A 54,622-nucleotide genomic window follows, 5' to 3' on the forward strand; every position below is an offset into this window, starting at 1 on the left:
GTCATGGTGTGGTCGGCAGGATCGCCGCGCCCCTCAGCGCGGAATTCTGTCATCGCGACCAGGAACGAGGGATGCACACGTTCAACGGGAAGACTCAGCTGTGGCACGGGACCTGGATATCTGATGCGGCCATGCCCGCGCATCCGCATTTCGGCAGTTCGGGGCCGCTACTGCCACCACACCTCGAATCCGCCGATCTTCCCAAGGTCTACAGTTTGGCCCTCGGCGTGCAGAAGCGCGAAGAGCCGGTGGCCGCGCATCAGGTGCTCACGTGAAACCTGTGCGATCACGTCGATCGCACCGGCCGCCCAACGAGCGTCGGCTTCGAACAACCGGTCGAAGTCCCGCAGGACGAGGACCCACCCGGTCACCCCGGAAAAGTCGATGTAGCGGAGCGTGTCGCAGAGCGCATCGAGGTTCTTGGCCGACCATCCGCAGTACCGCATCGAGACCTGGATGAGCAGGTCCGTCAGCAACGCGGCCGGCTGATGGAGCGTATCGGCCGGTGCCGGGTGCGATTCGGCGCCGACGGGTCGGGCTGATGATGCCAGGCCTGACACCTCCGCGACACCATAGCCGCGTTCACGCAAACTACGGATCGCGCCGTCGAGGGCTTTCGCCGCCTGGAACGCGCCGATGCCGCCGTCATGGAGCACGTCCCAATCGATGCGCCCTTGCTCCTCTTCCTCCTCCGTGAAGACCGCCATGTCCGTACCACCCCTCATCACTTGGCCTTGATCATCATGATCCGCAATCTCCCACAGACATCGCGAAAGGCATGGACGGCGCCCTGAGGGGTAGGCAAGCAGAGCGGACCACACAGCGGCGAATTCCGCGCAGGCCGACAAGCGCATGCCATCTCGTGCCGGGCAGCGACCGAATCGCGGCAGGTCAGGGCGTTGTCCGGTGGCTTCTTTCATGGTCCACTGGCTGTATGAGGCGGCGAACTTTTGCTTCTCTGGGCGCGACGTCGTTGGCGGCGGCACTCGTCGGCTGCGCACAGCCGGCTCACCCCGGAGATCCGGCGCCGTCCGGGCCGCTAGAGACACCACTGTCAGGCTTAACCGCGTCGCAGCCGACTGGCCAGGCCACCGACGGTGATTACGGCTGGTTCGAGACCAACGGCGAACTCACCGAAGGCTTCTGCTTCACCTGGATCGCTGGCCTTGCTCCGGGTCAGGTGGTCCAGAAGCTTGGTGGCCGTCGGCTGGGCACAACAGGCTGGCGGTCTGATTGGGCGTCCTTCTCCGGTCGGCGTCGTGGGGAGGCGGTGATGGTCGTGGCTGCGATGCCAGGATGGTCACTGGTTGTCGAGGACAACGGGATACTCGCACTCAGGGACGACCTTCTCAAACGACTCTCGACCCGGACGACCGTGGTGACGCACTACCGCAACGTCGAACACGACTCCCGGTTCGTACTGGTCAAGAACGGCGATATCCAGGTCGCCTTCGATCCCTACAACCCCGGCGACAGGACCGGCAGCCACCCGGACATCCTCCTCGCCGCAATGCGAGCCGCCGGCTTCGCCACGGACGGTCAGGACAGCGACGATGCCGACGCGACCGAGCGCGCGTTCGCGTTGACCGAACTCCTCACCGGAGTGCCGATGACGACCGAGTTGCTGCATTCGGCAACATACGTCGTCACGGCCGTATACGACGCTGACACTGCCGCGTTTGAGCAAGAGAACCCAAACCCGGGGCTGCAACCAGCAGGGTGATCTGACTGATTCTGGGCGGTTACCAACGGGCCGAGCCGTGCCGACACGAATGACCGCCGGACTCGCCTGTTCGAGTGCGCTCTTCTCGGCAGAGGTACCGCCCCTGGCCTTGGGTGCTATGTCCCTTTGATGACTGAGCGTCCCTAAGCATCGGTTGACCGTCGAGCACAGCGAGGCCTCATGGTCGCGGTGCCAACCTGACTGTCCGGGTGGCGACTATCGCCGTCCGTCCCAGGGCTCTGCAAGCTGCTCAAAGCCCACATTCACCTGAGTAGGTCGAGGGTGATTCCGCCCCGGCAGAGGTAGATGGCTGCGGTGAGGGCGTCGAGGTTGCGGTAGCCGTAGCCGCGTACCAGGCCGCAGTCGCCTCCTGCGGCGTCATTGCGGCCGCACAGGCCGCGACGCGGTTGGTCCAGTCGCGTATGACGTCGCGGAGCTGAGCAGGCTCGTGCACAAGGAAAGGCAGTCCGAGCTCGGCCAGGACGCCGGGAAGCCAGTCAAGCCGCTGCGCCCGTAGCCGTACCAGAACCCAGTCCGTCCCATGTCGGGTGTCCGGCTCGATGATGGCGATGCCTCGCGGCAGCCGCGCGTGCACCTCGTCGGCCGTGCCCTGCACCGCTATGGCGACCTCGTGGCGCCAGGGAGTGCTGGCCAGACTCGTGCGGACCAGGTCGGCGGGCCGGAAGCCGTCGGGGACCGTGAACGTGCCCTGCGCCAAGCGCACCTGGGTGATCCGGTCGAGTCGGAAGGTGCGCAGTTCTCCTGAGGCTGAGTCGGGGCCGGTGACGTACCAACGCCCGGAGTGCGCGACGATTCCGTAGGGATGCACGGTTCGCTCGCTGCGCCGGCCGCCGCGGTCGGTGTAGGCGATCACCGCGGGTCGGTGCTGCCGGGCCGACTCCGCCAGCCGCAGCATGACGGCCGCCTCCGGTGTGGTTGTCTCGCGGTCAGGTTCGGTGAAGTCGGTGGTCGCGAACAGCGCGTCCAGCCGCGCGGCGAGCGTCTTGGGCAGCACCCTGCGTACCTTGGCCGCTGCGGCTTCGGCGGCTTCCCTCGACATGGTCGCCAGGCCGGCTCGATGGCCCGCCACCAGGCCGAGAAGAACGGCAAGCGCTTCCTCGTCGGTCAGCATGAGCGGGGGCATCCGGAATCCGGGTGCCAGCCGGTAGCCACCGTGGCGTCCGCGTACCGATTCGACCGGCACCTCGAGATCGAGCAGATGCTCGACGTAGCGGCGCACGGTGCGCTCGTCGACGTCGAGGCGCGCGGCCAGCTCAACAGCGGTGTGGGTGCCGCCGCCCTGAAGGATCTCCAGGAGGGCGAGCACCCGCGCGGTCGGCCTTGGCATGGATCAAGATTCTCCCATAAACCGGACGGAATGTGCCCGGTATCGCTTCTAGTCTGTGCTCCAAGCCCGAGTGCAATAGGGAGAGAACGTCATGATTTTTGCGTCAGTCCGGATCATCACCATCCAGGTCGGCCGTCTCGCCGATTTTTACGAGCAGGTCACCGGGCAGACCGCCCGCCGATACACACCCGACTTCGCTGAGATCGTCTTGCCGGGAGCGACCCTTGCGATCGGCAGCGCCGCCACGGTCAAGCTCTTCGGCGAAGGCTCGGCCGAACCGGCCGCCAACCGCACGGCGATCGTCGAGTTTCGGGTGGACGATGTGGACGCCGAGTTCGCCCGACTGCAGGACATGATCGGTGAGTTCGTTCAAGAGCCCACCACGATGCCGTGGGGCAACCGATCGCTGCTGTTCCGCGACCCCGACGGCACGCTGGTCAATCTGTTCACGCCGATCAGCGCCGAGGCGACCGCCCGGCAGCAGCGCTGATCGCCGCTTTCGGGTTTGCCACTGGGCCGCGGCGGAACCGGCACCGCCCGGTCCGGCCGTGGCGGAAACCCCACCGCGTCCGCTCATCGTGCCGCAAGCGAGCGCCCGGCTTCGATCAGGCCGGCGGAAGTCGCACGGCGTGACGCTCCCTGCCGCACTCGCAGCGCGGCAGAGCCGGACAGCTACTGCGTGTCCTGGCACGATGTAACGCATGGGGCGTCAGCGCCGGGAACATGGTCCGTCGTTCGACGATTCCGTCCGCGATGCGAGCTCCGCTGACGGACAGGAGACCGTCATACAGCCCTGGCCGCAGCCGATCCGCGACGGCCGATGGATCGACGGCGAAGGCATCCACTGGCACACCCGCGGAAAGCGAGGAGCCCAGCTTTCACGTTCAGCGTTGCGGAGGCTGCTCAAGCTCCCTGCGCTGCAGGTCTTGCACGTCTACGGTCCCAATCCGGCTGAGGTCCGCGGACCGGAGTGCAAAGCTCTGCTGGAACGAGTCGAGACCTACCTCGCCGGTCAAGCGCCCCCACACAATGCGTTTCGGTTGGCGGAGTTCCGTACCAGTGATCACCGGGCCATGCTGGTCATCGAGGAAGCATGCTGAAGGCGGGCTCACATTCCGCCGAAGGCGCTGACCGCGGCAAAGGGGACGTCGGGTTGCTGTCGACAGCGCGCATACGGTCATTTCCCAAGTTCCGTGGCGCTGAGATCCTGCCGCAGCGGTCGGTCAGCCTCCCGACGACGAAGTGCCGCTGGCCGTGGAACCGCTGCTCCCGCGGCCCACGACGTTGGTCTTCACGGTGCCGTTGGAGACACGCCCGGTGGTCGGCAGCTTGAACGCGCGCCGACTCTCGGTATCACCGGATGAGAAAGAGTCACCGCCATCCAGGTAAGCACCCGGCCCAAGGCCGCGGGAGTAGGACGCGGAGTGCCAGATGAAATACGGGCCGGTGTCGTCGTCGCAGTATTCCTCGTCGACGATCTCACCCTCCTCGTCCGCGCAGTAGAACACCTCCTCGGTGGGCTCCTCGTCGAGGGGCCCTTCCTCGATGACCGGCTCCTCGACGACCGTGCCGCCGCTGTTGCCGGAGTCGTAGGTGTAGGCCGGCTCCTCGGCGTACTCCCACTCCTCGCCGGAGCTGTTGTCGCAGGCCGCGGCGCCGCCGGCCGCCAGGGCGAGGAACGTGGCCGTCAGGACGACCTTGCGCGAACTGATCCGTCGGGTGCTCAACTCGACGTGGCGAACAGGCTGGCCGCCAACGACATCGTGGTCAGCAGAAGGACAGACCGAGACAGACGCAACATGAACCATCCTCGTGCGGGAATGAGGATTAGCAAGGTATCTGCTCTCAGCAAGCGTCGGATCGGCTCTGCGGCCGGAGGTATGCAACCGGCACCGCCGCCCACGAATCGGTTGGGTCTCGTCGAGCTTCCGAACGGTTGAAGGGATGCTGTTCACGCGGGTTGCGCCGTCGGCTCGCCGGTGAGGTAGCGGTGCAGTGAGGTCTTCGGGATGCCGGTCTTGGTCGCGAGAGTAGCGAGGCTGTCGCCCTGGGCCTTGAGCAGCCGGGCGTGCTCGACCTTCTCCGCAGGCTGCTGCGCTGGCCGGCTGGCTGTGCCGTAGCCGCGCACGGACGGCGGCAGAAGGGGATGCCACCAGAACCGCGACCTGGGCAACTCACCGGCGGACAACGGATAGATTCTGTGGTCATGGGGGGTGTGGACGTTTTCTGGCGGCGGGTCAGTGGGGAAGGTTTCGTGACGCCCGGCTCGATGGCGGAAGTCCGGGCGCTTGCGCCGCACTTTGCCGAAGACGGCTACCAGGAAGCGGTCGAGGCCGGGCTGCTCGCCGGGGCGGAAGCCTTCGGCGAAATGGTCCCGGCGCTGGTGAAGCTCGCGGCACCCGACCACCCGGCATCGAGGCTCCTATGGCCGTCCAGGTGGAACGACGACCTCATGACGTCAATGGTCGAGGCTGACGACGTACGGGAAATATCGGATCTTCTGGCTAACTCTCCGCTCGAGGAGTGGGCTGAACGTTGTCGGGTCGCGCTCGCGGCAGAGTTCTATCTGCCGGAACTATCCGACGAGATCGTGGAGATCGTCGCGCGGGACGCACGTGAGGTCGCGGACCTCTTCGCCGCCGCGGCGGCCGCCGGCGACGCAATTTTCGTGCGGGTAGTCGCCTAACTGATCGGCGCGTCTCGCGTTGTGGATGCTCTGGGATGGGGTACCGCGATCGGGACTTGTCAAGGCGGCCGAGAATTCCTGCACGGGAGATCCGTGACTACCTACTTGCCTGACAGCGGCAGATCAATGCGCTGGACCTGGACCCGCGGCGCGGCCCTCATGCGTGGATCAGTCGCGATCCCAGCGGTACCGCCCCGCCCAGAACAGCGCGAAAATCGGTAGGAAGGCGAACACCGCCAGCCAGAGGACGACCGGATGTATCACGCCGGTGAAGGCGACGAGCAGGTACAGGGCGATGGGCCCCACCCCGATCACCACCAGGACGGCGAGGTGGGCGAGGTTCACGGCGAGCTGCCGCCCCAGCGAGGAGTCTGGGCCCGCGCCCCAACCGTGGTAGCCGCCGGACACCTCGTTACTGAACGGGTCGGCCCACTGGGCATGGTGTCGCCAGCCCACCCGCGTGCCGAGCCGACGCCCAAGCGCGGCGCGGATGGGCGAATCCCACCGGCGGTGGTAGACGATCGAAAGGATGAGGTAGACGGCGAGGTAGGCCACGGTCACAACCGCCGAGGCGACAAGAGGCAGGCGCACGATCGACAGCGTATCGACAGGCGAAAACTCACCCGGGCGACGCTCGCCGATGACGATGCCGTCCTGGAGGTTGGGGTCGCAATGCGGGCGTTTGGTCCTGGCTCGTGTGGTGGTCGTCGTGACCACGCCGCCGCACGCGACGGCCAGGTCGGACACGATCTTCTTTCTTGCTCCTTGGTGGGCGATCCATGAAGCCTTCGCGTCCCCGCCATTGTTGACGTCGCGTCGCACGGCGGGCCGCAGCTGGGCGCTATCCGCGGCAGATCAGGGCGTTCGGTCCGCCGTGCCGAAATCAATACCAGAGCTGGATACGGACAACGGACGGCATCAGCTTGTGGTCGCCGGTTACGCGGAGCCGGGCGGTCCCTGCCTCATCAGTAATAACACGCATCGAGATCCAGTCATTCGGGTCGTGCAGGACGAACTCGCCGTGTCGCGACGTGATTGAGCCATCGTAGAGAACGATGCCTTCATATGTTGGCTCGTCGGAACCGAACACCTCCACCGAGACTGGCCCGTCCACTGAGGGCTGGACACGCAGGTAGAGGGAGTCAGCCACCGCATGCACGGCATCACCATCCCAACCTTCGTGGGTGTCCACGGAGTTGATGTCCCGAAAGATCAGTAGCCCGTGCTGCATGTCCACGCAAAAAGAACCGAGGAAGTCGTCGGTCGTCACCTGAACCTGCTCTCGATCGAGGTATTTGCCGCGAAAGGGTATGACAGCCGGGGCACTTACGCTCGCTCATCGGCACGGTCGATCGCCCGTACTACCGCCGGTGGCGGCGGCACCAGTACGACCTTGCCGCCTTTGCCGCAGACCTTGAGGACGCGGTGGCCGTGTTCTTCGCCGAGGTCGGCGATGTTGGCGAGGATCCGGTGCGGCCAGCAGCTGCGCGTCGACATGGATACGGATCGGCTGGAGCGCTGTTGAGATCGTCAGATCCGACGGGTCGTCCAGCCGCCGCCGGCCCTGATCATCTGCGGCCTCGCCCGAGTTCGGTCAATGAGCGAGCGTTCCCGCCGCCGCTGACCGTTGGCCGTATCGGACCGCCAGGTTGAGGAACTGCGCGAACAGCTGTTCGGGTCTGCCGGAGGTGCGGCTGGGCCTGGTCCCGGTCGGCCCCCAGGCCGGGTGGCAGGCGTCGCCGATCCGGTCGGTGCGGATACCGCGTGATCGATGCTCATGCATTCGTGCCACAGCTCTCCGTGTCGAATCCGCACGCCGTGACCGAACCCTAGGGTCGCCCCCAGTGAATGGATTTCACATGGGATACGGGGGAAAAGCCATGAACACGAAACTGCGCCGGGGCATCCTGGCCGCGGTGATCACGCTCGGGGCCACGCTCGCCACCGCCACCGCGGCCGCCGGGATGAGCGGATCGGGCACCACGGCCGCGCCCGATCCGGCGCCCGCCGAGCGGATCACCGTCGCCGAGCCGGTCGCGCTGGACGCGCCCGCAGAGGCCGAACCGGTGGTCGCGGAGGCCACCGCCGAGGCACCGGTGCCAGCCAGGACCGAGGCGGCAACCGAGACCGAGGCGCGGTCCAAGAAGGCCGCCGTTCTCACCGCCACCGCGACCGACCTGGTCTACGGACAGCCGGGCCTCACCGGCCTGCGCAAGGGCAGCAACGTCATCACGATCACCAACCACGGAACCGAGCGGGTCGAGTTCCCACTGCTGACCTTCCAGGTGAACGAGCGAGACGTCCTTACCCAGGACGTGGACTGCACCTTCATGGCCATGCGGGCGACCTACTTCACCTGCGTCATCGACCCGCTGGCCGCCGGTGAGTCCCGGGAACTGCTCCTCCCGTGGCAGACCGTGCAGCCATCCGGCCCGGTCGCCAAGGTCCGGGCCCGGCTGGAGCAGGCTTCGGACCGCGAGGCACGCCGATCGCCGGCACCGCGAGCCGGGTGAGCTGGAAGGTCTCGTTCGCGCGACTGACCGGCGTCTTCACGATCAAGGCGACGCCGCTCGTCTACAGCGCCCCGGACCAGGTCGGCATCCGCCACGGCTCGACGCGCGTCACGATCAAAAACCTGAGCGCGGAGGCTGTGCGGTACCCGACGGTCACCTTCCAGTCGAACGGCGCCGCGGCTGTCTTCGCTGACTGGAGCGGTTGCGTCCAGACGTTCAACGTGAGCTGGGACGCCGCCTGCGTCGAGGCGCCGCTCGCCCCGGGCGAGGAGCGCACCCTGGAGTTCCCGTTCCAGACCGACGGGCCGATGACCGAGAACGACGCCGCGGTGCGGGTCGAGGCGGCCACGGATGCGCACGGCGCGGTGATCCCGGGCACCGCGGTCGGCACCACCTACCTGGTCACCTCGCCCAGCGACAACTGATTCACGATCAATAACGGCCACCTTCGTGAGGTCGTCACCACCGAAGGCCTTGCCGCCCGCCCGAGAGCGCGAGCCGCAAGGCCTTCAGCCCTGTCCAGGCCAGGTTCTGTCGCTCCGTTGGCGAGCGCCGAGCCCCACGACGCGTCTAGGTACACCCATTCATCGGTCGCTGTGCAGCTCGGTCGCGCAGTAGTCACACGGATCGAGTTGCGAGTCTTCGTCGGGTTCAACCGATTTTTCTGACGCCATGGCCGTCAGTATCGGTGACAGGCTCTCGTGTGCAGACACCTACACGCTCGGCCCGCAACAGCCACACCGTCGCGCTCACTTCGATACGTGCGTGTGTCAACGGCGGGCATCACCAATCGTGGTCGGTGACCGCTGGTTGATGGCGGCACCCTGCAAGCGGCTGGATGAGGACGGCACGGAGGCATGAGCGAGGTAGGGGAACGACTCAGGCCCATACCCGCCGCTCCGTAAGCCCGAAGACCAAGGCGTCTTCGAGATCGTGACCCCAATGGCGATCGCACGCTGGACGGTACGACCGCAGCCGTGTCGTCAGGCTTGACTACTCTGCGGCCATGGCTTTGACTCCGGACGAGTTCTACCGGCACGCACTCGCTGCCACCGACGGCGAGCACCGTCTTCCTCTGTCTCGTATGACCGGTTGGGAGATCAGCCCGTTCGAGCAGGACGGCCTGCGTGTCTCCCCGCTCCGGGCACCGGTGCTGCCCGAGGCGCCGCGGCATGGCGAGGATCCGGCGGAGTGCAGCATCTGCGGTGAGCGGGACAAGGGCATCTGGTTCAACGAGCGCTGGCGGCTGGACCGGATCTCCGGCGTCGGGGTGCCGCTGATCCTGATGCTCTACCCCCGCGATCATTACGACCTGGCTGATCTTCCCGATGAGATGGCCGCGGAGCTCGGCCTGTTGGGTACCCGCATCGTGCGGCACATGCAGGCGGTGCCGCATGTATCGCGCGCTCATATGTATCGCATCGGCGACGGTGCCGCCCACCTGCACCTGTGGTTTTTCGCTCGGCCCGAAGGGCAGTCCCAACTGTACGGATCATGGCTGCCGGTCTGGGACGACCTACTGCCGGCGTATCCGGCTGACGTGGCCGACGCGGATGCGGGCCTCGTCGCGGATGCGCTGCTTGCCTCCTCCGGCGGCTCCCGTACGCCCACCGTCTGATCGCGGCTACCTCGGCGATGCCATCGCGTGCGGTACGCGCAGGCCCGGAGACGTGCCCGTACGCGAATAGTTCTCGTTCTTGCGGAAGTGATGGCCGCCGGCGGGCCCGGCGGCCATCACGGGGGGCCTCAGCCGAGGCGGATCTCGCCCTGGTTGAGGACGCGGGGCAGGAAGTATGCCGTCTGGATCTCGGCGTTGGTGTTGTTGCCGCGCAGCTGTTCGGACCAGATCATGAACCAGGTCCACTTCGGCTGGCTGTTGAGCAGCGCCGCGGTCGGCACCTTGCCCATCTCGGCGATCGCGATCGGCTTACCCGCCGCGATCGCCTGGAGCTGCGAGTAGTCCGACGACGAGGGGTAGCTCTTGTACCAGGCGTCGAGCGAGACGACGTCGACGTAGTTGCCGCCCGGGTAGTAGTTCGCCCAGCCGCCGGCCGGGTTGTCCTGCACGTTCCACACCCAGATCAGGTTGTCCAGGCCCTGGCTGTCGAAGTAGTCACGCATCTGCTGGTAGATCTTGGCGCCGCCGTTCGCCCCGGGCCGGGCGCCCCACCAGTTCCAGCTCTCGTTCATCTCGTGGAACGGCCGCCACAGCACCGGGATGCCGGCGTCCTTGAGCTGCTTGAGGTACGGCACGACCGCCGCCATCCGGCTGCGCCACACGTTGTTCAGGTTCGTGCCGCCGGTGACGATCTCCTGGAACTGCGCGTTCGTGATGCCGGTCTTCACGCCGCCGTCGAAGTTGCAGGTGGCGCCGACGGTGGGGGAGCAGGCGTGCCAGGTCAGCGCGACCAGCGAGCCGTTGGCCCACTCGGTCTTCGCCTGGTTGATCACGGACTGCCGGTTGGCGACGTCGGCGGAGGTGAACATCATGTCGCCGCCCCACAGCCCCGGATACTGGCCGGTGATGGCCTTGACCTGGGCGGTGTACTGGCCGGGATTGCTTGCCGGCTCCTTGTTGTGCTGGCCGGAGACGATCGACGTGCCGGTGATCGACCTCAGGTAGTTGATCACGGTGGACTTCGGCGTCGCGGCGAACGCCGACGCCTCCGTCGCGGTGTAGACGATGCCCGAGCCGAGCAGCGCGAGAGCGGCGCCGGCGGCCCAGGCGGGACGGGGGATTCTCATCAACGGACCTCCGTGGGGACGGACTTCCTCATCCGGGCTATCCGGATCGCGGGACGAACTCCCGGGACGGGTTGCGGAGCGGCCCCGGGATGCGAATTCGTCCGTTTGCGGGGCCCAGCATGCGACTGCGGTCATCGATGTGTCAAGATTAGATTATTAATTTAAGCATTACTTGGGCGTACGGGGGGATAGCGACCGCGCAGGCAGAGGTCGGGAGCGGTTCAGTTGGTGCTGTCGCGTACCACGATGTGGGCCGGCGGCGCCTGATAGACCGCCGCCGGGCGCCCGGCCAGCGCGTCGAGCATCGCGTTCGCGGCCAGTTCGCCGATCCGGACCACGTCGTGGCTCATCGCCGACAGGGGCGGGACGGCCAGCTGGCACAGGGCCGAGTCGTCCCAGGCGACCACCGATATGTTGGCCGGCACCGCGAGGTCCCGCTCCCGCAGTGTGTCCAGCGCGGCCAGCGCCATCAGGTCGTTGTCGCAGACGATCGCGGTCGGCTCGTGGGTGAGCAGATCCGCGACGGCGGCCCGGCCGGACTCGTACGAATAATCGCCCTCGACCTGCACCAGCGCGACGCCCAGCGCCCGGGCCTCGGTCTGCGCACCCGTTCGCCGCAGCTGGGTGTGCACGAAGGACGGCGGGCCGGTGACGTGCCCGATCACCCGGTGCCCGCCCTCGGCCAGGAACTGGATCGCCTCCCGGGCGTATCCGGCGTCGTCGGTCCACACGGTCGGCAGGCCGGACGCCGTCGAGGGGTCGCCGAGCACCACCGCCGGTAGCCCGAGACGGCCCACCAGGGAAACCCGGTCGTCGTCGGGCCCGAGGTCGACGAGGATGACGCCGCTGACCCGGTCCTGCTCGGCCCACCGCTCGTACGTCTGGCTCTCCGCCTCCCGATCCGTCACCACCTTGACGAGCACCGAGACACCGGCCGGGGTCAGCACACGCTCGAGTCCCTCGATGAACTCGTGGTAGTACGGCTCCTCACCGAGAACCCGCGAAGCCCGCGCGAGAACCAGGCCGACCCGCCGCTGCGCCTGTGCCACAGATTCCTCCGTACTCGTTTCGCCGACAGGTACGGTATCGCCTGAGAGCAGCGGGCAGGCGAAATGGGGACGGTACGTAATGGCACGTCGGGAAACGCCCGCGGCGGGGCCGGGCAGTCGTGCCCTGGTCGTGGACGTCATCCGCTCGGCGGTCTCGATCAGCCGGGTGGAGCTCGCCGAGCGCACCAACCTCACTCAGCCGTCGATCTCCAACATCGTCCGTGACCTGATCGCCGACGGGATCGTCCACGAGACCGGCTCGACCGGCTCGGTGCGCGGCAAGCCACGTCAACTGCTCGCCATCACCCCCGCCACCCGCTTCGGCGTCGGCTTCCAGCTCGGCCCGGAGACGGTGACCTGTGTGGCCATCGATCTGACCGGTGGGGTGGTTGGCCGCGAGGTCGTCCCGCTCGACGACACGGACCTGAGCGATCAGCTGGCCGAGCGCTTCGACGATTTCCTGCTCGGCCTGGACCTGCCCCGGGACCGGATCGAGGGCCTGGCGGTCGTGGCACCGGCCGCCCCGCCCAGCGACCGCACGGGCCCTCCGGAGTGGGCCGCGGTCCGGGGGAGGCTCGCCGAACGGCTGGGCATCCCGGTCCTGGTCGAGAACGACGCGGCCGCCGCGGCACTCGGCGAGTTCTGGACCCGGCGGGTCTCCCGCGAGCAGGCGTTCGGCAGCGTGTACCTGTCCGCCGGGGTCGGCGCCGGACTGGTCTTCGGTGGTGCGTTGTTCCGGGGTGCGAGCTTCGACGCCGGGGAGCTCGGCCACATGTCGATCATGTACGACGGACGACCGTGCCCGTGCGGCAACCGCGGCTGCGTCGAGCGGTACGCCTCGATGACCGCCACCGTCGACGCGGCCCGCGCCGCTGGACTGGCTATCGAGCAGAAGACGGTCTTCAGCGCGTACGACGCGATCGCGCACGCCGCGGTCAGCGGCGACCCGGACGCCTTCGCCGTGGTCGACCAGGCCGCCGGCTACCTGAGCGTGGCCGTCACCTCCATGGTGAACCTGCTCGACCTGGGCCGGGTGGTGCTGACCGGGCCGGGCATGGCCATCGCCGGCTCGATCTACGCCCGCAGGCTGCGCGCCCATCTGGCCGCCACCGCCCACGCCCGGCACCGCCACGAGATCGTCGTCGAGTTGTCCGCCCAGCCCCGTGACGCGGCCGGCATCGGCGCGGCGGCCCTGGTCGTGCAGGCGTCGATCGCGCCCGGCCACACCACCGGCATGCCCGGGGCCGACCGGGCCTGAGCACCGGCGTTCCGATGGTGGACGTCAGCCGCCGGCCGGGAACGCCTGACCGGTTGCCGTTCCACTGCTTGTGCGGCCGAAAGCTACCGGGCTAGCCTATTTTCCACGAAGTATTAGATACTCGGTGGAAGGCATTGTTTCATGGTCATTATGACGACCCTGCTAATAGGACACCACTGGCGGTTTCAAATATGAACACGCCCGGCGAACATCAGGAACTACCCGTCGGCGAGGCGAGATTATCGGAGGCGTCCACGCCGGTCACCGGGGAGGATGCCCGACTCGCGAATATTGTACGTTGGTCGCACGACGCGATTGTCAGCGAGACGCTCGACGGCGTGGTGACGACGTGGAATCACGCGGCCGAACAGCTCTACGGATATCACGCCGAGGAGATCATCGGGAAGCGCGCCCAGCAACTCTATCCACACTGGTGCCAGGCCCGCGAGGCGGTCGTCCTGCGTCAGCTCGCCGCCGGCGAACGACTCGACCAGTACGTGACCGAGCGGATCCGCCGCGACGGGAGCACGATCACGGTCCGGTTGAGCGTCTCTCCCATCCCCGACGACACCGGCAAGATCGTCGGTGTCTCCGCCATCGCCCGTGGTGTCCCCGCCGGAGTCCCCGCGGCGCGCCAGGTTCCGAAACCGGCCCCGGAGTCGGTGGAGGCGAACCCCGCGCAGCGCGTTTTGTCCCCCCGCGCGAGCCACGAACTGCGGACCCCGCTGCAGGCCGTCATCGGATTCACCGGCACCCTGCTGCTCCGGCTTCCCGGCCCGCTCAATGACGAACAGGTCCGTCAACTCGAGCTCGTGCAGGAGAGCGCCCGACAGTTGTTGACGCTGATCAATGACATGTCGCGCCCCGCCGAGAGTTGATCAACGAATCACCTGGAAAGAGATGTACCCCGATCGGGCGATAGCTGATGCGTCTCGCCCGTGGATAGGGTGTCGGTCTGTCGACGTGGTCGGGTGGTGTACAAACCATGGCGCCTTGGCAACTCGCCGCATTGGCCAACGCGATTATCCTCGCGGCATATCTGGCGATCTCATTCGCGATCGGACGAGGACTCTGGCGAACCCGGCAATGGCGCAATAATCCACTCGGCCTGGCGACCGCCGCGATCTTCTTCAGCTGCGCGGTGCACCACGGCTCGCATACCGTACATCTGCTGCTTCCCTACCTGGGCTGGGGAACGCATTCGGGGATGGCCATGCGGCATGCGTTCGGATCGAGCTTCACCGTCGGCTGGGACCTGGTGACCGCCGTGGTCGCGGTCTGGTACTGGACGTTGCGCGGCCGCTTCCCGGCGCTGGTGCGCGGTGCGGCGGTCTTCGAGGATCTCCGGCTGCGACAGGCGGCGGAGGCGACGCTGCGTGCCAGCGAGGAGCGTTACCGCGGAATCGTGGAGACGACCAGCGAGGGCGTGGTCCTCCTCGACGGCGACGGGAGGATCAGCTACGCCAACAGCCGATTCGCCGCCATGCTGGAACTTCCGGTCGATGAACTGCCGGGCACGGCCGCGGTGGACCTGGTGGTCGAGGCCGACCGGCCCACCGCCGAGCGGGCGCTGACCGGGCTCTCGGCGGGCGCGACCCACCGGCTCGAACTGAGGCTGCAACGCTACGGCGGCCAGGTCCTGTGCGCCCAGATCGCCCTGACGGCGCGCGCCGACGGCGACGACGGCGTCCTCGCGATGGTCGCCGACGTGACCGAACAGAAGAACGTCGAGGCGCAGCTTCGCCAGGCGCAGAAGCTCGACGCGGTGGGCCAGCTCGCCGGCGGGGTGGCCCACGACTTCAACAACCTGCTGACCGTCATCGACGGGTACGCGGCTCTGCTGATGGCCCGGGCCGACGAGGCGTCTGCCCGGGATCTCGCCATGATCCGGGAAGCGGCGACGCGGGCCGGCGCCCTGACCCGGCAGTTGCTGGCCTTCTCCCGGACCCAGAGCGCCAAGGAACGGGTGGTCGACATCGTGGGTCTCGTCGCGGGACTCGAGGAGATGCTGCACCGGCTCATCCGCGAGGACATCGAGCTGGTGGTGACGACCACGACGGCGCCGTTGCCGGTACGGGCCGATCCGGTCCAGCTGGAACAGGTGATCGTCAACCTGGCCGTCAACGCCCGCGACGCGATGCCCGACGGTGGCACGCTGACCATCACCACCGACCGCGTCGACGTCGACGACGAGCGCGCCGCTCAGCTCGGCGGCCGGCCCGGGGAGTACGTCCTGGTCACCGTCACCGACGACGGTTGCGGCATGTCGGCGGAGGTGGCCGCCCACATCTTCGAACCGTTCTTCACCACGAAGGAGCTGGGCAAGGGTACGGGCCTGGGGATGTCCACGGTGTACGGAATAGTGACCCAGTCGGGCGGTCACATCCAGGTGCACTCGAAGCCGGCCGAGGGCACCGTGGTCGAGGTGCACCTGCCGATGACGAGCGCGTCGCCCGCCGGCCTCCCGGTCGCGCCCGCACCGCAGCGGCTGGCCACGGGGAGCGAGACGGTCCTGTTCATCGAGGACGACCCGGCCGTACGCGCGCTCACCGAACGGGTCCTGCGAACCGCCGGATACCGCGTCCTGACCGGTGCCAACGGCCGCCAGGCGCTGGCGATCGTGCAGGAGAACCCCGGCATCGACCTGCTGGTCACCGACGTCATCATGCCGGGCATGAACGGCGGGCAACTGGCCAAACGGATCACCGCCCAGCTCCCGGGCCTGCCCGTGATCTTCACTTCCGCGCACACCCGCGGCGTGCTCACGCTCACGCGAGACGATCCGACGGTCGCGTTCCTGGAAAAGCCGTACACGGCCACCGGCATCACGCAGAAGGTCCGCGCCGTTCTGGACGCCCGCGCCAATGTGGCGGCAACGAGTTGAGGGGAAGCCCCGTGCCATTCGACCAGCCCTGGGACGCCGGCAGCACCGCAATCGCCGGGACCGTGCTCTACATCGATGACAGTGCCATCAACACCCTGCTCGTCGAACGGATCCTCAGCAGTCGCCCGGCGGTGGTGTTCGACTCCGCGCCGGACGGCCGTTCCGGCCTGGATCGGGCCACACGGCTGAACCCGGATCTGGTGCTGCTCGACCTCACCCTGCCCGACATCAGCGGTGAGCAGGTACTCACCCGGCTGCGCGCCGACCCGGCCACGCGCGCCATCCCGGTCATCGTGGTCAGCGGCGAAACCGATCCCTCGGTCCATCAACGGCTGCGGGACCAGGGCGTAGAACATCACCTGACCAAGCCGTACGAGATCAATGATCTGCTCCGGCTCGTGGACGCCTCTCTGGAGGCGGGCCGGCAACCTTGACCCGGGTGTCGCCCTACGTGGACGTCCAGAGGACGGCGACGCAGACGTCGTCGTCGGGGGAGTTGCCTCCGAGCATCTCCACGACGATCCGTTCCGCCAGGTCCTGGGCGTCCGGCGGCTGATCCACCTGGTCGGCCGCGACTTCGTTGAACACCTTCGTGACCGCGTACGGCAGGCGTCGCGCGCCGGCCGCCATCGGCCCGTCGTGGCAGTCGATCACGCCGTCGGTGTAGGCGCACAGCACCGAGCCCGGGGGCATGGTCAGGTGTTGCCGGGCGAACTCCGCGTCCGCGAAGATCCCCAGCGCCGGTCCCCGTCTCTGCAGCGGCACTGCCTTCGGGTCGCCGTCACTGCCGGGGACGACCACCAGGGGCAGGGGGTGACCGGCGTTCGCGACGCACAGGCATTCGGTGTCCGGATCGTAGACCGCGACGACGGCGGTGACGAACATGTCGCCCTCGAAAGTGCCGGTCAGCAGCCGGTTGAGCCGGGTCAGCAGGCGTGCCGGGTCGGGATCCTCGAAAGCGTACGCACGCAGCGCCGCGAGGACCGAGGAGGTGACGGCGACCGCCGGCTGATCATGACCGGCCACCTCACCCACCGACAGCAGGACCCGACCTCCGGCGATCTGCTGTACGTCGCACCAGCCGTTGCCGATGTCCAGCCGTTCCGGGGCGGCCAGGTAGATCGCACCGAGTCCGACGCCGGCGACCGTCGGCAGCTTCCTGGGCAACACGGCCTGGTGGAACGAGTCGACAGCGCGGCGCTCGGCGAGCCATCGCCCCTGCACGTTCAGGTTGTTGCGCTGGGCGCGGCGGATCTCGGTCACGTCCTGGGCGACGCCCCACACGATCGGGGCCGACTCGCCGGGCTGCCGCGCCTGGGTGTCCGTTCTGCAGGAGACGATCAACTCGTGGACCACGCCGTCCAGGTCCGCGATGCGTACCTCGGTGATTCTGGGTTCGCCGGCCCGGCGGGTGTCTTCGGAGAGGGCCACCAGCTTGGCGAGATCCTCGGGGTGCACGTGCTGCCGCAACTGCTCGAGGCGCACGCTGGTGGAGGGCAGCCGGAGCAGATCGGACAGGCCGGTCGACAGCACGATCATGCCGGCGTCCGGGTCGAGGTCCCACGTGCCGGACCGGGTGAGCCGGTGCGTCTCGGCCAGCCGCTCGGCGAGGCCCTCGGCGAATCGGTGCCACCGCGCCGGCAGATCATCCACCGGCGGCTCCGGCTGCGGGCCGAACCCGGCCTCACTGATCGCGTCGCCGGCCCCGGCGGCCGAACCGAGCAGGGCGTCGATGGTCGCCAGCACCATGCCGGGCTGCGCCGGCTTGAAGATCACATCTCGGACCCCGCAGGCACGGGCCATCGGCTCGATCTCGTCCTGGCCGTAGTGCGCGGTGCTGAACGCTATCGGAATGTGGCTGGTCGCCGGCTGGCTGCGCAGCATCCGGGCCAGTTCGTAGCCGTCCAGATTGGGCATCATGACATCGGTGATCACCGCATCCGGCAGGCGCCGGCGAGCGAGCGCCAGCGCGGTGTCGCCATCCGCGGCCTCGTAGGCCTGGTGCCCCCGGTACCCCAGCAACGTACGCATGAAGTCCCGGCTGATCGGATCGTCATCGACAACCAGCACAGTCGACATCGGTCTCCAATCACGGTGTCAAGCACAGCGTGGGAAGTTTCAATGAACACCGTCAGGATGAGCTATCCCGCCCCCGGAAATCGGACTCACTGTCCGTTCCGCCGACACGAACCGGCGATCATCGATCGGCTTCGCCCCGGCCGCGAGTCGGACTCATCGCTGGCCGTGCTCATCGCTGGCCGCTGGTGGTCTCCGTGACGCCGCCGAGGCCCGCTTCCCGGGCGCGGACGATCGCTTCGGCGCGGTCCGCGACGTGCAGCTTGGCGAAGACGTTGGAGATGTGATTGCGTACCGTCTTAGGGCTCAAGCGCAGGTGGCGGGCCAGATAGGCGTTGTTGCGGCCCTGCGCGACCAACTCCAGGATCTCGCGTTCGCGGGCGGTGAGGACCGGGAACGCCCCCGGCGCGCGGTCGGATCGATCGGCGGCGAAGAAGGCGAAGATCCGCGCCGCGATGGCCGGACTGGTGATGAACTCGCCCTGGGCCACCGCCTGCACGGCGCGGACGAGTTCGGCGGCCCCGGACTCTTTGAGCAGGTAGCCCCGGGCGCCGGCGCGGATGGCGGCCCAGACCGTGTCACCGTCGGCGACCATGGTGAACACCAGCACCGTGACGTTCGGGTGCTCGCGGGTGATCCGCCGGGTGGCCTCGATGCCGCCGACACCCGGCATCCGTAGATCCATTATCACGACGTCCGGCTGCTCCCGCGCCGCGACGCAGATCGCGTCGTCGCTGTCGCCGACCTCGCCGATCACCTCGATGCCGTCCACCGTCTCGAGCAGCGCTCGTACGCCGGCTCGGACGGTGGGGTGGTCGTCTGCGACCAGTACGCGGATAGGTTCAGTCGCCATCGCGGTACGTCCCTTCGCGGATCGGCAGTCGCGTGTGTACCGCGGATGCCGCGGGCAGGACGGCCGGACGGTGGGCCATGGGTGTCTCGCTCGAGTCCGTACGGGCGATTTCCCGATGATCCCAGGCTGCCCCCGCCGCCCGGCCATGTCACGCCCCGCCGCCCAGCTCAGGCTTGGACCGGGCGGTTTGATCACTCGTGCGAGGGAGCGGGGAGCCCGGTCGGCAGGGACTCGTCGGTGACGGTGATGCCGGGTGCGGCGACGACGGCGAAGTAGACGGTCTGTCCGGTGACGATCTCCAGTTCTTCCGGCTCGACCCGGTCTCCCTCGATGGTGACCACGTGGCCCCGGCTCAGCTGGGCGAGCCAGCGTTCCCGGCCCCGTGGCCTGCTGACGTCCGGGTCGCGGACCACGATCCGGCCGCGCAGCCCGCTGCCGTTGGCGTCGATCCAGGTGTAGTGACCGGGGTTGCCGAAGACGTGGGTGTACCCGGACTGCTCGCGCAGCGACCCGGAGTCGATGGGGCCGTCGCCGTGGATCTCGAAGGGGACTCCGGCGTGGTGGTCGTGCCAGAGAACCACGTCGCCGGCCGTGACGGTGAGCTCTGCCGGGTTGGCGGTGAATCCGTCGGTGCTCCAGCGGACGGCGACATTGTGCTGGGTGATCTCGTCCGAGCGGAGGGGCTGGTCGCCGGTGACGGTGACGCGGAACGGCCGGTCGGTGCCGAGGCCGCGCGGGCCGGCCCGGGTGATGGCGTACCGGTGCTCGCCCGGCTGCGCGAACCGCAGGCTGTAGCAGTCGAACGGGCCGAGGGACCGGCTGTCCAGTTCGTACACGGTGAAGCCCTCCTAGAGCGGGGAGAAGCCGATGGCGAGCACCAGCGCGCTGTTGTCGTCGACACGGGCGGTGACCTGGTCGAGCCGGATGGCGAGGGCCGGCACGATCTCCAGCCGCTGCGGCTGCCGGTAGATCGGGAAGGCGCGGCCCGCCACGAGCGGCTGCAGAAGGCGGCCGAGCAGGCCGGTCGCGGCGGCCACGCTGATCGTCGCGGTGATCGCGGCGACCACGACGGCCAGGAACGGGCCGATGCCCGGCACCAGTGCGACGGCGGCCGTCGCGGCCGTGCCGATCGCGGCGAACAGGGCGTTCGCGGCCGGGCCGAGCTGCAGTACGGGTACCCCCTGGACCACGACCGCGACGTTCCACACCTCGGCATCGAGGGTGACGGCCGGGGACAGCTCGGCGGTGCCGCGGACGAAATCGGTCACCGACACCGGGATCCGGATGGTGGGCCAGTCGATGTCGATCGCCGGCGTACAGATGCGGCCGATGACCGGCACGTCGAAACAGACCCGCGGGATGTGCTCCTCGGGCAGCACCGAGCCGATGTCGAACTCGAACGACAGGGACAGCGCGTAGTCGACGCGCAGGTCGGTGATCCGTACCGTGGCCGGCGGGTTCAGGTCCAGGCCGCCGCCGGTGAGCGTGGCGTCCAGCCGGTACGTGACGTCCAGCGGCCCCAGCTTCGCGGTGCCGTCGACCGTCTGGTGCCCGGTTCCGGCGAGCACGGTACCGAGCAGACTGCCCGCATCGGTCTCGCCGACGGTCACGACGATCTCGGACATGATTCGGACCTCCCATCGTCCGACCGGGTCGGGACAGGCTCATGGTCGGCCGCCGCGCGTCCCGATCGGCAGGGTGCACGGTCCCGGCCACCTCCGGGATGGCGGCGCGCTGAAACACGGGCTGCGGCTGTCCCGGCCACGACCGGGGCGCTGGTCCCTGCCGGTCGGGCCGCCGGGCGGGCGACGCTGCCGGAATCCGAGAGGAGCGCACCCATGGCACTGGCCACCAACGCGACCCTGATCCGCGCGATAGGCAGGCCGTTGCGCCGTTTCGCACCCATTCTCTCGGTCGCCGGGATCGTGGTGGTCACCAGGTACGACGACGTCCGAGAGGTGCTGGAACGCGACGAGGACTTCACCATCGCCGAGATCAACAGTGCCCCGATGGACCGGATCAACGGCCCGTTCATCCTCAGCATGGACCGCTCCACGCACTATTCGCGGGAGCGGTCGATCCTGCAGAGCTGCGTACAGCCGCAGGATCCGGCCCGGATCCGCTCGACCGTCCGGGCCGTCACGGCGGAACTGCTCGCGAGGCGGCCCCGCGGCCGGCTCGACGTGGTGCAGGATCTCGCCCGCCCCGCGGCGCTGCGGCTGGCCGGTGACTACTTCGGCCTTCCGGGGCCGGACCCGGTGACGATGATGCGCTGGACGCGGGCGCTGTTCCGCGAGGCGTTCCTGAACTCGGGCGGCGACCGCGACGCCCGCCGTGCCGCCCTGCACGCCGCCGCCGAGTTCCACGCGTACGCCGACGAACTGATCGCCAGGCGCCTGGCGATGCTGTCCACCGGGACCCCGGCACCGGACGACTTCCTCACCCGGCTGATCCGGCTGCGCGACGACCCGCGCACGCGGCTGAGCCCCGAGGGCATCCGGCGTACCCTCGGCGGGGTCGTGGTCGGAGCGATCGAGCCGACCTCGAAGGTCACCGCGCAGGCCGTCGAGCGGCTCCTGCGGCACGGTTGCGCGCTACGCCGGGCCAGGGACGCGGCGCTCGACGGCGACACGGATCTCGTCCGCCGGTATGCCCTCGAGGCGCAGCGCTTCAACCCGCTCACGGCCGCGGTGGTCCGGCACACGGCCCGCGACACCGTACTGGCCGCCGGCACGCCCCGTCAGCGCCGGATCCCGGCCGGCCGCAAGGTGTACGCCGCCCTGCTGCCGGCGATGTTCGACCCGGCCGCCTTCCCCGACCCGGGCAGCCTGCGCGGTGACCGCCCGGCCTCCCGGTACCTGTCCGACGGGCACGGGCTGCACCGCTGCTTCGGCCGGTACGTCAACGACGTCCAGGTGACCGAGCTGATCGCGGCCCTGCTGCGCCTGGACGGCCTGCGCCCGGCACCCGGACGGCCGGGCCGCATCCGCTACGACGGCCCGTTCCCGGACCGTCTGCTCGTCGAGTTCGGACAGGGGAGGGCGGCATGAGACAGTCCGCTTTCACGATTCTCACCGACATCAAGCCGGGCCACGTCGACGCCGTCACCCGCCTGCTCGACCGGATCGACGCGGACCGCGGCCGGGACCCGCTCGGCTTCGACCGGCTCGGCACGGTCCACTTCGCGAGCCTGAGCATCCTGCCCGGTAGCGCGGGCCCGGACGACGATCGGGCCTCGCTGGTGTTCGAGGGCAACATCGACGGTCCGACGGCCCGGTTCCTGCGACAGCTGCGGGACCTCGCCGACGGCACGGTCGACGAGATCTACCGGCACTGTGCGGGGCATCCCGGCGAGAGCGGCTTCGACCTGGTGCGGTACCTCACGGCGCACGACATCGGCACGAACGTGTTCTACGTCGCCCGGCCCGGCCGCTCGGTCGGCGAGGTCCGGCGCGAGGACCGCCTGCGTACCCGGATCCGGGAATTTCTCGACGGCCCGGAGGGTGCGGCCCTGCGCGGGCAGTCGCCCGGACTGGTCCACGCGGCGATCGTCGCGTACGTCCGCGGCCGTCGCGACCTGGCCTGGGCGCTCGACCCCGCACCGGTGCCCTTCCTGGTCAGAAACGGACGCTGGATCGCCGGACTGGCCGTGGCCCCGGCGGCGCTGGGCCTGCTCCTGCTGATCGGCAGGGCCCCCCACCAGCACGGTGCCCGGCTCGCCCTGCTGGCGGTCGCCGCCGGTGCGGCGGCCGTGGCCGGCCGGCTGCGGTCCGCCGAGAAACGCGACGACGAGCACGACCGGAAGCGTTCGCCGACCTGGCAGGCGGCCTTCGCCGCGGTCAGCGGGCGGATCTCCGAGGTCCGCGAGTTCGAGGACCGGGGCGACCAGAACCATCTGGCCAGCGTCGCGGAGATCAAGCCGGGCCGGTTCCGGCGCATCACGCTGCGCGCGGTGCTCGCCGCCGTCCAGGCCCGGGCCCGGCTCGTGGACAACCGCGGCAGCCTCGGCGGCATCTCCTCGATCCACTTCGCCCGGTGGACCATGACTCCGGACGGCCGCCGGTTGATCTTCCTGAGCAACTACGACGGCAGCTGGGAGAGCTACCTCAACGAGTTCATCGACCTGGCCTCCGGTGGCCTTACCGCCGTGTGGACCAACACCGACAACGCCGTCGGTTTCCCCGCCACCCGCTGGCTGACCAGCGACGGCGCCCGCGATGAAGCCCGCTTCAAAGCCTTCGCACGGTACGGGATGGTGCGCACCCGGGTCTGGTACAGCGCCTACCCCCACCTGTCCGTGCCGAACATCGCCAACAACATGGCCATCCGGCGCGACCTCGGATTTCTCCTCGGACCCGACGAGACCCGGACCTGGCTGCGGCGGCTCTAGACGGAAGGGCAGGCGATATGACGCCACTGGAGAAGGCCGACGTGCAGGGACTGGTGGTCAGCGGATACGCCCGGATGCATCACGCCCGCTACGTGATGCTCCGGGTGAACACCCCGACCGCCGCCCGGCGACGGCTGGTCGACCTGGCCGAACGACTGACGACCGCCGAGCGGGCGGAGTGGTCCGGCTGCGTGAACGTCGCGTTCACCGGCACCGGCCTCGCGGCTCTCGGACTACGCGCGGACGAACTGGACACGTTCGCCGCGCCGTTCCGCGAGGGCATGGTGCTGCCGCACCGGCAGCGTCTGCTCGGCGACACCGGCTCCAGCGCGCCGTCACGCTGGCAGTGGGGCCATCCGGGCAGGACCGGCGCGAGCGCCGGCCGGCTGCACGTGCTGCTGTTGCTGTTCGCCGCGGACCAGCCGGACCTGCAGGCGCTCGACGAGGACGTCGTCGGCCGCCTGACCGTGGGCGGGGCCTTCGAGGTCGTCCACACGCTGAACCCCGAACCGCTGCCCGGCACCCAGTCGCTCGGCGGGAAGTTCGGGGTCGAGCACTTCGGCTTCGCCGACGGGATGTCCCAGCCGGTGATCGCCGGAACCGGCCAGGAGACCGGGCTGGGCGGCGACGAGGCGCGCCGCCAGGTCGTCGCGACCGGTGAGTTCGTCCTCGGGTACGCCAACGGGTACGGCAGGGTGACACCGTCGCCGACGGTCGCCGGCGCCGACTTCGGGCGCAACGGCACGTACCTCGTCGTCCGGCAGCTCGCCCAGGACGTGGCCGGCTTCAACCGCTACCTGGCCGAGGCGACCGGCGACGACACCGGCGTCCGCCGGGACGAGGCCATCGAGCGGCTCGCCGCCAAGCTGGTCGGCCGCTGGCGCAGCGGCACGTCCCTGGTCCGCTCACCACACCGCGACGACGTGGACCTGGCCGAGGACAACGGTTTCGGGTTCGCCGAGGTCGACCCGGACGGCGAGCGCTGCCCGATCGGCGCGCACACCCGCCGGGCCAACCCCCGCGACGGCCAGGGCGACGACGCCCACCGGTCGATCGAACTCGCCAACCTGCACCGCATCGTCCGGCGCGGGCGGGTGTACGGCCCCGCCCCGCGGGACCCGTTCACCGACGACGGCCGCGACCGCGGGCTGATCTTCATCTGCGTCAACGCGAACATCGACCGCCAATTCGAGTTCATCCAGCACACCTGGCTGAACAACCGGCACTTCGGCGGCCTCTACGACGAGCAGGACCCGCTGCTGGGCGCGGGCGGCACCTTCACCGTCCCGCAGGAACCGTTCGCCGGCCGGATCCACGGCATCCCGAACTTCGTCACCACCCGGGGCGGCGCCTACTTCTTCCTGCCCGGCGTGGCCGCGCTGCGCTGTCTCGGCCTACTGAGCCGATGACCGACCCGATCGGAGAACACGCCCGTGCCCGACCTGCGACTGATCACCTTCCCGCCCAGCCTGGACTGTGAGTTCAGCCGGTTCCTGCTCACCCACTACGGCATCGCGTACGAGGAGCGCCGGCACGCCTTCGGGTACACGACCCTGACCACCCTGCGGCACGGCTGCACGCTGCGCTTCCCGCTGCTGTACGACGGGACGCTGCGGCTGGACCGGGTGCAGCGGATCGTCGAGCACTTCGACGCACGCTGCCCACCCGAGCGCCGGCTGCTCGACGGCGACGGCTTCGGTGCCGACTGGAGACTGTTCAACAGCACGCTCGGCGGCGCCACCACCGTCCTCGCCTACTACCACCTGCTGCCCGAACGCAGCGTGATGGTCGGGCCGCTCAGCTCGGGCACCCCGGCCCGCGAGGCCGCCGCGGTCCGGCGCGCGTATCCGGCGTTCGCGACCGTGTTGCGGATCCTGCTCCGGCTGACCGACGCGCGGGAACAGGCCGCGCGACGCACCATCCGTTCCGTTCTGGACGACGTGGACCGGCGCCTCGCCGACGGCCGCCGCTACCTGACCGGAGACCGCTTCACCCTGGCCGACATGGCGTTCGCGGTCGCCGCCGCACCGGTCGTCTGGCCCGACGAGTACGGCGGCGCCGTGCCCGACCTGGCCGACACCCCGCCCCCGCTGCGCGCGATGATCGACGAGTCCCGCCGGCGCCCCTCGGGCCGCCACGCCCTCCGCGTGTTCCGTGAGCGACGCCCGGCCCCGCCGACTTCCTGACCCGCGTTCGAAGATCGAGAAAGGGGCGATCCCACCGGGTGCGCCGGCGATCCTGCTTCCTTCGCGTCAGGCGGGCCCGGCAACCGCGGTCACGGAAGAGGGACTCTCGGTCGGGTAGAGCGCCCACCGCCGTGCGTTGCGAGCCCGGGCGAGGAACACCGGGACCCCGGTGGGCCTGACGGTCTGGTACGAGAACGCGCCGGTCACGTCGTCCTCGAGGAAGCCGTGGTAGTAGTCGGCGGGCACCGGAATGAACGCCGTCGTGTCGGCGGCGCTCGGCGGCTCGGCGAAGACGGTGACGATCGCGCCGTCGGGCACCGCGGCGCGGACCGCGGCCAGGTCCCCGGCCGGCGGCACCAGCGCCCACCGTCGTGTGGCCTTGCCGGTGATCTCCAACAGCGCCAGGTCAGCACCGGCCGCGCCGGCAAGCCGGCCGACCCGCTGCCAGAACCCGTCGTCGGCCGGTTCGAGGTCGGCCGCCGCCGGAAGGGCCGGCATGCCCAACGGGGCAACCAGCGGAACCCGACCGGACCCAGTGTTCCTGATCCGCAGGTCGACGCCGATCTCGGCCACCCGCCGGCGGACCTGCTCACGGATCTGCCAGACGCCGACCAGCAGGAGCGCGAGCCCGGCCAGCCGCACGCCGGCCTGGATCGCGTCCCAGACCAGCCGGGTCGCGATCCCGTCCCGGGTGCTGTCCGAGGAGGTATTTCCGAACCGGACCACGAACGAGGTGACGATGGCCAGTTGCCACGCCTGGACCGCCCAGTGCACCGTCGGGTCCCCGGCCCCGCCGCTGATCGGGGCCAGCATGTCGCGGGTGCGCCTGCGCCACCAGAAGTAGCCACCGATGTAGGCCAGAGTCAGCACCTCGTTCACATGATCAAGACTGCGCAACCTACGGACAGGACCACGCCCGCGTCAATTCCTCTGCCACCGAGCTTGATATCGGACTAATTGCGGTGCCCGCCGGCTCTGGTGCCGACGGGCATCCCGACAGTGGGGAGATCAGTATTCGTAGTGTCCGTTCGGCTCACGGACCCCCTGCTCGTACCCGTAGACGTCGTTGCTGACCTGGCCGGAGTAGTTCATTCCGTTGAGGAGACCGTCCATGCCTGACCCGCCGCCCGGGGTCGGCGACGAGACGCCGGACCGTCCTGAGGAGTTGCGCAGGATATCGCTGACGTCACCCAGTTCGTGGGCGGTGGCCATTTGCGCGTTGAGCTGCTGCATCCACGCCGGCTGGTTGCCGTATCCGGGCTGGTACGGGTCGCTGCCGAGGGCGGTCGCGGCCTGCGCGCCGGCCGCCGGGAAGCCCAGCAGGAAAGCGGCGGCCAGTACGCAAGCGCCGGCTGCAATACGGAACTTCATCGCGTTCTCCTCAGTTCTCGGGCTATCGCCTCAGATACCCGGTTCGAGAGCGCGAACGTCCGGATAGTTCCAAAGCTCCCTCTTGAGGGTGAGGTCACGCCTCCTCGGCGTCCCTGACGCGTCAGCCGCCGCGGTCCGGCTCCACCTCAGCTCAAATCGCCGGAGGGCCGCGCCAGCCCGAGGTTCTCGCGCAGTGTCGGGCCCCGGTAGTCCTCCTTGACGATGCCTCGCCGTCGCAGCTCGTGCAGCAGCCCGTTGACCACGAAGTCATGCTGCACGTCGTCGGCCAGCCCGCCGAGCGACAGCACGTCCAGCACCCCGGCCTCGAACCGCTCCTGCACCGCGTCCGCGAGTTGCTCCGGGGTGCCGGCCGCGGACCAGTGCCCGGTGTCCTGCGCCGCTTGGATCAGCTCGCGCAACGTCCGCCGCTCGCGGATCAGCCGGCTGAAGATCTCCGCCCGCCCCCGCCGGCGGTTGATCGCGGAGATGTCCGGCAGCAGGCTCTCCGGCAGCGGCTCGTCCAGCTTCGCCTCGGACAGGTCCAGGCCACCGCCGAGCATGTCGGCGACCAGGCCCCGCCCCTTCTCGTAGTCGATCGCCTCCAGCCGCTCCCGCACCAGCCGCTGGGCTTCCGCCTCGGTGGCGCCGAAGGTCGCATGGAAAGAGCTGAAGATCAACGGCAGATCGGGGGTACGCCCATGAGCCGCGGCCTGTCCACGAATCCGGTCGGTGAATTCGTGGGCGTCGGCGAGCGTTGGCAACGCCGTGAAGACGACCTCGGCGTAGCGGGCGCCGAGCGCGATGCCCGCCGTGGATTGGCCGGCTTGGATCAGCACGGGCCGCCCCTGTGGCAGGGGCGGGATGTTGATCGGGCCCTCGACGGAGAAGTACTCCCCGTGGTGCCGGATCGGCTCGACGAGCTCGGGGTCCAGCACCGCCTGGCCGTCCGGCCCGGCCCGCAGCGCGCCCGGCCGCCAACTGTCCCACAGCTTGTGCACGACCTCGAGCGTCTCGGCGGCGCGGGCGTATCGCTGCTCGGGCGACGGCAGCTCACCCGGCCCGAAGTTCTGCTCGCCGATCGACGAGGTGACCAGGTTCCAGGCGGCCCGTCCGTTGCTGACGTGATCCAGGGTCCCGAAGAGCCGGGCCAGGTTGAACGGGTGGTGGAACGTCGTGGAGACGGTCGCGATCAGTCCCGCCTTCGAGGTGACCTGGCTGAGCGCGGCCACGAAGATCAGCGGCTCCTGTGCGCCGATCGTGCCCTGTGCGCCGAAGACCAGCAGGTCCGGCACGAACAGCGCGTCGATCCGGGCCGCCTCGGCACGTTCGGCGACGATCTTCGCGGTGGCGAGGGTGGACTGTCGTGGGTCCAGGGCCAGCTCGTACGGGCCGGGGTGGCCGCCGGCGCCGGCGATGGTGGCAAGGGTGCGCTTCATCGAACCTCCAGGACGGGCCCATTCCGTACCGTGCCGAAGCCGATCGGCGTCCGGACTATAACCCTTATTTCCCATGTGTATAATAGGTTATTGGCGTGAGTGTGCTCGATGTCATCGGCAACACACTTCGACGACGGCTGGCTGCGCCGGGCCGGCTTCCCCGCCCGCCGGCCCCGGGAGACATCCTCGGCGCGGTGCCGACCGCCGGGATCACCGGCGCGGCGCCCGGCGCACCGCTGCGGGACTTCGTCCAGCGCTGCCGACGGTCGGCACCGGCGAGCCGGCCTCGGAAGCCCTCCTGCGTACGCCCATCGCCGCCACCGGCTCGCCGTCCCGACCGACGGCCGCATCACCGGCCTGATCACCCGCACCGCCCTGGAAACGGCCGGCGGCGAAGCGGCGGGCGGAGAACCCGCACCCGCGGTGTTCAGGCCAGGCGGAGTTCGCCGTGGGCGGTGATCACACCGGAGCCGGAGATCCGCACCCGGTCGCCGGTCACGTCGATCCGGATCCGGCTGGGGTGGCCGAGCCGGTGGCCCTGCTCGATCAGGACGGGAGCATCGGCCGGTACTCGGCCCGACCGGACGAGGGCCACGGCGAGCGGGCCCGCCGCGGTGCCGGTCGCCGGATCCTCCGCGATGCCCACGGTGGGATTGAAGAACCGGGTGTACGCGGCCGCCCCGTCGCCGCCCGCGGTGGTGTAGAGATAGCAGCCCTCGCCGCCGGCCTCGGCCAGCAGCGCGGCGAGGGCGCGGCTGTCCGCTTCCGCCGCGTCGACCGCCTCGCGCGTGGCGAACGGGACGAGCAGGTGGGCGGCGCCGGTGGACACCACCTGGGCGGTGGCCTCCCGGGACAGGTGACTCGGTTCGAGTCCGAGCGCGGCGGCCAGCCGCTCGTCGTCGGTGAATTTCTCGCCGAAGTGGGGGACGCCCTGATCCATGATGATGCGGGCCGGCTCGCCCGGCGTCTGCCGGACCTCGACGGCGAGGACCTCGGATCCGATCCGCTGGTGCATCGTGACGACCGGTTGATCGCCGGTCAGGCCCTGGTCGGCGAGCCAGAGCCAGGCGCCCAGGGCGTTGTGCCCGGCACCGTCCACCTCGACTCCGGCCGGGGTGAACGAGCGCAGCCACCGGTCGACGCCTGCTTCGCCGGGCCGCAGCAGGAAGGTGGTCTCGGACTGGTTGAACTCACGGGCGATCGCCCGCATCTGCGGCACGGTCAGGTCGTCGGCGTCCGGAACGACCGCGAGAGGGTTGCCGGTCAGCGGGCGCTCAGCGAACACATCCACAAGGGAGAAGCGGGTCATGGCCTCCAGTCTTGACCGCGACTCATCGGGACGGCAGAACGCTTTTGCGGAAGTCGTCGCCGCAGGCCGCTGAATCTGCGGCAATATGGCCGGATGACGAACGACAGGTCCCTCCGGGAGCTGGATACAGTGGATCACGCATTGCTGGCGGCGGTGCAGCGGGACGGCCGCGCGACTCTCGCGGAGCTGGCCGACGCCATCCAGCTGAGCGTGTCGGCAACCCGCGCGCGGCTGCGGGCGCTGGAGCAGAACCGTGTCATCACCTCGTACGCCGCCCGCGTCGACGCCGAGGCGCTCGGTTACGCGTTGCGGGCGGTGGTCCGGATGAAGGTGCACGGCTCGCTCTACGACAAGGTCGCGTCCGTACTGGAAAGACGCCCCCAGATCGTGCGGTGCCTGCGGGTCACCGGCGAGTCCTGCTATCTCATGGAGATCGTCGCCACCGGCATGAAGGATCTCGAAGCGATCACCTCGGACCTGGCCCGGATCGGTTCGATCACCACCGACCTGGTGTACGAGATCGTGGCGGACAAGCCGACACCCCCGCTGCCCGGCGAACAGGCCGCGGTTCCGCGCTGACCGGTCTTCGTCTCGTGAGTCCGCGTTATTCGGTTGGGCCGGAACCGAGCGCGGGCTAATCTGGCCCCGTCTCTGGCCCGACGTCCGAAGTGGGTGCATTTGATGCCGCGGTTGAGCGTGCTGATCCGAGCCGACCAGCTAAAGCATCGACACCCTCGAACTTCGTACGTCAGGAGCCTTGGAAGTGGATCTTCCGCGTCATCACACCATTCGCGACGGCGATCAGCGGATCGTCAACCCGTTCACGGCTGAGAAGCTCGCCGTTCTCGGTCGCGCCATCCGGCTGCGGCCCGGGGGCACCCTGCTCGACCTGGCCTCGGGCCGCGGCGAACTGCTCTGCACCTGGGCCCGGGACCACCACATCTCGGGTACGGGCGTGGACCTCAGCACCGTCGCCGTCGAGATGTCCCGGCGGCGGGCCGACGAGCTCGGCGTCAGCGACCGGGTCACGTTCGTGCACGGCGACGCCGGCGGCTACGTCGCCGACCGGCCCGTCGATGTCGCCGCCTGCATCGGCGCCACCTGGATCGGTGACGGCGTCAACGGCACCATCGAGTTGCTCGAACGCAGCCTGCGCCCGGGCGGCATGCTGCTCATCGGCGAGCCGTACTGGCGGCTGGACCCGCCCGATCAGGAGACCGTCGAAGCGTGCCACGCCCAGCACAGGGACGATTTCGACGACCTGGCCGGGCTGGTCCGACGCTTCCAGCGCCAGGGCTGGGACGTGGTCGAGTGGGTGCTCGCCGACCCGGACAGCTGGGATCGGTACAGCGCACCGCACTGGCTCACCATCCGGCGCTGGCTCGACGAGAACCCCGACGACGAACTGGCCGGAGCCTTCCGCGATGAGCTGACCGGGGACCCGCTACGCCACGTACTCCGGCGGGAATTTCTGGGTTGGGGGGTTTTCGCCCTCCTGAAGCGCTGATCGGACCGGGCGGCAAGCCGAGACCTACGGGCGGGAGCCCCGGCCAGCATCGTGACCGGGGCTCCTGAGCCGCGATTGCCGGTTGATCTCGCGAACCGCGGCGAGGATCCGGTGCGGCTCGGTGCGGGTCGACCAGTCGGCGTGCACCTCGGCGAACCGGACGATCCCACCACGGTCGGCGACGACGACGGCGGCGAACGGCAGCACCGAACGTCCCGTGCCGAGAACCGAGCCGGCGCCGGGGCTGTTGAAGCCGATGTTGAACGCGTCGATCAGGGTGTGCCGGGCGTCCGAGGCGACGAAGAAGTCGAGATCCTGGCGCCGTTTGACGGCCTCCAGACGGGCCGGCACCTGCGGGCTGACGGCCACCAGGTGGGCGTCGAGTTCGGTCAGTGCCGGCGCGAGGCAGTCCCGGTAGTCGCGCAGAGCGGCATCGCACGGGGCCGAGGTTGCATGCCGGAAGAAGGCGAGCACGACGGGCCCGGTGTCGCGTAGCCGGTTCAGGTGGATCGGGCCGAGATCGACCTCGACCAGCGGGAGGTCCGGCAGCCGGTCGCCGGCCGCGACCATCCGGTTCCAGATCGCGTTGCTTTCGAACTGAAGCCGGAACGCTTGGTCGTCGAGCCTGTGCTGGACCAGCCGGCCGGCGTCGCGGAGGTTGGTCGTCATCGTGCGCTCCACTTCGTCAAGGTGCATCGATGACCAGAATACATATATAACCCGTAGGATTAATAGACTGCCCGAGCTGCTGTTACCTATCGTGCCGACGTCAGCGGGCCAGTTCGGCCAGCTGGGTGCGCCGTACGTCGGGGCTCTGCCCCTGGACCAGCACGAACAGTGCGGACCGGGCATGCAGTTGGGCCGTGTCGTCGCCGGCCAGACCGCGCCCGGCCCGCGCGACCACCAGGGCCCGGGTCAGCGTCGCCAGGGCCTCGCCGCTGGCGGTCTTGGCGGCCAGGCGCTCCTCGAGGCGGTGGCGGCCACCGCCGGCGGCGGCCGCCTCGTCGGCGAGCGCGTACGCGGTCTCCCGGAGCCGCGCCACCCGCGGCTCCCAGGTAGTGGCGACCGCCTGGACCAGCGGATCCGGGGTCTCCGCCAGCTCGCGCAGCACGGTGGCGGCCAGCCCGAAGTGGTGGGCGCGCGCGTCACTGGCGGTGGCCAGGTCGTCGAAGCGGGTCTGCTCCAGCGACTGTCGCGAGATCACGTGCCGGTCCGGGATCGGGATCCGGTCGAGGATCACCCGCTCGGTCCGGCTGCCGGTGACGGCGGCCAGGTCGAGCGGGGCGCCCACCCGGAGCCCCGCGCCGGGCTCCACCAGGGCGGTCACCACCGTCTCGGTGTCCTTCTCGACCGCGGACACGGCCAGGGCGGTGTGCAGGCCCCAGCCGCTGACCCAGGAGATGGTCCCGTCGAAGATCCATCCGTCGTCGGTCCGGATGGCTTCGATGTAACGGCGGGGGAAGCTGCGTACGTCGCTGACGCCGGCGCCGAGCAGAGCCTCGCCGGTGAGGACCCGGCGGCCGAGGCCGGGCAGTGGGAGCCCCGATCCGGCGAGCCCGACCAGACGGCCGGCCAGCACGGCGTGCTGGGCCCAGACCAGCCAGGTGTTGAGGCAGCCGCCCGCGATGATCTCGTGGATCTGGCGGTCGGTCGCGCTGTCGACGGCCAGCCCGCCGTACTCGGTGGGGGACCGGTGGTTGAGCAGGCCGAGGTCGCGCAGTTCGGCGATGCGGCGTGCGGTGACGCCCTCCCGATCGGTGCGCAGGGCGGCCGGGCGCAGCTCCCGCTCAGCGTAGTCTCGGACCTTTTGTACTAAGTCCATAGGACCGTAATCTACGGATCTAGTAGATTTTGCGCCAGTCGCCCTCGAGCTCAGCGTTGTACCGGCGCCGGAGCACCGCCTCGGTGTGCTCCGGAGTGCCGGGCTCGAGCGGGAGCTCGGCAAGACCCATCAGGGCCTCGGACAACGCGTCGAGGAGCCGTTCGATTCTCGGCTTCATCGATCCTGTCCGCGCTCGCCGCGAAGGCTGAAGGCGCCGCGGTGAATGGGTGGTGGGGGTATGCCCGGGGATGGACGAGAGAAGTCTGAGGTTCACGGTTCGCTCCTGCCCTGACGCAAGGAAGGTGTCTCAGGTCACGAGCCATATCCTAGTACTCCTATGGTGAATAAAGGAAAGATGACGGTGCGCTCCCGTGGCGGCCCCTCGTAATCGTTGTGAATCGATCCCTCCGGCGGACGCCGGGCAGAACGGAGAAGTGATGTCTGACCTGCGAAGTCCCGCCGCCGATCGCTACGGCGACCCGACGGTCGACCTGGCCGCGCCCAACGACGTCCTGCGGCTGCAACTCGCGCACCGCTCGGTGCGCCGATTCGGCCCCCGCGACGTCACCGAGCGGGAGTTGGCCACCCTGATCGCGGCCGCCCAGTCCGCGCCCACCTCGTCCAACCTGCAACCGTGGAGCGTGGTCGCGGTCCGCGATCCCCAGCGCAAGGCCCGGCTCGCGACGCTCGCCGGCAACCAGGCGTTCGTGGCCCAGGCACCCCTGTTCCTGGTCTGGCTGGCCGATTCCTGGTCTGGCTGGCCGACCTCGGCCGGGCCCGCCGGCTGGCCCGGCGCACCGGGGTCGAGGTCGGCGCCGCCGACTACCTGGAGACGACCATCATCGGCTTCGTCGACACCGCCCTCGCGGCCCAGAACACCGTGCTGGCCGCCCGGTCGCTCGGCCTCGGCTCCGTCTTCGTCGGCGCGATCCGCAACCGGCCGGTGGAGGTCGCGGCGGAGCTGAACCTGCCGCCGCACGTGGTCGCGGCCTTCGGCCTGGCCGTCGGCGAACCCGACCCGAGCGAGAACGCCGGCATCAAGCCGCGGTTGCCGCAGGCCGCGGTGCTGCACCGGGAGACGTACGACGTGGACGGAGCGGATGCGCACATTCCCGTGTACGACGAACGCCTGACCGCCTACAACGAGCGGTTCGGACTGACCGGTGACTGGAGCAGCCGCGTGCTCGCCCGCCTGCGCGGCCCGGAGTCGATGGGCGGCCGCCACCGGCTCCGCGAGATCCTGCTCCGGCTCGGCCTGCCCTCGCGCTGAGCCGGCTCCGATGGCGCCAACTGTCTGGGGCGTTGATCCGTCACCACCGCCCTCGGGGCCGGCAGGCTGATCACCGGATGCGTCGGCTCAGATGACGAACCGGGACACCAGGGTCTTGATGTCGCTGGACATCCGCGCGACCTGCTCGGCGGCGACGTGGGTCTGCACCACGCCCGCCCCGGCGACCTGGCTGGCGTCGGCGACCGCCGAGACGTTTGTGGCGATCCCGGCGGACGCGCCCGCCGCCTCGGTCACGCTGCGGTTGATCTCGTGACTCGTGGCCGTCTGCTGCTCCACCGCGGCCGCGATGGTGGTCTGGTACTCGCTGATCTGCGCGATCACGGTGGTGATGCCGGCGATCGCCTCGACGGCCTTGCCGGTGTCGCGCTGGATCGCCTGGACCTGGTTCGCGATGTCCTCGGTGGACCGGGCGGTCTCCTGGGCGAGCTCCTTGACCTCGGTGGCGACCACGGCGAAGCCCTTGCCGGCGTCCCCGGCGCGGGCGGCCTCGATGGTGGCGTTGAGCGCGAGCAGATTTGTCTGCTCGGCGATCGCGGTGATGGCCTTGACCACATCGCTGATCTGCGCCGAGGACTCGCCGAGCTGGGCGACAACGGCCGTGGTCGACTCGGCGACCAGGACCGCCTCGCTGGCCACGCTCGCGGCCTGTCCGGCGTTGCGGGAGATCTCCCGGATGGAGGCGCCCATCTGCTCACTCGCCGCGGCGAGGGCGGCCACGTTGGCCGAGACGTCGCCCGCGGCCCGGGCGACGGCTTCCGCCTCGGTGCCGACCTCGTCGATGCCGCCGCCCATGGTGGCGGAGACGTCGGTGAGCTGCTGCGCGGAGGAGGCCAGCTCGGAGGCCGAGTGGTCCAGGTTGCTCAAGGTGGCGCGCATGCTCTGCGTCGCGTCGTTGAGGGCCCGGGCCATGGTGCCGATCTCGTCGCCGGAGCGGACCTCGACCAACTGCGTGAGATCGCCGGCGCCGACCCGCTCCAGCACGGCCGCCATCCGCTTGATCGATTGAACCGTCTGGTGGATCACCAGCCAGGCGGCGCCGAACGCCAGGGCGAGGCCGGCGATCAAAACGATGATCATAAAAAGCCGATTGCTACGGTACGAATCCTCGGCCTGCGCGGCGTGCTGAGCGGCCAGCGCGGTCTCCGCGTCGATCAGGGACGTGAGGACGGCTCCGGACTTGGCCAGCTGCGGGGTCAGCCCCTTGAAACGCGTCAGGTACTCCGCCTTCTGTCCGGCGGTGAACGCCGGCAGCAACTGCGAGTCGCGGGTCTCCCGGTAGGTCAGCAGCGACTGTCCGATCTGGGCGGCACGCGCGTCTCCGGCCAGTGAGCCGAGCTCCGCGTACTGCTTCAGGGCGGCGTCCTGCACCAGGTCCTCGGCCTTGATCTGCTTGATCAGCGTCGCGGCGGCCTGCTCGTTCGACGCCGAGGCCAGCAGCGTGAGGTTCAGGAAGCTGCGCAGCACGGAGGCTCGCATCGTCTCCAGCGCGGTGGTCGGCACCAGGGCGTTCTGGTAGGTCTGCTGGGTGGCGTCGTTGGCCCGGCGCTGTGCGACCAGGCCGCTGGCGGCGGTGACGATCGCGGTGACCGCGACCAGGGTCATGGCGATGAGGAACTTGCCCGCCAGCGGCAGCCTGTTCAGCGGACCCAGGCCACGGCGCCGTCGTTCGACTCCCTGACCGGGCTCAGCCAGCATGTTCGACATCCGTGTTCTCCCTGGAGCGCAGGATCGCCGCCGGGTCGAACTGGCCGCGTTGGTTCTACAGTCCGCAGCGCCGGCCGGGGTCTGAGATTTCCGTCGCACCGCAACCGGACTGCTCCGGGATGGCACCTGGCTACGACTCAGGCGGTGTCCCATGAAGGTAAGAAATTTGCCCCGCAGGGTTAAGTTTGTGGCTGCAATCACGCCTACTGTTGCCTCCATCACGCCCCTGGTGGGCGGTTCTGGAACCTCCTCGGTCTTCTCCCATCCCGATTCTTGAGGGAGGCACACATGCAGGACACCATCGCCCACCTGGCGTGCGGCCCCGCCGCTGGGCTGCGTGCTGCGGATGGTCGAGGGCCCGGCGGTCGGTGGCGGTTCGACTACACCCCCGGCGGCAGCGAACTGCTCAACTACCTGATCCGTCAGGCCGCCGTCCCGGAGTACCAGGTCCGCTGGCGCTGGACCCGCAACAGCTTCGCGATCTGGGACAACCGCAGCACCCAGCACTACGCCGTACAGGACTACTGGCCCGCCGTCCGCAAGATGGAACGCGCCGGGGTCATCGGCGACAAGACGTTCTGAGCCCATCCCTCCCTACTGGCTTCACCACCCGTACAAACTGATGGGAATACCACCTGTGAGCAGCACTGACTTTGACCTGTTCCGGCTCTCCGAGGACCACGAGGCGCTACGCGAGGCGGTCCGGGCGGTTGCCCAGGACAAGATCGCACCCCACGCCGCGGAGGTCGACGAGTCGGCTCAGTTCCCGCAGGCCGCGTACGACGCGCTGGTGGCAACGGACTTCCACGCGCCGCACGTACCGGAGGAGTACGGCGGGGTCGGCGCGGACGCCCTGGCGACCTGCATCGTGATCGAGGAGGTGGCCCGGGTCTGCGCCACGTCGTCCCTCATCCCCGGCTGCAACAAACTCGGCAGCCTGCCGGTGATGCTCGGTGGTTCCGAGGAGCTCAAGCGGCGCTACCTCACCCCGCTGGCGCAGGGCGCCGCCGCGTTCTCGTACGGCCTGTCGGAGCGGGAGGCGGGCAGCGACACCGCCTCGATGACGACCCGCGCCACACCGTCCGGTGACGAGTGGATCCTCAACGGCCAGAAGTCGTGGATCACCAACGCGGGCTTCTCCGAGTTCTACACCGTACTGGCCGTGACGGACCCGGACGGCCGGCGCGGCGCCAACATCAGCGCGTTCGTGGTGGAGAAGTCCGACCCCGGCTTCTCCTTCGGCGCCAAGGAGCGCAAGCTCGGGATCAAGGGCTCACCCACCCGGGAACTGCACTTCGACAACGTACGCCTGCCGGCCGACCGCATGATCGGCGCGCCGGGGGACGGGCTGAAGATCGCCCTGCGGACGCTGGACCACACCCGCGTGACGATCGGGGCCCAGGCGGTCGGCATCGCTCAGGGCGCGCTGGACTGCGCGCTGGAGTACGTGCAGGAGCGCACCCAGTTCGGCAAGCGGATCGCCGAGTTCCAGGGCATCCAGTTCATGCTCGCCGACATGGCGATGACCCTGGAAGCGGCCCGCCAGCTGGTGTACGCGGCCGCGGCGAAGTCCGAACGCAACGACCCGGACCTGCCGTTCTTCGGCGCGGCCGCGAAATGCTACGCCTCGGACGTCGCCATGCGCGTCACCACCGACGCGGTCCAGCTGCTCGGCGGCTACGGCTACACGAAGGACTTCCCGGTCGAACGCATGATGCGCGACGCGAAAATCACCCAGATCTACGAAGGCACGAACCAGGTCCAGCGGATCGTGATGGCCCGGCAGCTTCTGAAGGGCTAGAAGCGACTGTTTTAGCAGTTCAGAGGTACTGTGGCCGGGAGTACCTCAGTGGATGATGGCAGCGAGAGCTAGGGCTGGTATCGGCACCAGGAGGAACGCGCCGAGCCGGCCTTGGTTACCCCTGCCACCGTCCGCTAGCAGGAAGAACCGCTCCATCAAAGCGGGGGAACCTCAGCTCAGGCGAGATCTGGAGTTCGATCTTGGATAGGTAGCACGTCGTTTCGTCGGGCTCGAGGGGGCCGTCGGTCTGTTCCTGCGGTCCGCGAAAATGCTTGACCCTGACGCTGCGTCAACCCTTCATGCTGACCCGCATGAGCATGGCATCGACGGCCGGCGCGATCCGCGTGGAAGGCCTGGAGAAATCCTTCAAAGATTTGAAAGTGCTGCGTGGTGTGGACATCGAGGTGGCGCGGGGGAGTATCTTCGCGCTGCTGGGCTCGAACGGGGCGGGCAAGACCACGTTGGTGCGGATCCTGTCCACCCTGCTGCGGGCCGATGCCGGCACCGCGACGGTCAACGGCTTCGACGTCGCGGCGCAGGGCGCCGACGTCCGGGAGTCGATCAGCCTCACCGGGCAGTTCGCGGCGGTCGACGAGATCCTCACCGGGCGGGAGAACCTCGTCATGGTGGCCAAGCTGCGCCACCTCAAGGATCCGGGCGCGATCGCGGACGACCTACTGAGGCGTTTCTCGCTGACCGAGGCAGGCGGCCGCCGGGTGGCGACTTACTCCGGTGGCATGCGCCGCCGCCTCGACATCTCGATGAGCCTCATCGGGAACCCGCCGGTGATCTTCCTGGACGAGCCGACAACCGGGCTGGATCCGGAGGCTCGACTCGAGGTGTGGCAGGCCGTCAAGGAGCTCGCCGCGGGCGGTACGACCGTGCTGCTCACCACGCAGCACCTCGAGGAGGCGGAGCACCTCGCCGACCGGATCGCGATCCTGCACGAGGGCCGGATCATCGTGAACGGCACCCTCGCCGAGCTCAAGCAGCTCCTGCCACCCGCCAAGGTCGAGTACGTCGAGAGGCAGCCCACGCTCGAGGACGTCTTCCTTACCCTCGTCGGCGCCCGCAAGAATGGGGAAAACCAGTGAACAGGCACTTCTTCGGCGACACCGGCGTGCTGCTGAGCCGCTCGTTGCGGCACATCGCGCGCAGCCCGGACACCATCATCACGACCGCGATCATGCCGATCGCGTTCATGCTGCTCTTCGTGTACGTCTTCGGCGGCGCGATCGAGACCGGGTCCGACTCGTACGTGAACTACCTGCTGCCCGGCATCATGATCATGACGATCGCCTCGGGCATCTCCTACACCGCGTACCGGCTCTTCCAGGACCTGCAGGGCGGCATCTTCGAACGGTTCCAGTCGATGCCGATCGCCCGGTCGTCGGTACTGTGGGCGCACGTGCTGACCTCGCTGGTCGCCAACCTGATCTCGCTCGTGGTCGTCGTTCTGGTCGCCCTGCTGATGGGCTTCCGCAGCGGGGCGGACGTGCTGGGCTGGCTGGTCGTGACCGGCATCCTGGTTCTGTTCACCCTGGCGCTGACCTGGCTCGCGGTGATCCCCGGGCTCACCGCGAAGTCCGTGGACGGTGCGAGCGCGTTCGCCTACCCGCTGGTCTTCCTGCCGTTCATCAGCTCGGCCTTCGTGCCCACCGAGTCGATGCCCGGCCCGGTGCGTGCCTTCGCCGAGAACCAGCCGGTGACCTCCATCGTCGACGCGCTACGGAATCTGTTCACCGAGCAGCCGGTCGGAACCGGGATCTGGACGGCCCTGGCCTGGTGCGCCGGTATCCTCGTGGTCGCCTACGGGTTCGCCACCCTGGCGTACCGACGCAAGATCTCCTGATAATCGGCAGGATCAGAGCATGCTGACGATCGGCCAACTGGCGTCGTACGCCGGCGTCACCGTGCGCGCGGTGCGGCACTACCACCAGATCGGCCTGCTGCCGGAGCCGGAGCGCGACGCCTCCGGCTACCGGCGGTACGGCGCGACCGCCGTGGTGTCCCTTATCAAGATCCGCACGCTCGCCGACGCGGGTGTACCGCTGTCCGAGGTCGACGCACTGTTGCGGGCCGACGCGCCGGCGTTCGCCGAGGCGATCCAGCGGATCGACGCCCGGCTGTCGGACGAGATCGCCCAGCGGGAGACCAGTCGCAGACAGATCGCCCAGCTCGCTGCGGGGGACCATGCGGCACTTCCCGCGGAGGTCACGTTCTATCTCCAGCGGCTGAGGGAGATCGGGGCGTCCGAGCGGATGGTGCAGGCCGAGCGGGACGGGTGGATCCTGATCACGGCGCGCTGGCCGGATCAGGTCCGCGAGTGGATGCCCGCAAAGCTTGCACAACTCGAAGATCCTCGGATGGTACGGCTCTACCGGGTCCTGTCGCAGATCCTCGAAGCCGGCGAGATCGACGACGCCCTGATGGAGGAGGCAGCCGACATCATGGCCGCCCTGGCCGAGGAGGCACACGCCGCTGGTGATGTCATGAGCGAAGACGATCTGAAAGATGATCTGCCGTTCGACCTGCTCGACGCACTCGCCATCGAGGCCGACCCCCGAGCGCAGCGGATGCGAGACCTGATGCGCAAGCGCGGTTGGGAGAGTTGGACCCGGCAAGAACGAGTCGCCGGCTCGCCCGTTCAGTAACTGCTCCAGCGCGATCGTGACTCTAGCCGTCCCTGGGAAATCCTGTCGGCCGCCGATATCCCGCGCGACGCAACGGATCGGCGGCCTAGAGGTGTACCGCAGACGTTACTTGAGGAGATTCGCGCTGAGTGATGCCAGACATCACGGCTCGATGCCACTTGTTCAGGCCGAGCCGCCAGCGGCACACCAGTAGCGCTGGTCGTTGATGGTTGCTACTGGTTATGTCTCTGATTGCTGAAAGTCGATGGGTGCGGTGAGCGGGCGTGCGTTGAGGCCGTCGGCGGCGCTGGGGGATCCTGGCCAAATACTGGCCAGGATCCTGGAAAAGTGAGTTTCCGCAGTTCAGAAGGGTTGCCGCGATAGATCACCCAGATCTACGAAGGCACGAACCAGGTTCAGCGGATCGTGATGGCCCGGCAGCTCTTGAAGGGCTAGAAGCGGCTGTTTCGCAGTTCAGGGATGGTGTGGCCGGGCGGCAGACGGCACACTGCTGTCAGTCGGTGACGTCGCTCGGACAACCCGGATCCGGTTTCCGGGCGCCCGGGATCGCCCCGCACTGCAATCGCAACGTCGAGTCGTCGCCCTCGCCCGCCCGCATGATCAGCACAGTCTTGTTCGCCGGCAGCTGCGGGTCGTCGCCCCGGTAGGAGAAGTCGATCGTCCCGGTCACCCCGGGAACCGCGTGCGTGCCGGTCAAGGCGTTGAGGCCCTGCAGCAGTGACTGCGGGGTGATCGCCTCCCCGGCGTTGACGGTACGCACCTGCACGATCGCCGCGTTGACGGTCTGGATCGCGTCCCAGCCGAACATCGCCCGCGACGACTGCCCGTTGGCGCAGGCGTCCCCGTACCCCCGTTCGCTGTAGGCGGTGAAGAAGCGGACCGACTTGTTGATCGTCGCGCAGTCGCTCCCCCAGACCCGGCTGCTGGCCAGGGAGATGTAGTCCAGCGGCAACCCCGGATAGTCGTCACCCTGGCCGGAGAGGGCGAACTGGGTGATCGCGTCCCCGGCCAGCACCGTCGGATATCGCTGCGAGCACACCGACATGCCGCCCAGGAAGTCGTCGAACTCGTCGGGCCGGCCGGCGAAGAAGACCAGGTATCCCGTTTTGCCGGGGCAGGCCCGGCGGCCCAGGCTGGTCACGTCGGCCCCGGTGGTCCCGTTCGGTGGCCGGTACGCCTCGACCTCCCGCACCTTGATGCCCCGCGCGCTGAACGCCTTCTGCACGTCATCGGCGAGGTTGCCGCTGTAAAGGTCGGCCTCGTCGCCGGAGTAGTAGACGGCCGCCTCGGTGACGTGCAGCTTCTCCCGCGCGTAGTAGGCGGCGACCGCCGCCTCCCGGCTGTTGCTCGGCGACACCTGATGATACGAGACCACTTCGCTGGTCAGCGTGTCGGCGGTGAGCAGGGTGCCGAGCGTCGGGATGTTGGCCGCGTTGAGCACGTGCATGGCATCCTTGGTGCCCTCACGGCTGACGCCGAGCCCGGTGACCGCGACGACGCGCAGGCGTTTCGCCGCGCCGGCGATCAGACGGGCAGCCTGCCCGCCGTGGTTCATCTGGTCGCCGCCGTTGGCCAGCAGCAGCCGGATCGGCGCCCCAGCGGTGCGACTGTTCCACTGTGCCGCGGCGAGACCACGCAACTCCTCGAGCGCAGCCGGGTCGCCGCCGATCGTGGTGTTGGTCAACGTGCTGAGGTAGACCACGGTCACGTGGTTCGGATTCTTGACCACCTCGGCGTTTACCGCGCCGATCTCGTCCTCGACCTCACGCAGCCAGCTGCCGGTGTCGGTGTCCGGGGCCGCCGCGAAGAACCGGTACCGCCCGTCGGACACCCCGATGCACTGCGACCCGTCCGCGCCGAACGGCTCGCGCCGCAGCGTGCCGCCGGTCGGCGGCCGCCAAGCCGACTCGCACCGGTCGTGGTTGTACCAGGGGATCACGAAGAGCGCGGCCACCAGCAGCACCGGCAGGGCCAGAGACATCCACGGGACGCGCCGACGCGGCAGGCCCACCTCGCCCAGCCGCTCCCAGTCACCAGGCTGGGCGGTCTCCACCGGCAACCGCAGCGGCAACACGGCAGGCTGGTCCGCCCCGTTGCGTAGCTGCCGGTCGGCCCACGCCTCATAGGCCATCCGGGCGTCCGCGGGGGAGTGCGCGTCGCCCGGCGCGGCGTCCTGCACCGGGTTGGTGATCACCAGGAGGTACTCACGGCGCGGACGCGGACGTGGCCGGCCACGCGGCTCACGGCCGATCTGCTCGATCAGCCTGATCAGGGTGGTGGCGGCCGGGCCGTCGTCCTCGACCAGCAGAATCGGGTAGGTGGTTCGCCGCCGCCCCGCGCCGAACACCCCGGTCCGGCGGTAGGCGACCCGCAGATCCTGCAGGAACGCGTCCACCAGCAGCTTGTCGGCCTCCTCCCGGTGGGCGGCGACGTAGCCGGGCCGGGCGAAGTCACGCGCCAACTGGTAGAAGTCGCGGTTGCTGGCGACCCGGTGCTGGGCGAACCACCGCGGCGGCCGCCACGTCGAACGCATGAACCGCAGGCCGAGCCGTGGCACGACACGCGACGTCACCCGCACCCACCAGGGGAAGTCGCCCACCGCATCCGCCAGGCCCTCCAGCAGCGGGGTGCTGTCCAGCCGCTGTCGCAGGTGGATCTGCAACTGCTCGGCGATCTTCTCCCGCTCCCGGTCCGGGGTGTCGGGCTTGAACGGCTCGAGATGCAGCAGCCACAGGGCCAGGCCGTAGTGCGGGAACCGGAGCCGGCGGCCGGTCCGGGACTCGCTCGCCAGGTTCTTGACGGCGACGTCGGTCAGGTCCTCAACGGTCGGGGCCGCCGGCTGCGCGGACGGCCCCGAGCCCCGGCTGGGCGGGCGTGCGGCGAGGCTCTCACCGGTCCGGGCCCACGGTGCGAACCGGCCCTTCCGCAACCACTCCTGCAGGCCGTCGAACGGGTCGTGCGCCGCGGCCGGGGGCCGGCTCAACTGGATGATCGGCAGGATGCGCTCTCTGCCGTACCACCACGGACGACGAACCAGCCACTCGATCAGCCGGAGCAGTCGAGGTCCGCCCTGGAACTGGAGGCCGCGGGTCGCCGTCTCATCGGCACGCCAATGTCTGCGGAACACAGTGGCCCTCCCCCAGGGCTGGCATCGAGATTCCATTGTGGTGCTTCAATGCCGGCCAGGGGAAGTTGAGGACAGCTGTTCCCGCTGAGATCGGTCATGGAGTTGCTCATCTCTTGCAGTGCTGATCGAGTGAGTGCGATCGAACAAGAGGCAACCCGCGGCGGCCTTCCCTCGCAGCGGACCGCGGCACCGGGCGAGTCTGCCCTCCCCGAGTTGCGGCCGATGTGGCGGGAGCATCAAAGGAGACGACGTTGACGAAACCGCACCAACCCGAGCCCGCCGCTGCGGCGCCGCAGCACCCGGTGGACGTCTTTCTCCTGCTCACCGACGGTGATCAGGTTCTGTTAGGGCTGCGGCAGGACACGGGATATGCGGACGGGGAATGGAACGCGCCCTCCGGCAAACTCGAGATCGGTGAGACCGCCCTGGCCGGGATCCGACGCGAGGCAGCCGAGGAAGTCGGCGTGCACCTTGACGCGGACGAGCCGCATTTCGCTGCCACCGTGCACCATCGAAACCGCAACGGGCAGGGCCGGATCGGTCTGGTCTTCACCGCCGACTTCGATGCCGGCCGGCACGGCGAACCGGTCAACGCCGAACCGCACAAGTGCGCGCAGATCGGCTGGTTTCCGCTCGACGAGCTTCCGGCTGAGACTGACCGCTACACCACGGCCTGCATCACCGCCTGGCGCACCTGCACCCCGCTGTACCTGAGCGGTTGGGCATAGCGGCCACAACGCACCGCTGAGGCGCAATTGCTAGGTCAACACCTTCGGCGTGATCGTGGCGATGCCGGGGCGATCGGGCAGGCCTGTTCGGGGTCGATCGGTGCGGTTGCACGGGTCACCTTCACACGTCGAAATCCTCTCGGATAGCTACTTTCCTGTAGGTACCTACTACACCGGCGCTGTTAGCGTCATCGAGTCGCCGCGAGGCCAACCTCCGGCCCGCGACGTTGTCGCCCGCTCGGGCATCAACAACCACGACCGAGATGACATCGGAGCTGATCATGATCGTAGTGACCGGAGCGACCGGCAACGTTGGCCGACCGCTCGTGCAGGCACTCGTCGCAGCCGGTGAACAGGTGACGGCAGTGTCCCGAGGGCTTCCGGCCACGGCCGGGTCGGAGGGCTTGCGACACCGGCAGGCTGACCTGACCGACCCGGAGAGCCTTCGACCCATTCTCGACGATGCTGCCGCGCTGTTCCTTCACGACGGCGGGGCTTCGGCCCAACTGTTGAGCCCACGAGACATCGTCGACATCGCCAAAGCGGGCGGAGTCGGTCGCATCGTGTTGCTGTCCTCCATAGGAGTTGCCACTCGACCGCAGTCGGCCTCCCATGGCGGCATGATGCGGGCCATCGAGGAAGCTGTCCGGCAATCAGGCATGGATTGGACGATCCTGCGGCCTGGTGCTTTCAACTCCAATGCGTACGCCTGGGTGGAGACGGTCCGTGCCCAGCGGATGGTCGCCGCACCGTTCGGGGACGTCGGCCTACCGACCATCGACCCGGCCGACATCGCCGAGGTCGCTGCCGCAGCCCTGCACCACGACGGCCACACGGGACAGGTCTACGAGCTGACCGGGCCCGCCCTCACTACACCCCGGCAACGAGCCGAGGTCATCGCCGACGCGTTCGGCGAGCCGATCCGGTTCATCGAGCAAAGCCGTGGCGAGGCTCGCGCGCAGATGCTGCGGTTCATGCCCGAGCCCATCGTCGAGACCACCCTCGAGGCCATCGGCGAACCCACCCCCGCCGAGCAGCGGATCAGTCCTGACGTCGAGTTGGTCCTCGGTCGAGCACCCCGCACCTTCGCCAATTGGATCCAACACAACATCACCGCCTTCCGCTGAGACGTCCCCGCGTGAATCCGGGCCGTTCGGTAGCGTCCAGCTCGTCCAGGCCGTACGAGCCGGCACCGGCCGACAGGTTCGCGGCCGGACGCGGGATCGGCCTTCGATGCGGGTAAGTGCCGGTCAGGCAGTCAGCAGCGGTAATGCGAGTGCGTACGTGCCCAGCAGCATCAACCCGTCGGCGCGACCGAGTCGTCGGCCCCGGCGTAGCAACGCCCATGCGATCAACGCCGTGAACACCATTGCCGCGAGCAGCGTCACTCCGGTGCGGGCCGGGTGGTCCATGCCGGATGCGAAGCCGACCATCGCGCCGCCGGCGAGGCCGTTGAACAGGTTGCTGCCGAACAGGTTGCCCACGACCAGGCCGGTCTCGCCGCGGCGTTGGGCCTGGACCGTGGTCACCAACTCCGGCAGCGACGTTCCCAGCGCGACCAGGGTGAACCCGATGACCAGCTGCGGTACGCCGAGCCCGGTGGCGATCGTGGCGGCGTTGACGACCAGTACCTGCGCCCCGGCGAGTACCCCGGCCAGGCCCAGCACTGTGCGTACCGGCTCGAACCAGGCAGGTGGCCGCGAGGCGGCCCCGGCCACGACGGCACCGCCTGCGGAGTCGAATTCGGTCACCTCGGCGGTCAGCTCCTGATTGCCGCTGGTGCGGGCCCACCGGATCAGCACATATAACGCGCCTGCTGTCGCCAGGGTCGCTAGGAGCGCGGTCATCGGGGACAGGCCCCACCACGCCAGTACGGCGAAGACCGCGACTGACGCTACCGCGAGTGGTACCTCTCGGCGGATCACTGTCGAGTCCACTGTGACCGGGGTGATCAGTGCGGCGATCCCGAGGATCAGTGTCAGGTTGAGGATGTTGGATCCGACGAGGTTGCCGAGGGCGAGGCCGGTGTCGCCGCGGCCGGCGGCCAGTGCCGAGACCAGGAACTCCGGGGTGCTGGTGCCCAGCCCGATCACGACGACGCCGACCACCACCGGGCTGATTCGTAAGCGGGCGGCCAGGCGGGAGGAGCCCAGCACGAGGTGGTCGGCAGCGAAGGTCAGCAGGGCCAAGCCGGCCAGGGCGAGCAGGATCTGAACGAGCATCGTGTGCTGCTCCAGGGGTGCGCAGGGATAGCGGGGCTGCTCGCCGACCAGGCTTCCCGGCACACCGGTCCACACCGTAGCGCATCCGCGCCCGTTCGCTGGGACTCCTGATGGGTCAGAAGAGGCGCAGGTAGAGGTAGGGGACGCAGATCGCGACGGTGATGACGGTGACGATCAGGCCGTACTTGGTGAATTGCCAGAACGAGATCGGCCGGCCGGCGCGTTCGGCGATGCCGAGGACGACGACGTTGGCTGACGCGCCGATCGCGGTGGCGTTGCCGCCCAGGTCCGCGCCGAGGGCCAGGGCCCACCACAGGACGTTGCCTTGTGCGGTGCCGTCGGCGCGGACGAGGTCGGCCACGATCGGGCTCATCGTCGCGACGTAGGGGATGTTGTCGACGATCGCCGACAGGCCGGCCGAGACCCACAGCATCAGCAGGGTCGTGCCCCACAGATTGCCCTCGGTGGCCTGGGTGGCGGCCTGGGACAGTTGTCCGATGACGCCGGTGTTGACCAGCGCGCCGACCATGATGAACAGGCCGCTGAAGAACAGCAGCGTGTGCCATTCGACGTCCCTGGCGACCTCGTCGGGATCCAGGCGGGACGCCGCCAGCAGCAGCAGACCGCCCACGATCGCGACGATCGCGGGTTCGACGTGCAGCACCGAATGCAGCACGAATCCGGCCAGGACCAGGGTCAGGACGGTGAGGCTGACCGCAAGAAGGCGGGGGTTGCGCACCGCGTCGCGTTCACGCATCGCCAGCACGGCGCTGACTTTGGCGCTGTCGTGGCGGAACGCGTCCCGGAACAGCCACCGGCACAGGATCAGGAACACCACGAGCAGGATTGCCACGATCGGGGTGAGGACGGTGAGGAAGTCGTTGAACGTCAGCCCGGACCTGCTGGCGATGATGATGTTGGGCGGATCGCCGATCAGGGTGGCCGTGCCGCCGATGTTGGACGCCATCACCTCGGCGATCAGGAACGGGGCGGCGGGCAGGCCGAGCCGGTCGCACACGAACAGGGTCACCGGCGCGACGAGCAGTACCGTGGTCACGGTGTCCAGCCCGGCGGAGGCGACCGCGGTGATGACCACGAGCAGGACCATGACCGGGTACGGTCGGCCGCGGGCGCGTTTGACCGCCCAGATCGCCAGGTATTCGAACAAGCCGGTGCGGCGCAGCACCCCGACGATGAGCATCATGCCGATCAGCAGCACGATGACGTTCCAGTCCACCCCCGATTCGGGGGAGAAGAACGCGTGCGCAGCGTCGGTCGCGCCGATCAGCAGCATCGCGACCGCTCCGGCCAGCGCCGCGGCGACCCGGTGCACCCACTCGGTCGCGATCAGCACGTACGCGATCACGAAGATGGCCACGGCAAGCCACGCCTGAAGGGTCATTGCGGCACGACCCGGTCGAGCAGCCCGTGCAAGGTGACCGCGCCCTGCAGGACGCCACCGTCGACGACCGCTACCAGCGGGCTGCGGGTACGGGCCATCAACGCGGCGATCTCGAACACAGTGACCTGCGAGGACACCACCGGCAGCTCGTGCGGCCGCGGCGGCAGGCACTCGCGCACCGTTCGCCCGCCCAGCTCGCGCATGAACACGTCGGCCGCGGCCTCGTCGACCAGTTGCGCGAGGGTCGGGTCGTCCTGGCAGTACGACGGGACCGCGAGGCGCAGCACCTGCGTCCCGGGCAGTACCGCGAACGGCGCGCCGTTGTCGTCGACGACGATCAGGCCTGGTAAGTCGGCGTCGGCGAGGATCCGGGCCGCTTCGATCGCCGGTGTTGCGAGAGTGAGGGTCGGCCAGGGCACGACAAGATCGGAGGCACGCATGTCGAAAACTTCCTGTTCTGGTCGTCGGTGAACACAATGCCGACCAGACTTCCCGGCGCTCCTTCCTCAAGCGTAATGGATCACTGTTGGTGCTGTCGCCTCCGGGTGCACGTCGACCGTCCGGGGGCATCGAGTGCGGGTAGGCGTGCGTCTCCTGCGAACAGGGTTCCGGCCCGGCCGATCCGGGATCATCGGCATGGCCTCACCGCCGGGATGTGTGGGGCTGGAGGCGCAGAGCGCCTGGTGTCCGCCGTGCCAGACGCCAGCATTTTCGGCGTACACGATGGGGGTGTACGCCTAGCGACTGCGGACCCGGATGGGCTACCCCTTAGATAAGGCGGGTCCTGGTCGGTGATCCTGCGGCTTGCGCCTGGGCTGGCCGCCCGAGCAGCGCACGCGGGTGCTGCGGCCCACCCCGGCCAGCGGTGTGGATCATCGCGCGGTTCCGTAACGCTGGTGTATCGAGCGGAGGCTGCCCGGCATGGTGAAGAACCTGGTAGCCACGCCGGGCCGGCGTCGGGTCGCCTGGCTTGTGCTCGCCGCCGGGGTGGCCATCGTCGCGGTGGCCTTGCCGCTGTTTCAGCCGTGGAAGCTCTGGGTCGATGAAACCGTGGACGAGCCTCCGCCGGTCGCCGTCACGGCCGCCGATCCCGCTGCGACGAGCGCCGGTCCTCCGCCCGCGGCCGAGCCGGCGACGATCGCACAGGGCACGTTCATCAGTCACGAGCACGACACCACCGGCACCGTGCGTGTGGTGCGGGGATCCGACGGCTCGCGGTACCTGCGCATCGAGGATCTCGACACCAGCAACGGCCCGGCGTTGAAGGTGTGGCTGACGGACGCGCCGGTGCTGGCCGGCAAAGACGGCTGGTTTGTCTTCGACGACGGGCGGTACGTCGACCTGGGTGCGCTCAAGGGCAACAAGGGAAGCCAGAACTATCCGATACCAGCCGGTGTCGACCTCGCCGGGTACCGCAGCGTGACGATCTGGTGCGCCCGGTTCCGCGTGTCCTTCGGCGCCGCACAGCTCACCGACTGAAAGGCTCGACGCCGTGACCGAGACGCGCTATAACGACCTGCGCGCGCTGTTCTTCAACTGCACCCTCAAGCGTTCCCCCGAGCTGACTCATACCGGCGGGCTGATCGATGTGAGCGCAGGCATCATGCGGAAACAGGGTGTCGCCGTCGATGTCCTCCGGGCGGTCGACCATGACATCGCCACCGGTGTCTGGCCGGACATGACCGAACAGGGCTGGGCGACCGACGAGTGGCCCGCGATCTACCGGGACCTGGTGCAACCGGCCGACATCCTGGTCATCGCGGGACCGATCTGGCTCGGCGACAACTCGTCCGTCACGAAGCGGATCATCGAACGGCTCTACGCCTGTTCGAGCGACCTGAACGACGCCGGGCAGTACGCGTACTACGGCCGGGTCGGCGGCTGCCTCATCACCGGCAACGAGGACGGCGTCAAGCACTGCGCGCAGAACGTCCTCTACAGCCTGCAGCACATCGGGTACACGATCCCGCCGCAGGCGGACGCCGGCTGGATCGGTGAGGCCGGCCCCGGCCCGTCCTACCTGGACCCAGGCTCGGGCGGCCCGGAGAACGACTTCACCAACCGCAACACCACCTTCATGACCTGGAACCTGCTGCACCTCGCGCGGATGCTGAATGACGCCGGCGGGATCCCCGCACACGGCAACCAGCGCAGCGAGTGGGACGCCGGTTGCCGTTCGACTTCGCCAACCCTGAATACCGATGACCGGCCGGGCCTGACCGTCCAGGAGATCACGGCTTTGCGGCAGGCTATGGACGCCGGAGTCGCGTTGCGCCCGAGCTGCGCGGTCAGTGGCTGAGGGTTTCAGCCGGATCCGAGTGGGCCCAGGTGTGCCGGGAGGCCTGGTCGGCGGTCATTGATCCATGTCGACCGAAGGGGCTTCCCGATGTTCGAGCCTGCGCTGTCGAGCTGACGAAGCGATACGGTCGTCTGACAGCCCTGGGCACCCTGAGCTTGGACGTACAGCCGGGCGAGGTGTTCGGCTCTCTCGGACCGAACGGGGCCGGTAAGTCCACCACCATCTGTCTGCTGCTCGGACTGGCCCGGCCCACTGCCGGGCGGGCCGAGGGGTTCGACGTCGATGCTGCCGACGTCGCCCGGGCGCATGCCTTGCTGGCGTATGTTCTGGCTGATGTGGCGTTGTGGCCGCAGCTGACCGGCGCTGAGATCCTTCACCTGCAGGCCCGGACCGGTCCCGGCACCGATCCAGCCTTTCGTGACGAGCTCGTCGATCGGTTTCAGCTGGGCTTGTCGAAGCCGGCACGTACTTAGCGTTTGAGTCTTGCGATGCCGTTCTCGACGGCATGGCTCAGTCGGTAGAAGTCCTTGTCGGACGCGGCGGGCGGCCGTCTTGGGAGCCTTGGCCTTGCGGTGCGCGTCCTGGTCCTTCTTGCTCGGGATACACCCTGATTGCGGCGTTGGAAGACGATCCTGACCTGCTCGCCGCCCGGCCGGGGTAGCTGATCATCGTGGACACGGGCTATATCTCCGCCGAACTCGACCGCCGGCTGGCCGAACGCGGAGCCCGACTGCTACGGCTGTCCTGCCGCAATCGGACCCCACACCCCGGCGAGCACCTGCTCAAGCCCGTCCGTCGGGGCTCGCATCGCCCAGCGGCTACTCGCCAGGACCGCCGCGATCTGGCAAACCGTGCCACCGGGCAGGCCCTGAACAGGTCCTGATCGCGTACGACCACTGACCTCGGTTACGACTTACTCGTGTAGGTCCGGCCGGCTCAACTTTCGACACATGTCGATATCTTGTAACCTTCTATGGGAGCGCTCCCAACCTCCCAGAAAAGGAGCTTTCCGTGCGACGTTTCCTCCGTGCCCTGATGGCCGCCGGCATCCTCGCCGCCGCGGGCATCACCGGGCTCACCCTCGCCGGCCCAGCCCAGGCCGACACCCAGATCTGCGACCAGTACGGCTCGACGACGATCGGCGGCCGTTACGTCGTGATGAACAACCGCTGGGGCACCAGCGCCCAGCAGTGCATCAACGTGACCAGCACCGGCTTCGCCATCACCAGCCAGCAGGGCACCGGCAACACCAGCGGCGCGCCGGTGTCGTACCCGGCGGTCTACTACGGCTGCCACTACACCAACTGCTCGCCGGGCACGAACCTGCCCATTCAGGTCAGCCAGATCAGCAGCGCGACCAGCAGCATCAGCTACAACTACGTGTCCGGGGCGACCTACGACGCGGCGTACGACATCTGGCTCGACCCGTCCCCGAAAAAGGACGGCGTCAACGCCCAGGAGATCATGATCTGGTTCAACCGGCAGGGCTCGATCCAGCCGATCGGCTCACGGGTCACCACCGCCACCATCGGCGGCCGCACCTGGGACGTGTGGACCGGCAGCAACGGCTCCAACGCGGTGGTCTCGTACGTCGCGCCGTCGCCGATCACCAGCTGGAGCTTCAGCGTCCTGGACTTCATCAACGACACCAAGACCCGCAGCTCGGTCACCAACTCGTGGTACCTGACCAGCATCCAGGCGGGGTTCGAGCCGTGGATCGGCGGCGCCGGACTGGCGGTCACGAACTTCTCCGCGGCGGTCAACGGCGGCGGCCCCGCGCCGAGCAACCCGTCCTCCCCGTCGCCGAGCACGCCCAGCGGTGGGGCGGCCTGCCGGGTCACCTACGCCACCAACGTCTGGGACACCGGCTTCACCGCTGACGTGAAGGTGGCCAACACCGGGGGTAGCGCGCTCAACGGCTGGACGCTTGGGTTCACACTGCCGGCCGGGCAGTCCATCACCGGCTCGTGGAACGCGACACTGAGCGGCACGTCCGGCGCGATCACGGCCCGCAATGTGAGCCACAACGGCAGCGTGCCGGCCGGCGGCAGCACTTCGTTCGGGTTCCAGGGCACGTACAGCGGATCTTTCGCCAGCCCGTCGGCCTTCACTCTGAACGGGACGACCTGCTCCCGGGGCTGAGCTGACCGGGGCCGGGGACGCGACTTCCGGCGCGTCCCCGGCCGCGTCCGCCGCCATCCGGGCATAGCGCTCGGCGATGTCCGCCGGCGCCGGCCCCGCATCAGCGCCAGCTCGCAAAAGACCGGCGCGCGGGCCGTGACAAGCACGGTGCGCGCGTCGGCGTCCAGGCCCGCGCGGGTGATCACGACAGCGGCCCGGGCATACCGGTCCTCCCAGAACGACCGCAGTACGTGCGCGGCGATCAGCGTCCGCGCGATCGACGGCCGCTCGGTGAGTGCGGTGACCGCCTCCCGGTTGATCGCGGCGAGGCACCGACCAGCGACCCGGTGTCCAGCGGCTCCCACGGCTGCTCACGTGCCGCCTCGACGATGTCGGCCAGCGAGCCGCCGGTAAACGGTGGTCCGCTGCACGCCCGAGCGCGCGGCGACGGCGTCGACGGTCAGCGCGTCACATCCCTCGTCCTCGCCGACGAAGGCAGCTATACGCTCGCGCCGATGGTCCGTTGGGTGCAAACCGGGCTTGATGCGTCTGATCAGGCGGTCGGGAGCAGATCGGTGAGCAGGACTTCGATCCGGGCTTTGATCTCGTCGCGGATCGGGCGGACGGCGTCGACGCCCTTGCCGGCCGGGTCCTCGAGTTTCCAGTCCTCGTAGCGTTTACCGGGGAAGACGGGGCAGGCGTCGCCGCAGCCCATCGTGATGATCACGTCGGACTCCTGGGCTCCTTCCCAGGTCAGTTTGGTGGGGGTCTGGTCGGTGATGTCGATGCCGACCTCTTGCATCGCCTGCACTGCGGCCGGGTTGATGGTCTCGGCGGGGGCGGAGCCGGCGGAGCGGACCTCGACTCGGTCGCCGGCGAGGTGGCGTAGCCAGCCTGCGGCCATCTGGGAGCGGCCGGCGTTGTGGACGCAGACGAACAGGACGGTGGGCTTGGTGTCGGTCATGGCTGGTTCTTCCTCGAGTGCGGGGAGAAATCGGTTCAGGGCCGGTGGGCGGCTTGATCGATGGGGTGGGCGACCACGATGTCGTCCGCGCTCCGTCCGGCGTCCGGATAGAAGGCCAGGAGCAGGCCGACGCCGATGAGTAGTCCGGCCAGCTGTGCGATGACGAAGCCGGGCACCGAGGCTGGGGCGATGCCTGCGAAGGTGTCGGTGAAGGCGCGGCCGATGGTGACGGCTGGGTTGGCGAAACTTGTCGATGAGGTGAACCAGTAGGCGGCGCCGATGTAGGCGCCGACCGCGGCCGGGGCCACTGCGGCTCTGCCGGATCGGCCGAGGGCGAAGATCAGAAGGAGCAGGCCGGCGGTCGCGACGATCTCGCCGAGCCACAGGTTGCCGGCCGAGCGTTCTTTGCTCGCGAACGTGACCGGGGCCAGGTCGAACATCAGGTTCGCCAGGACTGAGCCGGCGATCGCCCCGGTGGTTTGTGCCGCTGCGTATCCGGCGAGGTCTCGGCCGGGCAGCCCGGTGCCGGTGCGGCGGCCGAGGAACCAGTCCGCGGCCGACACGACGGGGTTGAAATGAGCGCCGGAGATCGGGCCGAACGTGAGGATCAGCGCGCTGAGCGCGAACGCGGTGGCGACCGAGTTCTCCAGCAGCTGCAGGCCGACGTCGTTCGGGGACAGTCGCGAGGCCATGATGCCGGAGCCGACGACAGCGGTGACCAGCAGCGCGGTGCCGAGGAACTCGGCGAGCAGTCGCCGCCACGATGCGATGGTGTGCATGAAATGTGACTCCGGTCGGTGGTGGGGGCGCGGTGCCGGGTGGTCAGCGGCCGGATCGGGCCGGAGTGATCCGGTCGATGCGGCCGGCGAGATCGGTGTAGGTGGCCTCGAAGGCGGCATCGGTGTCGATGCGGGACGGGTCGGGGATCGACCAGTGCAGGCGGGGCCGGGCCGCGCTGGTGAGGTCTTCGTGGGCGTTGTCGCAGACGGCGATGACCAGGTCGCCGTCGTGCAGCACGTCGTCGACGTGGTGGGTGCCGGCCGGGTCGAGGGTGAGGCCGTGTTCGCGGGCGATCCGGATCGCACGGGGATGCACGCACGGCGCGGGGTGCGTGCCGGCGGAGGCGACCGATCCGCCGATGCGGTCGCGCCAC

General features: G+C 69.0%; 59 protein-coding genes and 1 pseudogene (2 of these 60 cut by a window edge). 31 read left to right on the forward strand and 29 right to left on the reverse strand.

What is annotated here, in order from left to right:
• Positions 1-107: the 5' portion of a GNAT family N-acetyltransferase gene (locus CHC09_RS16075; protein WP_089293908.1), read on the reverse strand. It extends 433 nt beyond the left edge of the window; 107 of the gene's 540 nt are visible here — the first part of the coding sequence; its start codon is at positions 105-107; its stop codon lies off the left edge, out of view.
• 60 nt (positions 108-167) lie between these two features.
• Positions 168-707, reverse strand: a complete 540-nt coding sequence (locus CHC09_RS16080) for a barstar family protein (protein WP_179277124.1) — start codon at positions 705-707, stop codon at positions 168-170.
• A 227-nt stretch (positions 708-934) separates the two neighbouring features.
• Here CHC09_RS16080 and CHC09_RS47600 point away from each other — a divergent pair, with 227 nt between their 5' ends.
• Complete coding sequence (locus CHC09_RS47600) at positions 935-1,723, forward strand: DUF6461 domain-containing protein (RefSeq protein WP_239138236.1); 789 nt, start codon at positions 935-937, stop codon at positions 1,721-1,723.
• Between the two features lie 250 nt (positions 1,724-1,973).
• Here the strand turns inward: CHC09_RS47600 and CHC09_RS16090 are convergent, their stop codons facing one another.
• Positions 1,974-3,071, reverse strand: a complete 1,098-nt coding sequence (locus CHC09_RS16090) for a helix-turn-helix transcriptional regulator (protein WP_089293911.1) — start codon at positions 3,069-3,071, stop codon at positions 1,974-1,976.
• 91 nt (positions 3,072-3,162) lie between these two features.
• Here CHC09_RS16090 and CHC09_RS16095 point away from each other — a divergent pair, with 91 nt between their 5' ends.
• The gene (locus CHC09_RS16095; protein ID WP_089293912.1) at positions 3,163-3,561 is read left to right on the forward strand and encodes a VOC family protein; all 399 of its coding nucleotides are present in this window, start codon (positions 3,163-3,165) and stop codon (positions 3,559-3,561) included.
• 211 nt (positions 3,562-3,772) lie between these two features.
• Positions 3,773-4,171: a hypothetical protein gene (locus tag CHC09_RS45195; RefSeq protein ID WP_143232367.1), complete on the forward strand. Its 399-nt coding sequence runs from the start codon at positions 3,773-3,775 to the stop codon at positions 4,169-4,171.
• Positions 4,172-4,294: 123 nt separating this feature from the next.
• On the opposite strand, the gene CHC09_RS16100 is transcribed toward CHC09_RS45195, so the two are convergent.
• Both CHC09_RS16100 and CHC09_RS47605 read right to left on the reverse strand, forming a co-directional pair.
• Positions 4,295-4,798, reverse strand: a complete 504-nt coding sequence (locus CHC09_RS16100; RefSeq protein ID WP_089293913.1) for a hypothetical protein — start codon at positions 4,796-4,798, stop codon at positions 4,295-4,297.
• Positions 4,799-5,022: 224 nt separating this feature from the next.
• Entirely contained in the window at positions 5,023-5,259 is a 237-nt protein-coding gene (locus tag CHC09_RS47605; protein ID WP_239138237.1) for a helix-turn-helix domain-containing protein, read from the reverse strand.
• Positions 5,260-5,277: 18 nt separating this feature from the next.
• Between CHC09_RS47605 and CHC09_RS16110 the strand changes: the two genes are divergently transcribed.
• Positions 5,278-5,757 carry a hypothetical protein gene (locus CHC09_RS16110; RefSeq protein WP_143232368.1) on the forward strand — a complete coding sequence of 160 codons (480 nt, stop codon included), beginning with the start codon at positions 5,278-5,280 and terminating at the stop codon, positions 5,755-5,757.
• 168 nt (positions 5,758-5,925) lie between these two features.
• On the opposite strand, the gene CHC09_RS16115 is transcribed toward CHC09_RS16110, so the two are convergent.
• The 3 genes from CHC09_RS16115 to CHC09_RS46310 all read right to left on the reverse strand — a co-directional run bounded on the left by CHC09_RS16115 (position 5,926) and on the right by CHC09_RS46310 (position 7,254).
• The gene (locus tag CHC09_RS16115; protein WP_089293915.1) at positions 5,926-6,504 is read right to left on the reverse strand and encodes a hypothetical protein; all 579 of its coding nucleotides are present in this window, start codon (positions 6,502-6,504) and stop codon (positions 5,926-5,928) included.
• A gap of 136 nt (positions 6,505-6,640) precedes the next feature.
• Positions 6,641-7,027, reverse strand: coding sequence for a hypothetical protein (locus tag CHC09_RS16120; protein WP_089293916.1), 387 nt, complete (start codon positions 7,025-7,027; stop codon positions 6,641-6,643).
• Between the two features lie 56 nt (positions 7,028-7,083).
• Entirely contained in the window at positions 7,084-7,254 is a 171-nt protein-coding gene (locus CHC09_RS46310) for a hypothetical protein (protein ID WP_179277125.1), read from the reverse strand.
• A 383-nt stretch (positions 7,255-7,637) separates the two neighbouring features.
• Between CHC09_RS46310 and CHC09_RS16125 the strand changes: the two genes are divergently transcribed.
• The 3 genes from CHC09_RS16125 to CHC09_RS16135 all read left to right on the forward strand — a co-directional run bounded on the left by CHC09_RS16125 (position 7,638) and on the right by CHC09_RS16135 (position 9,888).
• Positions 7,638-8,270 carry a hypothetical protein gene (locus CHC09_RS16125; RefSeq protein WP_089293917.1) on the forward strand — a complete coding sequence of 211 codons (633 nt, stop codon included), beginning with the start codon at positions 7,638-7,640 and terminating at the stop codon, positions 8,268-8,270.
• The gene (locus tag CHC09_RS16130) at positions 8,267-8,695 is read left to right on the forward strand and encodes a hypothetical protein (RefSeq protein ID WP_089293918.1); all 429 of its coding nucleotides are present in this window, start codon (positions 8,267-8,269) and stop codon (positions 8,693-8,695) included. The genes CHC09_RS16125 and CHC09_RS16130 overlap by 4 nt, the downstream gene beginning before the upstream one ends.
• A gap of 581 nt (positions 8,696-9,276) precedes the next feature.
• A complete protein-coding gene (locus tag CHC09_RS16135; protein WP_089293919.1) occupies positions 9,277-9,888 on the forward strand; it encodes an HIT family protein in 612 nt (203 codons plus the stop codon).
• A 128-nt stretch (positions 9,889-10,016) separates the two neighbouring features.
• Here the strand turns inward: CHC09_RS16135 and CHC09_RS16140 are convergent, their stop codons facing one another.
• Together CHC09_RS16140 and CHC09_RS16145 are read right to left on the reverse strand one after the other, a co-directional pair.
• Positions 10,017-11,015 carry a glycosyl hydrolase gene (locus tag CHC09_RS16140; RefSeq protein ID WP_089293920.1) on the reverse strand — a complete coding sequence of 333 codons (999 nt, stop codon included), beginning with the start codon at positions 11,013-11,015 and terminating at the stop codon, positions 10,017-10,019.
• Positions 11,016-11,236: 221 nt separating this feature from the next.
• Positions 11,237-12,064: a LacI family DNA-binding transcriptional regulator gene (locus CHC09_RS16145; RefSeq protein ID WP_089293921.1), complete on the reverse strand. Its 828-nt coding sequence runs from the start codon at positions 12,062-12,064 to the stop codon at positions 11,237-11,239.
• A 79-nt stretch (positions 12,065-12,143) separates the two neighbouring features.
• On the opposite strand from CHC09_RS16145, the gene CHC09_RS16150 reads away from it, so the two are divergent.
• From CHC09_RS16150 to CHC09_RS16165, 4 genes are all read left to right on the forward strand, one after another.
• On the forward strand, positions 12,144-13,322 hold the full coding sequence (locus tag CHC09_RS16150; RefSeq protein ID WP_089293922.1) for an ROK family transcriptional regulator: 1,179 nt from the start codon (positions 12,144-12,146) through the stop codon (positions 13,320-13,322).
• 191 nt (positions 13,323-13,513) lie between these two features.
• Positions 13,514-14,200, forward strand: coding sequence for a PAS domain S-box protein (locus tag CHC09_RS16155; protein ID WP_089293923.1), 687 nt, complete (start codon positions 13,514-13,516; stop codon positions 14,198-14,200).
• A gap of 107 nt (positions 14,201-14,307) precedes the next feature.
• The gene (locus CHC09_RS16160) at positions 14,308-16,206 is read left to right on the forward strand and encodes a hybrid sensor histidine kinase/response regulator (protein WP_089293924.1); all 1,899 of its coding nucleotides are present in this window, start codon (positions 14,308-14,310) and stop codon (positions 16,204-16,206) included.
• Between the two features lie 11 nt (positions 16,207-16,217).
• Entirely contained in the window at positions 16,218-16,640 is a 423-nt protein-coding gene (locus CHC09_RS16165) for a response regulator (protein ID WP_179277126.1), read from the forward strand.
• Between the two features lie 13 nt (positions 16,641-16,653).
• Here CHC09_RS16165 and CHC09_RS16170 read toward each other — a convergent pair whose 3' ends face one another.
• From CHC09_RS16170 to CHC09_RS16185, 4 genes are all read right to left on the reverse strand, one after another.
• A complete protein-coding gene (locus tag CHC09_RS16170) occupies positions 16,654-18,285 on the reverse strand; it encodes a SpoIIE family protein phosphatase (protein WP_089293926.1) in 1,632 nt (543 codons plus the stop codon).
• Positions 18,286-18,454: 169 nt separating this feature from the next.
• On the reverse strand, positions 18,455-19,135 hold the full coding sequence (locus CHC09_RS16175) for a response regulator transcription factor (protein WP_179277127.1): 681 nt from the start codon (positions 19,133-19,135) through the stop codon (positions 18,455-18,457).
• A gap of 191 nt (positions 19,136-19,326) precedes the next feature.
• Positions 19,327-19,971 carry a cupredoxin domain-containing protein gene (locus CHC09_RS16180; protein ID WP_089293927.1) on the reverse strand — a complete coding sequence of 215 codons (645 nt, stop codon included), beginning with the start codon at positions 19,969-19,971 and terminating at the stop codon, positions 19,327-19,329.
• Between the two features lie 12 nt (positions 19,972-19,983).
• On the reverse strand, positions 19,984-20,760 hold the full coding sequence (locus CHC09_RS16185; RefSeq protein ID WP_089293928.1) for a hypothetical protein: 777 nt from the start codon (positions 20,758-20,760) through the stop codon (positions 19,984-19,986).
• Between the two features lie 213 nt (positions 20,761-20,973).
• Here CHC09_RS16185 and CHC09_RS16190 point away from each other — a divergent pair, with 213 nt between their 5' ends.
• Genes CHC09_RS16190 through CHC09_RS16205 form a run of 4 tightly spaced genes read left to right on the forward strand, consistent with a single transcriptional unit; the run spans position 20,974 to position 25,711 of the window.
• Positions 20,974-22,185, forward strand: a complete 1,212-nt coding sequence (locus tag CHC09_RS16190; protein ID WP_089293929.1) for a cytochrome P450 — start codon at positions 20,974-20,976, stop codon at positions 22,183-22,185.
• A complete protein-coding gene (locus CHC09_RS16195) occupies positions 22,182-23,525 on the forward strand; it encodes a hypothetical protein (RefSeq protein WP_089293930.1) in 1,344 nt (447 codons plus the stop codon). Before CHC09_RS16190 ends, CHC09_RS16195 begins: the two co-directional genes overlap by 4 nt.
• A 17-nt stretch (positions 23,526-23,542) precedes the next feature.
• Complete coding sequence (locus CHC09_RS16200) at positions 23,543-24,934, forward strand: Dyp-type peroxidase (RefSeq protein WP_089293931.1); 1,392 nt, start codon at positions 23,543-23,545, stop codon at positions 24,932-24,934.
• A 24-nt stretch (positions 24,935-24,958) separates the two neighbouring features.
• A complete protein-coding gene (locus tag CHC09_RS16205) occupies positions 24,959-25,711 on the forward strand; it encodes a glutathione S-transferase C-terminal domain-containing protein (RefSeq protein ID WP_089293932.1) in 753 nt (250 codons plus the stop codon).
• Positions 25,712-25,777: 66 nt separating this feature from the next.
• Here CHC09_RS16205 and CHC09_RS16210 read toward each other — a convergent pair whose 3' ends face one another.
• The 4 genes from CHC09_RS16210 to CHC09_RS16225 form a co-directional block, all read right to left on the reverse strand.
• Complete coding sequence (locus tag CHC09_RS16210) at positions 25,778-26,590, reverse strand: hypothetical protein (protein ID WP_089293933.1); 813 nt, start codon at positions 26,588-26,590, stop codon at positions 25,778-25,780.
• 129 nt (positions 26,591-26,719) lie between these two features.
• Entirely contained in the window at positions 26,720-27,082 is a 363-nt protein-coding gene (locus CHC09_RS16215) for a hypothetical protein (protein ID WP_089293934.1), read from the reverse strand.
• 146 nt (positions 27,083-27,228) lie between these two features.
• Positions 27,229-28,518 (reverse strand): NtaA/DmoA family FMN-dependent monooxygenase, encoded by a 1,290-nt coding sequence (locus CHC09_RS16220; protein ID WP_089293935.1) that lies wholly within the window; start codon positions 28,516-28,518, stop codon positions 27,229-27,231.
• A gap of 427 nt (positions 28,519-28,945) precedes the next feature.
• On the reverse strand, positions 28,946-29,827 hold the full coding sequence (locus CHC09_RS16225; protein ID WP_089293936.1) for a PhzF family phenazine biosynthesis protein: 882 nt from the start codon (positions 29,825-29,827) through the stop codon (positions 28,946-28,948).
• Between the two features lie 93 nt (positions 29,828-29,920).
• On the opposite strand from CHC09_RS16225, the gene CHC09_RS16230 reads away from it, so the two are divergent.
• Both CHC09_RS16230 and CHC09_RS16235 read left to right on the forward strand, forming a co-directional pair.
• Positions 29,921-30,406: an Lrp/AsnC family transcriptional regulator gene (locus CHC09_RS16230; protein WP_089293937.1), complete on the forward strand. Its 486-nt coding sequence runs from the start codon at positions 29,921-29,923 to the stop codon at positions 30,404-30,406.
• Between the two features lie 184 nt (positions 30,407-30,590).
• The gene (locus CHC09_RS16235; protein WP_089293938.1) at positions 30,591-31,334 is read left to right on the forward strand and encodes an SAM-dependent methyltransferase; all 744 of its coding nucleotides are present in this window, start codon (positions 30,591-30,593) and stop codon (positions 31,332-31,334) included.
• A 24-nt stretch (positions 31,335-31,358) separates the two neighbouring features.
• Here the strand turns inward: CHC09_RS16235 and CHC09_RS16240 are convergent, their stop codons facing one another.
• The 3 genes from CHC09_RS16240 to CHC09_RS46315 all read right to left on the reverse strand — a co-directional run bounded on the left by CHC09_RS16240 (position 31,359) and on the right by CHC09_RS46315 (position 33,334).
• On the reverse strand, positions 31,359-32,003 hold the full coding sequence (locus CHC09_RS16240) for a redoxin domain-containing protein (RefSeq protein ID WP_089294192.1): 645 nt from the start codon (positions 32,001-32,003) through the stop codon (positions 31,359-31,361).
• 100 nt (positions 32,004-32,103) lie between these two features.
• Positions 32,104-33,156, reverse strand: coding sequence for an acyl-CoA dehydrogenase family protein (locus CHC09_RS16245; protein ID WP_089293939.1), 1,053 nt, complete (start codon positions 33,154-33,156; stop codon positions 32,104-32,106).
• A 19-nt stretch (positions 33,157-33,175) separates the two neighbouring features.
• Positions 33,176-33,334, reverse strand: coding sequence for a hypothetical protein (locus tag CHC09_RS46315; protein WP_179277128.1), 159 nt, complete (start codon positions 33,332-33,334; stop codon positions 33,176-33,178).
• A gap of 259 nt (positions 33,335-33,593) precedes the next feature.
• Between CHC09_RS46315 and CHC09_RS48435 the strand changes: the two genes are divergently transcribed.
• Positions 33,594-34,121 carry a nitroreductase family protein gene (locus CHC09_RS48435; protein WP_275407863.1) on the forward strand — a complete coding sequence of 176 codons (528 nt, stop codon included), beginning with the start codon at positions 33,594-33,596 and terminating at the stop codon, positions 34,119-34,121.
• Complete coding sequence (locus CHC09_RS48440) at positions 34,037-34,426, forward strand: nitroreductase family protein (RefSeq protein ID WP_275407864.1); 390 nt, start codon at positions 34,037-34,039, stop codon at positions 34,424-34,426. The genes CHC09_RS48435 and CHC09_RS48440 overlap by 85 nt, the downstream gene beginning before the upstream one ends.
• Positions 34,427-34,513: 87 nt before the next feature.
• Here the strand turns inward: CHC09_RS48440 and CHC09_RS16255 are convergent, their stop codons facing one another.
• Positions 34,514-36,151 (reverse strand): methyl-accepting chemotaxis protein, encoded by a 1,638-nt coding sequence (locus tag CHC09_RS16255; protein ID WP_179277129.1) that lies wholly within the window; start codon positions 36,149-36,151, stop codon positions 34,514-34,516.
• Positions 36,152-36,439: 288 nt separating this feature from the next.
• Here CHC09_RS16255 and CHC09_RS16260 point away from each other — a divergent pair, with 288 nt between their 5' ends.
• The 5 genes from CHC09_RS16260 (at position 36,440) to CHC09_RS16280 (ending at position 40,606) form a co-directional block, all read left to right on the forward strand.
• Positions 36,440-36,733, forward strand: a complete 294-nt coding sequence (locus CHC09_RS16260) for a TauD/TfdA family dioxygenase (protein ID WP_203833086.1) — start codon at positions 36,440-36,442, stop codon at positions 36,731-36,733.
• Between the two features lie 55 nt (positions 36,734-36,788).
• Positions 36,789-37,952 (forward strand): acyl-CoA dehydrogenase family protein, encoded by a 1,164-nt coding sequence (locus CHC09_RS16265; protein WP_239138238.1) that lies wholly within the window; start codon positions 36,789-36,791, stop codon positions 37,950-37,952.
• Between the two features lie 311 nt (positions 37,953-38,263).
• On the forward strand, positions 38,264-39,046 hold the full coding sequence (locus tag CHC09_RS16270) for an ABC transporter ATP-binding protein (protein ID WP_089294193.1): 783 nt from the start codon (positions 38,264-38,266) through the stop codon (positions 39,044-39,046).
• Positions 39,043-39,804 (forward strand): ABC transporter permease, encoded by a 762-nt coding sequence (locus tag CHC09_RS16275; RefSeq protein WP_089293942.1) that lies wholly within the window; start codon positions 39,043-39,045, stop codon positions 39,802-39,804. Before CHC09_RS16270 ends, CHC09_RS16275 begins: the two co-directional genes overlap by 4 nt.
• 19 nt (positions 39,805-39,823) lie before the next feature.
• Complete coding sequence (locus CHC09_RS16280; protein ID WP_089293943.1) at positions 39,824-40,606, forward strand: MerR family transcriptional regulator; 783 nt, start codon at positions 39,824-39,826, stop codon at positions 40,604-40,606.
• A 493-nt stretch (positions 40,607-41,099) separates the two neighbouring features.
• On the opposite strand, the gene CHC09_RS16285 is transcribed toward CHC09_RS16280, so the two are convergent.
• The gene (locus CHC09_RS16285; protein ID WP_089293944.1) at positions 41,100-43,733 is read right to left on the reverse strand and encodes a type 1 periplasmic-binding domain-containing protein; all 2,634 of its coding nucleotides are present in this window, start codon (positions 43,731-43,733) and stop codon (positions 41,100-41,102) included.
• Positions 43,734-43,984: 251 nt separating this feature from the next.
• Between CHC09_RS16285 and CHC09_RS16290 the strand changes: the two genes are divergently transcribed.
• Positions 43,985-44,461, forward strand: a complete 477-nt coding sequence (locus tag CHC09_RS16290; RefSeq protein ID WP_089293945.1) for an NUDIX domain-containing protein — start codon at positions 43,985-43,987, stop codon at positions 44,459-44,461.
• 263 nt (positions 44,462-44,724) lie between these two features.
• Positions 44,725-45,588, forward strand: coding sequence for an SDR family oxidoreductase (locus CHC09_RS16295; RefSeq protein WP_239138239.1), 864 nt, complete (start codon positions 44,725-44,727; stop codon positions 45,586-45,588).
• A gap of 123 nt (positions 45,589-45,711) precedes the next feature.
• Here CHC09_RS16295 and CHC09_RS16300 read toward each other — a convergent pair whose 3' ends face one another.
• The 3 genes from CHC09_RS16300 to CHC09_RS16310 all read right to left on the reverse strand — a co-directional run bounded on the left by CHC09_RS16300 (position 45,712) and on the right by CHC09_RS16310 (position 48,525).
• Positions 45,712-46,683: a calcium/sodium antiporter gene (locus CHC09_RS16300; RefSeq protein ID WP_089294195.1), complete on the reverse strand. Its 972-nt coding sequence runs from the start codon at positions 46,681-46,683 to the stop codon at positions 45,712-45,714.
• A gap of 115 nt (positions 46,684-46,798) precedes the next feature.
• On the reverse strand, positions 46,799-48,085 hold the full coding sequence (locus CHC09_RS16305) for an ArsB/NhaD family transporter (protein ID WP_089293946.1): 1,287 nt from the start codon (positions 48,083-48,085) through the stop codon (positions 46,799-46,801).
• The gene (locus CHC09_RS16310; RefSeq protein ID WP_089293947.1) at positions 48,082-48,525 is read right to left on the reverse strand and encodes a CBS domain-containing protein; all 444 of its coding nucleotides are present in this window, start codon (positions 48,523-48,525) and stop codon (positions 48,082-48,084) included. Before CHC09_RS16310 ends, CHC09_RS16305 begins: the two co-directional genes overlap by 4 nt.
• A gap of 481 nt (positions 48,526-49,006) precedes the next feature.
• On the opposite strand from CHC09_RS16310, the gene CHC09_RS16315 reads away from it, so the two are divergent.
• From CHC09_RS16315 to CHC09_RS16330, 5 genes and pseudogenes are all read left to right on the forward strand, one after another.
• Positions 49,007-49,564, forward strand: a complete 558-nt coding sequence (locus CHC09_RS16315; protein WP_089293948.1) for a DM13 domain-containing protein — start codon at positions 49,007-49,009, stop codon at positions 49,562-49,564.
• A gap of 13 nt (positions 49,565-49,577) precedes the next feature.
• Entirely contained in the window at positions 49,578-50,384 is an 807-nt protein-coding gene (locus tag CHC09_RS16320) for a flavodoxin family protein (protein WP_143232371.1), read from the forward strand.
• 155 nt (positions 50,385-50,539) lie between these two features.
• Positions 50,540-50,857 carry an ATP-binding cassette domain-containing protein gene (locus CHC09_RS16325; protein WP_239138241.1) on the forward strand — a complete coding sequence of 106 codons (318 nt, stop codon included), beginning with the start codon at positions 50,540-50,542 and terminating at the stop codon, positions 50,855-50,857.
• 134 nt (positions 50,858-50,991) lie between these two features.
• Positions 50,992-51,284: pseudogene (locus CHC09_RS48835) on the forward strand (IS982 family transposase); the annotation flags it as partial.
• 111 nt (positions 51,285-51,395) lie between these two features.
• Complete coding sequence (locus CHC09_RS16330; RefSeq protein WP_089293949.1) at positions 51,396-52,526, forward strand: glycoside hydrolase family 12 protein; 1,131 nt, start codon at positions 51,396-51,398, stop codon at positions 52,524-52,526.
• Positions 52,527-53,058: 532 nt separating this feature from the next.
• On the opposite strand, the gene CHC09_RS16340 is transcribed toward CHC09_RS16330, so the two are convergent.
• The 3 genes in view from CHC09_RS16340 to CHC09_RS16350 are tightly spaced (at most 43 nt apart) and all read right to left on the reverse strand, a layout consistent with a single transcriptional unit that may run on beyond the window.
• A complete protein-coding gene (locus CHC09_RS16340) occupies positions 53,059-53,469 on the reverse strand; it encodes an arsenate reductase ArsC (RefSeq protein WP_089293950.1) in 411 nt (136 codons plus the stop codon).
• 35 nt (positions 53,470-53,504) lie between these two features.
• Entirely contained in the window at positions 53,505-54,248 is a 744-nt protein-coding gene (locus CHC09_RS16345; RefSeq protein ID WP_179277130.1) for an aquaporin, read from the reverse strand.
• Between the two features lie 43 nt (positions 54,249-54,291).
• Positions 54,292-54,622, reverse strand: partial view of an arsenate reductase/protein-tyrosine-phosphatase family protein gene (locus CHC09_RS16350; RefSeq protein ID WP_089293952.1) — the end only. The gene runs 347 nt beyond the window's last position; only the last 331 of its 678 coding nucleotides appear in the window; its start codon lies off the right edge, out of view — the gene reads right to left on this strand; its stop codon occupies positions 54,292-54,294.

It is taken from the genome of Actinoplanes regularis, assembly GCF_900188005.1.
Classification (GTDB): Bacteria; Actinomycetota; Actinomycetes; order Mycobacteriales; family Micromonosporaceae; genus Actinoplanes; species Actinoplanes regularis.

What these genes read in the sequence shown, in the direction of transcription:
- CHC09_RS16080 (WP_179277124.1), bottom strand. Translation starts at nt 707, where the DNA reads ATGGCGGTCTTCACGGAGGAGGAAGAGGAGCAAGGGCGCATCGATTGG.
- CHC09_RS47600 (WP_239138236.1), top strand. Translation starts at nt 935, where the DNA reads ATGAGGCGGCGAACTTTTGCTTCTCTGGGCGCGACGTCGTTGGCGGCG.
- CHC09_RS16090 (WP_089293911.1), bottom strand. Translation starts at nt 3,071, where the DNA reads ATGCCAAGGCCGACCGCGCGGGTGCTCGCCCTCCTGGAGATCCTTCAG.
- CHC09_RS16095 (WP_089293912.1), top strand. Translation starts at nt 3,163, where the DNA reads ATGATTTTTGCGTCAGTCCGGATCATCACCATCCAGGTCGGCCGTCTC.
- CHC09_RS45195 (WP_143232367.1), top strand. Translation starts at nt 3,773, where the DNA reads ATGGGGCGTCAGCGCCGGGAACATGGTCCGTCGTTCGACGATTCCGTC.
- CHC09_RS16110 (WP_143232368.1), top strand. Translation starts at nt 5,278, where the DNA reads ATGGGGGGTGTGGACGTTTTCTGGCGGCGGGTCAGTGGGGAAGGTTTC.
- CHC09_RS46310 (WP_179277125.1), bottom strand. Translation starts at nt 7,254, where the DNA reads ATGTCGACGCGCAGCTGCTGGCCGCACCGGATCCTCGCCAACATCGCC.
- CHC09_RS16125 (WP_089293917.1), top strand. Translation starts at nt 7,638, where the DNA reads ATGAACACGAAACTGCGCCGGGGCATCCTGGCCGCGGTGATCACGCTC.
- CHC09_RS16135 (WP_089293919.1), top strand. Translation starts at nt 9,277, where the DNA reads ATGGCTTTGACTCCGGACGAGTTCTACCGGCACGCACTCGCTGCCACC.
- CHC09_RS16140 (WP_089293920.1), bottom strand. Translation starts at nt 11,015, where the DNA reads ATGAGAATCCCCCGTCCCGCCTGGGCCGCCGGCGCCGCTCTCGCGCTG.
- CHC09_RS16150 (WP_089293922.1), top strand. Translation starts at nt 12,144, where the DNA reads ATGGCACGTCGGGAAACGCCCGCGGCGGGGCCGGGCAGTCGTGCCCTG.
- CHC09_RS16155 (WP_089293923.1), top strand. Translation starts at nt 13,514, where the DNA reads ATGAACACGCCCGGCGAACATCAGGAACTACCCGTCGGCGAGGCGAGA.
- CHC09_RS16160 (WP_089293924.1), top strand. Translation starts at nt 14,308, where the DNA reads ATGGCGCCTTGGCAACTCGCCGCATTGGCCAACGCGATTATCCTCGCG.
- CHC09_RS16170 (WP_089293926.1), bottom strand. Translation starts at nt 18,285, where the DNA reads ATGTCGACTGTGCTGGTTGTCGATGACGATCCGATCAGCCGGGACTTC.
- CHC09_RS16175 (WP_179277127.1), bottom strand. Translation starts at nt 19,135, where the DNA reads ATGGCGACTGAACCTATCCGCGTACTGGTCGCAGACGACCACCCCACC.
- CHC09_RS16185 (WP_089293928.1), bottom strand. Translation starts at nt 20,760, where the DNA reads ATGTCCGAGATCGTCGTGACCGTCGGCGAGACCGATGCGGGCAGTCTG.
- CHC09_RS16190 (WP_089293929.1), top strand. Translation starts at nt 20,974, where the DNA reads ATGGCACTGGCCACCAACGCGACCCTGATCCGCGCGATAGGCAGGCCG.
- CHC09_RS16195 (WP_089293930.1), top strand. Translation starts at nt 22,182, where the DNA reads ATGAGACAGTCCGCTTTCACGATTCTCACCGACATCAAGCCGGGCCAC.
- CHC09_RS16200 (WP_089293931.1), top strand. Translation starts at nt 23,543, where the DNA reads ATGACGCCACTGGAGAAGGCCGACGTGCAGGGACTGGTGGTCAGCGGA.
- CHC09_RS16215 (WP_089293934.1), bottom strand. Translation starts at nt 27,082, where the DNA reads ATGAAGTTCCGTATTGCAGCCGGCGCTTGCGTACTGGCCGCCGCTTTC.
- CHC09_RS16220 (WP_089293935.1), bottom strand. Translation starts at nt 28,518, where the DNA reads ATGAAGCGCACCCTTGCCACCATCGCCGGCGCCGGCGGCCACCCCGGC.
- CHC09_RS16225 (WP_089293936.1), bottom strand. Translation starts at nt 29,827, where the DNA reads ATGACCCGCTTCTCCCTTGTGGATGTGTTCGCTGAGCGCCCGCTGACC.
- CHC09_RS16230 (WP_089293937.1), top strand. Translation starts at nt 29,921, where the DNA reads ATGACGAACGACAGGTCCCTCCGGGAGCTGGATACAGTGGATCACGCA.
- CHC09_RS16240 (WP_089294192.1), bottom strand. Translation starts at nt 32,003, where the DNA reads ATGACGACCAACCTCCGCGACGCCGGCCGGCTGGTCCAGCACAGGCTC.
- CHC09_RS16245 (WP_089293939.1), bottom strand. Translation starts at nt 33,156, where the DNA reads ATGGACTTAGTACAAAAGGTCCGAGACTACGCTGAGCGGGAGCTGCGC.
- CHC09_RS46315 (WP_179277128.1), bottom strand. Translation starts at nt 33,334, where the DNA reads ATGAAGCCGAGAATCGAACGGCTCCTCGACGCGTTGTCCGAGGCCCTG.
- CHC09_RS48435 (WP_275407863.1), top strand. Translation starts at nt 33,594, where the DNA reads ATGTCTGACCTGCGAAGTCCCGCCGCCGATCGCTACGGCGACCCGACG.
- CHC09_RS16255 (WP_179277129.1), bottom strand. Translation starts at nt 36,151, where the DNA reads ATGTCGAACATGCTGGCTGAGCCCGGTCAGGGAGTCGAACGACGGCGC.
- CHC09_RS16260 (WP_203833086.1), top strand. Translation starts at nt 36,440, where the DNA reads ATGCAGGACACCATCGCCCACCTGGCGTGCGGCCCCGCCGCTGGGCTG.
- CHC09_RS16270 (WP_089294193.1), top strand. Translation starts at nt 38,264, where the DNA reads ATGAGCATGGCATCGACGGCCGGCGCGATCCGCGTGGAAGGCCTGGAG.
- CHC09_RS16280 (WP_089293943.1), top strand. Translation starts at nt 39,824, where the DNA reads ATGCTGACGATCGGCCAACTGGCGTCGTACGCCGGCGTCACCGTGCGC.
- CHC09_RS16295 (WP_239138239.1), top strand. Translation starts at nt 44,725, where the DNA reads ATGACATCGGAGCTGATCATGATCGTAGTGACCGGAGCGACCGGCAAC.
- CHC09_RS16300 (WP_089294195.1), bottom strand. Translation starts at nt 46,683, where the DNA reads ATGCTCGTTCAGATCCTGCTCGCCCTGGCCGGCTTGGCCCTGCTGACC.
- CHC09_RS16305 (WP_089293946.1), bottom strand. Translation starts at nt 48,085, where the DNA reads ATGACCCTTCAGGCGTGGCTTGCCGTGGCCATCTTCGTGATCGCGTAC.
- CHC09_RS16310 (WP_089293947.1), bottom strand. Translation starts at nt 48,525, where the DNA reads ATGCGTGCCTCCGATCTTGTCGTGCCCTGGCCGACCCTCACTCTCGCA.
- CHC09_RS16315 (WP_089293948.1), top strand. Translation starts at nt 49,007, where the DNA reads ATGGTGAAGAACCTGGTAGCCACGCCGGGCCGGCGTCGGGTCGCCTGG.
- CHC09_RS16340 (WP_089293950.1), bottom strand. Translation starts at nt 53,469, where the DNA reads ATGACCGACACCAAGCCCACCGTCCTGTTCGTCTGCGTCCACAACGCC.
- CHC09_RS16345 (WP_179277130.1), bottom strand. Translation starts at nt 54,248, where the DNA reads ATGCACACCATCGCATCGTGGCGGCGACTGCTCGCCGAGTTCCTCGGC.